The sequence below is a fragment of the Pseudoalteromonas sp. Z9A4 genome (assembly GCF_011378845.1).
In the GTDB taxonomy this organism is placed as follows: domain Bacteria; phylum Pseudomonadota; class Gammaproteobacteria; order Enterobacterales; family Alteromonadaceae; genus Pseudoalteromonas; species Pseudoalteromonas arctica.
The window spans coordinates 1-52,856 of record NZ_WTLA01000026.1 but is presented as its reverse complement, the minus strand read 5'-3'; the positions used below and the strand labels follow the sequence as shown (position 1 = coordinate 52,856).

The 52,856-nt window shown below is 37.1% G+C and carries 48 protein-coding genes and 2 pseudogenes; 22 read left to right on the top strand and 28 right to left on the bottom strand.

The annotated features are described in order from the left end of the window. Together GQR54_RS16160 and GQR54_RS16155 are read left to right on the top strand one after the other, a co-directional pair. Positions 1-283: pseudogene (locus GQR54_RS16160) on the top strand (transposase); the annotation flags it as partial. Between the two features lie 543 nt (positions 284-826). Beyond that, a complete protein-coding gene (locus tag GQR54_RS16155) occupies positions 827-1,165 on the top strand; it encodes a YkvA family protein (protein ID WP_024608283.1) in 339 nt (112 codons plus the stop codon). Positions 1,166-1,866: 701 nt separating this feature from the next. Here GQR54_RS16155 and GQR54_RS16150 read toward each other — a convergent pair. Together GQR54_RS16150 and GQR54_RS16145 are read right to left on the bottom strand one after the other, a co-directional pair. After that, a complete protein-coding gene (locus GQR54_RS16150; protein WP_166378957.1) occupies positions 1,867-2,895 on the bottom strand; it encodes a methionine synthase in 1,029 nt (342 codons plus the stop codon). Positions 2,896-2,983: 88 nt separating this feature from the next. After that, complete coding sequence (locus GQR54_RS16145) at positions 2,984-3,961, bottom strand: DUF1852 domain-containing protein (protein ID WP_166378955.1); 978 nt, start codon at positions 3,959-3,961, stop codon at positions 2,984-2,986. A gap of 587 nt (positions 3,962-4,548) precedes the next feature. Between GQR54_RS16145 and GQR54_RS16140 the strand changes: the two genes are divergently transcribed. From GQR54_RS16140 to GQR54_RS16115, 6 genes are all read left to right on the top strand, one after another. Next, positions 4,549-5,313 (top strand): ATP-binding protein, encoded by a 765-nt coding sequence (locus GQR54_RS16140; RefSeq protein ID WP_166378953.1) that lies wholly within the window; start codon positions 4,549-4,551, stop codon positions 5,311-5,313. A 121-nt stretch (positions 5,314-5,434) separates the two neighbouring features. Next, positions 5,435-6,448, top strand: a complete 1,014-nt coding sequence (locus GQR54_RS16135; RefSeq protein ID WP_166378951.1) for a DUF5924 family protein — start codon at positions 5,435-5,437, stop codon at positions 6,446-6,448. A 703-nt stretch (positions 6,449-7,151) separates the two neighbouring features. Next, positions 7,152-7,955, top strand: coding sequence for a hypothetical protein (locus GQR54_RS16130; protein ID WP_166378949.1), 804 nt, complete (start codon positions 7,152-7,154; stop codon positions 7,953-7,955). 275 nt (positions 7,956-8,230) lie between these two features. Then, positions 8,231-8,890 carry an NAD(P)H-dependent oxidoreductase gene (locus tag GQR54_RS16125; protein ID WP_166378947.1) on the top strand — a complete coding sequence of 220 codons (660 nt, stop codon included), beginning with the start codon at positions 8,231-8,233 and terminating at the stop codon, positions 8,888-8,890. Positions 8,891-9,156: 266 nt separating this feature from the next. Further along, on the top strand, positions 9,157-9,606 hold the full coding sequence (locus GQR54_RS16120; RefSeq protein WP_166378945.1) for a hypothetical protein: 450 nt from the start codon (positions 9,157-9,159) through the stop codon (positions 9,604-9,606). 198 nt (positions 9,607-9,804) lie between these two features. Beyond that, complete coding sequence (locus GQR54_RS16115; RefSeq protein ID WP_166378943.1) at positions 9,805-11,622, top strand: serine/threonine protein kinase; 1,818 nt, start codon at positions 9,805-9,807, stop codon at positions 11,620-11,622. A 111-nt stretch (positions 11,623-11,733) separates the two neighbouring features. On the opposite strand, the gene GQR54_RS16110 is transcribed toward GQR54_RS16115, so the two are convergent. Further along, positions 11,734-12,258, bottom strand: a complete 525-nt coding sequence (locus GQR54_RS16110; protein WP_166378941.1) for a hypothetical protein — start codon at positions 12,256-12,258, stop codon at positions 11,734-11,736. Between the two features lie 13 nt (positions 12,259-12,271). Beyond that, a complete protein-coding gene (locus tag GQR54_RS16105; protein WP_166378939.1) occupies positions 12,272-13,279 on the bottom strand; it encodes a YHYH protein in 1,008 nt (335 codons plus the stop codon). Positions 13,280-13,485: 206 nt separating this feature from the next. Here GQR54_RS16105 and GQR54_RS16100 point away from each other — a divergent pair, with 206 nt between their 5' ends. Next, the gene (locus GQR54_RS16100) at positions 13,486-13,917 is read left to right on the top strand and encodes a DUF3859 domain-containing protein (protein WP_166378937.1); all 432 of its coding nucleotides are present in this window, start codon (positions 13,486-13,488) and stop codon (positions 13,915-13,917) included. Between the two features lie 102 nt (positions 13,918-14,019). Here the strand turns inward: GQR54_RS16100 and GQR54_RS16095 are convergent, their stop codons facing one another. Continuing rightward, positions 14,020-14,436 (bottom strand): VF530 family protein, encoded by a 417-nt coding sequence (locus GQR54_RS16095; protein WP_007582761.1) that lies wholly within the window; start codon positions 14,434-14,436, stop codon positions 14,020-14,022. 194 nt (positions 14,437-14,630) lie between these two features. On the opposite strand from GQR54_RS16095, the gene GQR54_RS16090 reads away from it, so the two are divergent. Further along, on the top strand, positions 14,631-15,197 hold the full coding sequence (locus tag GQR54_RS16090) for a hypothetical protein (RefSeq protein WP_007582760.1): 567 nt from the start codon (positions 14,631-14,633) through the stop codon (positions 15,195-15,197). Positions 15,198-15,240: 43 nt separating this feature from the next. Here GQR54_RS16090 and GQR54_RS16085 read toward each other — a convergent pair whose 3' ends face one another. Next, on the bottom strand, positions 15,241-16,233 hold the full coding sequence (locus GQR54_RS16085; protein ID WP_166378935.1) for an MDR family oxidoreductase: 993 nt from the start codon (positions 16,231-16,233) through the stop codon (positions 15,241-15,243). A gap of 49 nt (positions 16,234-16,282) precedes the next feature. After that, positions 16,283-16,918, bottom strand: coding sequence for a TetR/AcrR family transcriptional regulator (locus GQR54_RS16080; RefSeq protein ID WP_007582758.1), 636 nt, complete (start codon positions 16,916-16,918; stop codon positions 16,283-16,285). Positions 16,919-17,161: 243 nt separating this feature from the next. Here GQR54_RS16080 and GQR54_RS16075 point away from each other — a divergent pair, with 243 nt between their 5' ends. Then, entirely contained in the window at positions 17,162-18,433 is a 1,272-nt protein-coding gene (locus GQR54_RS16075; RefSeq protein ID WP_166378933.1) for an IS4 family transposase, read from the top strand. A gap of 283 nt (positions 18,434-18,716) precedes the next feature. Beyond that, positions 18,717-18,887 (top strand): ribosome modulation factor, encoded by a 171-nt coding sequence (rmf, locus tag GQR54_RS16070; protein ID WP_002960897.1) that lies wholly within the window; start codon positions 18,717-18,719, stop codon positions 18,885-18,887. Positions 18,888-18,954: 67 nt separating this feature from the next. Here the strand turns inward: rmf and fabA are convergent, their stop codons facing one another. Next, complete coding sequence (fabA, locus tag GQR54_RS16065) at positions 18,955-19,470, bottom strand: bifunctional 3-hydroxydecanoyl-ACP dehydratase/trans-2-decenoyl-ACP isomerase (protein ID WP_007582756.1); 516 nt, start codon at positions 19,468-19,470, stop codon at positions 18,955-18,957. 203 nt (positions 19,471-19,673) lie between these two features. Here fabA and GQR54_RS16060 point away from each other — a divergent pair, with 203 nt between their 5' ends. The 3 genes from GQR54_RS16060 to GQR54_RS16050 are packed head-to-tail and all read left to right on the top strand — an operon-like array spanning position 19,674 to position 21,779. After that, positions 19,674-20,531, top strand: coding sequence for a 6-carboxytetrahydropterin synthase (locus GQR54_RS16060; protein ID WP_166378931.1), 858 nt, complete (start codon positions 19,674-19,676; stop codon positions 20,529-20,531). Further along, positions 20,524-21,342, top strand: coding sequence for a M23 family metallopeptidase (locus GQR54_RS16055; protein ID WP_166378929.1), 819 nt, complete (start codon positions 20,524-20,526; stop codon positions 21,340-21,342). Before GQR54_RS16060 ends, GQR54_RS16055 begins: the two co-directional genes overlap by 8 nt. A gap of 5 nt (positions 21,343-21,347) precedes the next feature. Continuing rightward, on the top strand, positions 21,348-21,779 hold the full coding sequence (locus GQR54_RS16050) for an acyl-CoA thioesterase (protein WP_007582749.1): 432 nt from the start codon (positions 21,348-21,350) through the stop codon (positions 21,777-21,779). Positions 21,780-22,050: 271 nt separating this feature from the next. Here the strand turns inward: GQR54_RS16050 and GQR54_RS16045 are convergent, their stop codons facing one another. From GQR54_RS16045 to GQR54_RS16025, 5 genes are read right to left on the bottom strand one after another with little or no spacing between them, the layout of a single operon-like run. Continuing rightward, positions 22,051-23,373 (bottom strand): Na+/H+ antiporter family protein, encoded by a 1,323-nt coding sequence (locus tag GQR54_RS16045; protein WP_166378927.1) that lies wholly within the window; start codon positions 23,371-23,373, stop codon positions 22,051-22,053. 8 nt (positions 23,374-23,381) lie between these two features. Beyond that, the gene (locus GQR54_RS16040) at positions 23,382-25,352 is read right to left on the bottom strand and encodes a DUF3488 and transglutaminase-like domain-containing protein (protein WP_166378925.1); all 1,971 of its coding nucleotides are present in this window, start codon (positions 25,350-25,352) and stop codon (positions 23,382-23,384) included. After that, positions 25,352-26,338, bottom strand: coding sequence for a DUF58 domain-containing protein (locus GQR54_RS16035; RefSeq protein WP_166378923.1), 987 nt, complete (start codon positions 26,336-26,338; stop codon positions 25,352-25,354). The genes GQR54_RS16040 and GQR54_RS16035 overlap by 1 nt, the downstream gene beginning before the upstream one ends. A gap of 6 nt (positions 26,339-26,344) precedes the next feature. Next, positions 26,345-27,250, bottom strand: coding sequence for a MoxR family ATPase (locus tag GQR54_RS16030; RefSeq protein WP_166378921.1), 906 nt, complete (start codon positions 27,248-27,250; stop codon positions 26,345-26,347). A 13-nt stretch (positions 27,251-27,263) separates the two neighbouring features. After that, positions 27,264-27,647, bottom strand: coding sequence for a response regulator (locus tag GQR54_RS16025; protein ID WP_166378919.1), 384 nt, complete (start codon positions 27,645-27,647; stop codon positions 27,264-27,266). Positions 27,648-28,176: 529 nt separating this feature from the next. On the opposite strand from GQR54_RS16025, the gene GQR54_RS16020 reads away from it, so the two are divergent. The 6 genes and pseudogenes from GQR54_RS16020 (at position 28,177) to GQR54_RS15995 (ending at position 35,034) form a co-directional block, all read left to right on the top strand. Then, positions 28,177-29,505, top strand: a complete 1,329-nt coding sequence (locus GQR54_RS16020; protein WP_166378917.1) for a hypothetical protein — start codon at positions 28,177-28,179, stop codon at positions 29,503-29,505. 152 nt (positions 29,506-29,657) lie between these two features. Continuing rightward, a complete protein-coding gene (locus tag GQR54_RS16015; protein WP_166378915.1) occupies positions 29,658-30,962 on the top strand; it encodes a sugar ABC transporter substrate-binding protein in 1,305 nt (434 codons plus the stop codon). A gap of 146 nt (positions 30,963-31,108) precedes the next feature. Further along, positions 31,109-31,981, top strand: a complete 873-nt coding sequence (locus GQR54_RS16010) for a sugar ABC transporter permease (RefSeq protein WP_002960879.1) — start codon at positions 31,109-31,111, stop codon at positions 31,979-31,981. A gap of 2 nt (positions 31,982-31,983) precedes the next feature. Further along, positions 31,984-32,813 (top strand): annotated as a pseudogene (locus tag GQR54_RS16005) (carbohydrate ABC transporter permease). A 10-nt stretch (positions 32,814-32,823) separates the two neighbouring features. Further along, the gene (locus GQR54_RS16000) at positions 32,824-33,825 is read left to right on the top strand and encodes an ABC transporter ATP-binding protein (protein ID WP_166378913.1); all 1,002 of its coding nucleotides are present in this window, start codon (positions 32,824-32,826) and stop codon (positions 33,823-33,825) included. Positions 33,826-34,074: 249 nt separating this feature from the next. Beyond that, the gene (locus GQR54_RS15995) at positions 34,075-35,034 is read left to right on the top strand and encodes a sugar-binding transcriptional regulator (RefSeq protein WP_002960874.1); all 960 of its coding nucleotides are present in this window, start codon (positions 34,075-34,077) and stop codon (positions 35,032-35,034) included. Positions 35,035-35,455: 421 nt separating this feature from the next. On the opposite strand, the gene GQR54_RS15990 is transcribed toward GQR54_RS15995, so the two are convergent. From GQR54_RS15990 to GQR54_RS15925, 14 genes are all read right to left on the bottom strand, one after another. Beyond that, complete coding sequence (locus GQR54_RS15990) at positions 35,456-36,280, bottom strand: alpha/beta hydrolase (RefSeq protein WP_166378911.1); 825 nt, start codon at positions 36,278-36,280, stop codon at positions 35,456-35,458. A gap of 460 nt (positions 36,281-36,740) precedes the next feature. Next, entirely contained in the window at positions 36,741-37,166 is a 426-nt protein-coding gene (locus GQR54_RS15985; protein WP_010552799.1) for a response regulator, read from the bottom strand. Positions 37,167-37,203: 37 nt separating this feature from the next. After that, positions 37,204-40,089, bottom strand: a complete 2,886-nt coding sequence (locus GQR54_RS15980) for a hybrid sensor histidine kinase/response regulator (RefSeq protein WP_166378909.1) — start codon at positions 40,087-40,089, stop codon at positions 37,204-37,206. Next, positions 40,086-41,252: a hypothetical protein gene (locus tag GQR54_RS15975; RefSeq protein WP_166378907.1), complete on the bottom strand. Its 1,167-nt coding sequence runs from the start codon at positions 41,250-41,252 to the stop codon at positions 40,086-40,088. The genes GQR54_RS15980 and GQR54_RS15975 overlap by 4 nt, the downstream gene beginning before the upstream one ends. A 9-nt stretch (positions 41,253-41,261) precedes the next feature. Continuing rightward, positions 41,262-42,077 carry a hypothetical protein gene (locus tag GQR54_RS15970; RefSeq protein ID WP_007586675.1) on the bottom strand — a complete coding sequence of 272 codons (816 nt, stop codon included), beginning with the start codon at positions 42,075-42,077 and terminating at the stop codon, positions 41,262-41,264. Further along, the gene (locus tag GQR54_RS15965) at positions 42,074-42,949 is read right to left on the bottom strand and encodes a type II secretion system F family protein (RefSeq protein WP_024589373.1); all 876 of its coding nucleotides are present in this window, start codon (positions 42,947-42,949) and stop codon (positions 42,074-42,076) included. Before GQR54_RS15965 ends, GQR54_RS15970 begins: the two co-directional genes overlap by 4 nt. Further along, positions 42,942-44,240: an ATPase, T2SS/T4P/T4SS family gene (locus GQR54_RS15960; protein ID WP_002960858.1), complete on the bottom strand. Its 1,299-nt coding sequence runs from the start codon at positions 44,238-44,240 to the stop codon at positions 42,942-42,944. The genes GQR54_RS15965 and GQR54_RS15960 overlap by 8 nt, the downstream gene beginning before the upstream one ends. Positions 44,241-44,246: 6 nt before the next feature. Beyond that, the gene (locus GQR54_RS15955) at positions 44,247-45,014 is read right to left on the bottom strand and encodes a hypothetical protein (RefSeq protein ID WP_166378905.1); all 768 of its coding nucleotides are present in this window, start codon (positions 45,012-45,014) and stop codon (positions 44,247-44,249) included. Between the two features lie 97 nt (positions 45,015-45,111). Beyond that, on the bottom strand, positions 45,112-45,501 hold the full coding sequence (locus GQR54_RS15950; protein ID WP_010552792.1) for a hypothetical protein: 390 nt from the start codon (positions 45,499-45,501) through the stop codon (positions 45,112-45,114). 373 nt (positions 45,502-45,874) lie between these two features. After that, positions 45,875-46,552 carry a hypothetical protein gene (locus GQR54_RS15945; RefSeq protein ID WP_166378903.1) on the bottom strand — a complete coding sequence of 226 codons (678 nt, stop codon included), beginning with the start codon at positions 46,550-46,552 and terminating at the stop codon, positions 45,875-45,877. Continuing rightward, the gene (locus tag GQR54_RS15940; protein WP_166378901.1) at positions 46,549-48,468 is read right to left on the bottom strand and encodes a pilus assembly protein N-terminal domain-containing protein; all 1,920 of its coding nucleotides are present in this window, start codon (positions 48,466-48,468) and stop codon (positions 46,549-46,551) included. The genes GQR54_RS15945 and GQR54_RS15940 overlap by 4 nt, the downstream gene beginning before the upstream one ends. A 213-nt stretch (positions 48,469-48,681) precedes the next feature. After that, positions 48,682-49,254 (bottom strand): tRNA-(ms[2]io[6]A)-hydroxylase, encoded by a 573-nt coding sequence (locus tag GQR54_RS15935; RefSeq protein ID WP_007586685.1) that lies wholly within the window; start codon positions 49,252-49,254, stop codon positions 48,682-48,684. A gap of 47 nt (positions 49,255-49,301) precedes the next feature. Next, positions 49,302-49,934, bottom strand: a complete 633-nt coding sequence (locus GQR54_RS15930) for a sulfotransferase (protein WP_166378899.1) — start codon at positions 49,932-49,934, stop codon at positions 49,302-49,304. A 14-nt stretch (positions 49,935-49,948) separates the two neighbouring features. After that, a complete protein-coding gene (locus GQR54_RS15925) occupies positions 49,949-50,320 on the bottom strand; it encodes an MAPEG family protein (protein ID WP_007586689.1) in 372 nt (123 codons plus the stop codon). Between the two features lie 153 nt (positions 50,321-50,473). On the opposite strand from GQR54_RS15925, the gene GQR54_RS15920 reads away from it, so the two are divergent. Next, positions 50,474-51,820: a DUF2254 domain-containing protein gene (locus GQR54_RS15920; RefSeq protein WP_165728638.1), complete on the top strand. Its 1,347-nt coding sequence runs from the start codon at positions 50,474-50,476 to the stop codon at positions 51,818-51,820. Between the two features lie 134 nt (positions 51,821-51,954). Here GQR54_RS15920 and GQR54_RS15915 read toward each other — a convergent pair whose 3' ends face one another. Next, positions 51,955-52,680: an SIMPL domain-containing protein gene (locus GQR54_RS15915; protein WP_166378897.1), complete on the bottom strand. Its 726-nt coding sequence runs from the start codon at positions 52,678-52,680 to the stop codon at positions 51,955-51,957. Positions 52,681-52,856 lie beyond the last annotated feature (176 nt).

The following is a 52,856-nucleotide window of genomic DNA, read 5'->3' as shown; positions in this document are numbered from 1 at the left end:
TTATGCCTAAAGGGCTGCCGTTTGAGCTTAAATCGTACCTTGAACTTGTTGAGCTAACAGGGCGAATAATACGAGAGGATAAACGCGGGCATATTGATAATATGAATCTCCCTTTGTTAGAAAGGCTTAATATATCCCAGAAAACTGGTTAAAGCTCACTACGCAATTTACGCGCGTATTTCATGGTGCAGTAGGCAGACCCACTTCACAAGCAAGTTACTGTGAAAATTTAAAGCGGAAACGGCGATCAAATATTAGCAACTGCGAAAAGCTACTCGCATAATACTTAAGCTACTCAGTAAAACCATTCAGTAAACATTAAAACTGCAATTATGTAGTTATTATCATGCGTGTAATTCAGGTTTTAACGTGCTAATGACTTATTTAATGGATGAAATAAAAGTAACCCAATATTAAAAGATAAATTCTCAACCTAAAAGTGAATAGCCAGATTAAAAATAGAGTGGCTGTCTTGTTTAGTTAAAATAGGCTTGTTTGGTTACTCGTTAAGAGTGAATCCAAACACGGTAGTAAACCTCAACAACTCCTGAAAACAAAGCCTATTAGCATTATGGTTTGCCGTAATAGGAATCGTACTTATGTATTGATCACCAACTGAAAGGTATATTGATCAGTGTGTCCATTTAATTTATGTAATCAACGCCGTATCAGATGATAAAAGTAAACTAACAATACTTGGCTCAAAAGTTGAGACTATAAAAGAGCCTCTTCTAAATTTGATTACTGATGATTAGGACGGCCTGAAAGCGATAAAATCAAGTGCTTAAGTGATAGGGGTTTTCACTCAGAAATGGAGTAATTAAAATTGTCAGATAATAAATTTGAAAAAGAGTTTAGCGAAAATAGTTTTTGGGATAAAACTAAAAACTTTGCAAAGGTTGCAGGAGAAACAGTCCTAGAACCAGCACTAAAGCTATATTACTCAGCTCAAGATTCAGACACACCGACTTGGGCTAAAACTACAGTTTATGGGGGCCTTGGGTATTTTATTTCGCCAATAGACGCGATCCCTGATATTACACCTATCATAGGTTATTCTGATGATCTTGGTGTTTTAGTCGCAGCAATTGCGGCTGTAGCTGCTTATATTAAAAGTGAGCATGCGATAAAAGCAAAAGAAACATTAAAACAATGGTTTGGATAAATAAAACAAGCTGCTTAAACGGATTTTAAACAGTTGGCTGCGCTCTTGCCTAGCACATTGTAACCAACTATTTGTCATCGCTTAGTGAATAAACAAAACACTCATCAACCCATGGCTCGTTATAAGCTTGGTACTTATGTACATCGGCGATGCATCAAAAAATAGTGCTAATCAGGCAGCCTCAAAGCAAAGGTCGTTACAGGGTATATGAAGAGTCAGATATTGAGATTCTTGTATTAATTAAATAAGCTAAGCAGTTAGGGATAACATTGTCTAAACTTCAAGGCGTTATAGTTTATACCAATGGTAAGGTTGACTGGTTAAAAAAAATATTTTTAAAATAAATAAAACAGCTCGTATTGTGAACACAATGGATACTCCACCTTGGTATTATTCTTTATTTCAAGGGGCTCCAGCCATTAAACAGTTAAAGACATGTACACTAGTGTTTGTTGGTTTTCAAAAAGTAAAATGATTGGTTCAATTATAAACTCTACGGAAGAATCTAGAATATAATGGACTAATGATGTGTCAAAATTTGGGTTTACAGCTAATTAAAATTATAACAACACGCCCTGAGATGGACAGCAAGCATTTAAGCTCACTTTCCACCGCAAGTTTTAACAGTGGTGTTTTCTTACTTTTCAATGCCGTTAGGTAAGTTGATTCATCGTAGGGCGTATTTAGATTTAAACCCGACTTTACTTATTTAGTTCTTTTCTTATAATTTCAGCCCCAGCGCTCAAGGCATTTAGTTTACCTCTGGCTATATGTTGAGGTAGTGGAGCCATGCCGCAGTTTGTACACGGGTAAAGTTTATCGGCATCTACAAATTGCAGTGCTTTACGTAGCGTATTAGCTACTTCCTCTGGCGTTTCGATAGTATGGTTTGCTACATCAATTGCGCCTACCATTACTTTTTTACCGCGAATTAGTTCTAGTAAATCCATTGGCACATGCGAGTTATGGCACTCTAGTGAAATAATATCGATATTAGATTGCTGAAGCTTAGGGAATGCTTCTTCGTACTGTCGCCATTCGCTTCCTAGTGTTTTTTTCCAATCTGTATTGGCTTTAATGCCGTAGCCATAGCAAATGTGCACGGCGGTTTCGCATTTAAGCCCTTCAATTGCGCGCTCTAAACAGGCGATTCCCCAGTCGTTTACTTCATCAAAAAATACGTTAAACGCGGGCTCATCAAACTGGATGATATCAACGCCTGCGGCTTCTAGCTCTTTGGCTTCTTGATTAAGAATTATGGCAAATTCCCACGCTAGTTTTTCACGGCTTTTATAGTGGTCGTCGTAAAGCGTGTCGATCATGGTCATTGGGCCTGGCAATGCCCATTTTATTGGTTGCTTGGTTTGCTTGCGTAAAAATTTAGCGTCTTCAACAAACACAGACTTTTGACGGCTAACAGGGCCCACAACGGTGGGTACGCTTGCGTCGTATCGGTCTCTAATTTTTACTGTTTTACGTTTTTCAAAGTCAACACCATTTAGGTGCTCTATAAATGTAGTTACAAAATGCTGCCTTGTTTGCTCGCCATCGCTAACAATATCAATGCCTGCTTGTTGCTGGTCGAATAATGATAAGCGTAGGGCGTCGTGTTTGCCTTGGGTTAATTCATCACCTTGTAATTTCCAAGGTGACCAAAGTGTTTCTGGCTCTGCAAGCCATAAAGGCTTAGGTAAACTGCCAGCGGTAGATGTTGGTAATAATTTTTTCATAATAAATAATGCCGTATATTTTAGTTAATTATTAAACGTAGCGTTAAGCGCGTTATTTTTCGTTATTATTGGTTGTTGCTATTAGTTGTTATGACAGATAACTAGTAGAGAATTGCTCAAGAACTCTTTGGTACGGCTTGATAAAATGCTCTTGTGCAAACTTGCCTTGCTCATTCGCTAACTTGCCGCGCTCTTCTCGGTCATACACAATTTGCGTTAATGAATGATCCAAGTTTTTTAAGTTTGGTTTATATGATTTACCCGCTGTTGCGTTGGCATTATAAATCTCTGGTCTGTAGATTTTTTGAAACGTTTCCATCGTACTAATGGTGCTTATAAGCTCAAGATTGCTGTAATCATTAAGTAAGTCACCAAAGAAAAACAATGCTAAAGGCGCGGCGCTATTTAATGGCATAAAGTAACGTACCTGCAAGCCCATTTTTTTGAAGTATTGCTCAGTTAAAGACGATTCATTTGGCTCGTATTCAACGCCAAGTACCGGGTGTTGGTTTTCGGTGCGATTGTAGGTTTTGTTATCTGACACACTTAGGCATATAACCGGTGGTTTTTTAAAGTTTTGTTTGTATGTATCTGAATTTACAAATGACTGAAATAGCTTGCCATGTAAAACCCCAAAGTCATCAGGAATACTAAATTGAGACTTGCCCTTATTGTGCTCTTGTAGGAGTACGCTAAAGTCATAATCGCGTACATACGATGAAAAGTTGTTTCCTACAATGCCTTCAATGCGCTTATTAGTTTTATGATCAACAATATTTGTTTTTAATATTTCGATTGAGGGAAAGCTTTCACCGCCGTCTTCAATACCTATCTCAACAGAGACAATTTCAAGCTCAACAGCATAACGCTCACCTTTGGTGTTATCCCAATGGGCTAGGGCATTAAAACGGTTGTTGATCATGTTTAAGGCGTTACGCAAGTTTGCTTTGCGGTATTCACCTCTGGCTAAATTAGCAAAGTTTGTTGTGATACGCGTATTAGTTGATGGATGATAATTTTCGTCGAGTGAAACGCTCTTAATATTAAATGTAAAATCTTTTTTCATCGTGTTTATATCCAATTTTATAATTTAAACCTGATTGATGCTCTGCGCTTTATTAGCCTTGCAACTTACTGTGCTGGTTTTGTTGTCCAGTGGCTTTAAGTTGTTAGCTATAGTGTTTAGCGCTAAGGGATGAGTAATTTATACGTTGATTGGTATATGAAGAAAAACGGTTTAATTTCACATAAAACATGAGTCATATTCATTAATCATAATTGTTTGATGTGAGTTGGCGTAAATTAGCGGGGTAAAGGGGAGAAATGATATAAATATGGTACGGGTGTTTAGCCGTTTAGACTTCCTTTGTTTTAGCGTGCATTTTATTCATGTTGATCATGAGGAATATTCAGAGGGATTTTTATTTTTAAAACAGTGCATTAGATAAGTTTTTAGCATTTTAAATCGTTGTTTATAGTAAATGTCATGACTATTTAAGCTTAAGTTAGCTAATCTTAGCGAGGTAAACAGACTTCTTAATAACTGTATAGCAGCTTAGGTATTAATAAAGGCGCTATAAATCATATTAATAGCAATGCCAGTACGTTAAGTAAGTTATACTCATTTTTCATCACATCACCTATCGAGTATTCGTGGATATCAAAGGCACTTGTATTGCATCAGTTACTGATGAGCATGGCCCGGTTTATGTATATCAAACAAAAAAGAATCTTATTCTCAGCTTTGATGGAAAAATTTATCAAAGCTGTATCAAATTAGATAATATTAACGGGTTAAGCTTAGCTTATACGCAAGCTATGATGGCTGCGCTTTTTTTTATACCGCACTTAAAAACCGCGATGATAATGGGGCTTGGAGCGGGCTCTATAGCAAAAAGTCTTTATCATGCGTTTCCTGCACTGACTATTCATACCGTTGAATATCGTCAAGCCGTTGCCGATATGGCTATAAAATATTTTGAAGTTCCCGTGTCAGAACGTTTGTTTATTCATATTGATGATGCGGCAAACTACATGAAAAAAACGCAGATAAAAACGGATGTTATTTTTTCTGATTTATATAGCTCAGAAGGGATGGAATCAGATCAGGTGCAATCATCCTACTTACGTGATTGTAAAAACGCGCTCACTTTTGATGGTGTTTTAGTACTTAATATTTGCCATACCAAAGTTGGGCAAAGAGAAGCGTTTGATCAACTACTTGAGAAAGAATTTGCAGGAAAGATTCTTAGTTTTATTATTGAAGGCGGGAATAAAATTGTTTTTGCTTTTAACAATAAAATGCCTGTACTTAGTGAGGATGAATTACTTGCTAAGGCTCACACGTTACAAAAATCAATAAACGTACCAATGACGCGCTATGCCGAGCTTTTATTTAATCAAAAATGGTTAGTTTGATGTACTGTTAAATGGCGCGTTTAAATCCATCCGTCTATCTGTTGTTCATTTAAACTTGGTTAAACTAACCTTACTCTGAATAAAAATAATAAAGTACGTACCCGTACGGAAACACTCATACATGGATTACTGTAAAAATATAATAGCTAAATTTATAAGCGCGATGCAAAAGCGGCCTGGATTATTGGCTGTGATGTCATTTTTGTCGGGTGTTGCTAGCTTTGCACTGGTAGATAGAAAAGAGTCTTTTTCGCAATTTATTGCCATATTTTTGCTTGTTAGTTGGTTGTGGCTAATTATTGATAATTGGCTACGGGACAAAGTAGAAGAAAAGTTTGGTGTGGCGGTATCTCCTAATGTAATGCGTTTTGCTCTGCAAATGGTGCAACAAGAAAGCCTATTTTTTGCTTTGCCGTTTTTTTTAGCGGTTACGCAGTGGGATCATCCTCAAGCAGTTTTTACCTCCCTTATTGCTTTGTGTGCACTTATATCGGTAATCGACCCATTTTATTACAAAAAACTTGCCAGAAACCGCACGTTATTTACTGTTTTTCATAACTTTGCTTTATTCGTTGTTTTGCTTGTTACGCTGCCTATTTTATTAAATTTGACTACTAGCCAAAGTTTAGCCGCAGCTCTTGTAACGGCTGTAGTGGTTACTCTACCGAGTTTAAACAATTTAATGCCTAATGCACGCTGGTGGCGTTTTCCTATTCTTGTAGTGATTTTATGTGCCTTAAGCGCGTCTATTTGGCAATTAAGAAGCTACGTGCCGCCTGCAGCACTGCGATTAACCGATATTACGTTAGCTCATGAGGTTGATTTACAGCATAAAAAGCCTGTAGGGAGCATTAAGCAGTTAGATTCTTATACGCTACACCATCAAGGTTTATATAGTTGGACGGCTGTTAAAGCGCCAAGAGGTTTAAACGAAAAAATATTTCATGTATGGATACATAATAAAAAAGAGGTTGATCGAATTACGTTAAATATAAACGGTGGGCGAGAACTTGGTTATAGAGCATGGACTCACAAGGTAAACTTTCCTAAAGACTCTGTTGGTAAATGGCAAGTTAAAGTCATTACTGAGTCAGGACAACTAATAGGTTTAACGAAATTTACTGTTACACCTTAGTTAGCTTAATCGGCTGCAATTTAAATAACTAATTGATATAGTTTTTTCATAGCAAAGTAATGGATATAAATTATAAGTATTGCGTTTGAAATTTTTATTTGGCTAATAGTTGAAACGGGTTTGAGCTTTTTGTTTTACTCGACCGGGTGGCTGCTAGTAAAAGTGGTAACGTTTGGGCAGTATAAAAGCGAGTTTAAGGATTTTGCATCTTATAAAGCGAGTAAAGCTAGAAGAGTCGACTTAATCTTCTTACTCGGTTTTTGTTTTTACTTTGCACTCATTGCCGTTATGGCTTATTTGAGTCACTAAACTGGCTAACAAATTAGGTTAATTATTTTAAGAATAATAAGCAGCTTAATGAATTATTGCTGCTTATAGTTTTCCCCTTTACCGCACTTTTTTACACTTCCTACTTATACTTTCCTGTTTTTGCAATAGGGAACACCTCATCGCGAGTACTATAACTCTTATTTAAACTATTAAATTAAGTACCAGCTAGAGCATTGCTCGGTGCGTATATAGCTTTGGTTTGTTGGTTGAAATCCGAGCTAATTGCAACTTGTAGTTTATGGGTAATACTTAGTAAATACTTTAAAATCTAATAAATAAAACAATAAATGTGCATCCATTTATTGCGCTAATACGTTTTATAACAATACTATGCGCCACTTTTTACCATTTATGATGGTTTTGGACTTAATAAATGACTCACTATTTAAAATATGTATTTGTTATTACGACTCTAGCGGGAGTAAATACAGCTTACGCACAAGCAAAAACACAAGAGCACTATCAAGAGCTTGAAGTGGGTGTAGGCGGAAATATTAAGCATACTAATACTGACGTAAATTATAAAAATAAAGAGTTTGATTTACATATCCACCCATTATGGGAAAGCCGATATGTAACCGAAGGTCGAGATAACCTTGCCGGTAATGGTATTACATCAATTGCTACTGAGTTTAATTATAAAAACTTTGCGGTGATCCCTTGGGCGGCAAAAGGTATTAGTAGTGATTATTCAGAGCTTAATTTAAATGCTATTTATACCGCTCACTTATCTGAGCGGATAGAGATGTATGTAGGTTATAACTATATTAAAGCTCGTGAAGAAGGCATTGATGCTCACGATAATGAGCTAAGCCTCGACTTTGCGTATTTTTATGCAGACGATATTCAGTTGTTAAGTAGTGTTTATCATTCATTTGATGCCAGCGGTACATTTTTGGAGCTGGCAGTAAAAAAAGATTTTTATATTAACGATTTACTATCAGTAGATATTCAATCGGGCGTGGGGTTTAATGCGGGGTATGTTAATGATGGGCACAACGGAATTAACAACGTAAAGTTTACTGTAAACTTGTCGTATCAGCTTTTTAATCAGTTAGCCTTATACACATATACAAGCTATAGCATTGCAGTTAATAAAGATGAAAAACGCTTTGTAGGTGACGAGACACTTCGAAATATATTTTGGGGTGGTGTAGGGCTAAGTTATCAATACTAGGGCGTGCTTTTTCAAGGTTGAGTTTGAAGCAGTGTGTTTTACTTTTAGGCAGTTCAGAGCCTACTGGGTAAAACTCTTGCTGCATGATTAAATCGATCTTAGGATCAAATAGTAACACACGATAAAATATGTTTAACGGCCAGGTTGTTGCTAAATTTCAGTTTTAAATTTAATTATTATTATGTTTTGAATCAATAAACAATGCGTATGTGTAATACACAATAACTAAAAATGTTAGTGTTTAGCTATCGTTCAAATACAGTTGAGAATTACATATGAAGTTTTTAGTATTTTTAGGCACAGTACGCGATAGTACACCACCAAAGCCTGCTCGCTTAGGTTTAAGGGTTTCTAGTGCTTGTATAGAATGCTTAACAGAGCATTTTGGCGACCATGAGTTTGAGCTAATTGATACGTTGGATTTTCCTAGCGAAAACGTATTTAAACCGCATTTTGCATACGCTAAAAGTAATGCACCTACAGAGCTCACTCTTTTAGCTGATAAAATTAAAGCCGCAGATGGTTATATAATGATTAGCCCTGAGTACAATCACAGCATGAGTCCAGCCCTCGCTGACTTACTTAATCATTTTGGTAGCTCACTATTTTCGTATAAACCAAGTGCAATAGTAACTTACTCAGCAGGGCAGTGGGGTGGCGTAAGAGCGGCCATTAGTATGCGCACGTTTTTATCTGAACTTGGCTGTTTGCCGGTATCGGCGATGATCCACGTGCCAAAAGCGCAAGATGTGTTTAGTGAGGATGGCAAACCTGTTGCAGGAGAGAGTCAATCATCGTGGTTTAATTATTTCTCACGCACGTTTAGCCAACTAATATGGTGGGCGCAGGCTGCTAAAGAGCATACCGAGGTGGTTGACCCGCAAAGTTTGCTAAAAAGCTTTAAAACAGATCCTTCTCAGCGCAATGCACCTTAATACCCGCTAACTAATTGTTTGGATTGATTATAGAAACATGGCTGCATATAGTGGTATCATTAACGCTACATATTTTTAATAATGCATAATACCAATCCGCAATAATACTTAATCAATTTAAGAGATTAAATCGCTAACGGCATTAAAAATTTTGATATAGAACAACTCAATAACGAAATTTTTGCTGTGTTCTCAACACGGTTTTCTTGCCTCAAAATAGATTACTGAATTATGCGAATTGGTGTAAGAAACAAGGAAATTGTGTCTTGAAATATCTAGCCTTACTAAGTGTGCTAACGCTTAGTGCATGTAGTTCTGTTCCCCATAAAATTGAAATGAGCCAAAGTACGGCTGCAAATATGAACCTTATCGCTTTAACTGAGCAAAGTGCACCTAAGGGTGTTGCTGGCACTTACCAGTTTCATATTAAAGCGGCGGGAGCTCAGGGTAATTGGTTGTATTTAAATACAGAAACTGATTATCGCGACAGGCGTTCAATTACGGTATCAATACAGCCTAATGTGGTAGCCGAGCTTCAAAGTAAATACGGACAACCAGCAGACACCTTTTTTATTGATAAAACAATAGAAGTAACAGGCGAAGCTAAACGAGTAACTATCGATTTTATGAGCCGTGGTAGAGTCACCAATAAATATTATTATCAAACGCACATAGATGTGTCATCAATTAAGCAGCTTCGTGTTATAGAAAGTTAGTAAAAACAATGCACTGTATTTATATACAGTGCATTGTAAAAAGCTTACTTTGAGCTTTAACGTCTCCAATTAAATTTACTGTTCTGGCGCTATTTTAGCGCTGTTTTATTCAACGATTTCAATACTCCTATTTAACCTATTGTAATCTCATTACATAAAACTAATAATTAGTTAGTTTTATAAATTTGAGTACCTGTATTGAAAGCCAAAGAAATCCGCAATTTTTATATCAACGAAGAGCAATCTGTTTATTTGCTTTCGCACCGCGATGCTAAAAAACACCGCCAGTGGCTTAATATTTGTATTAAGCAGTTAACACTGCTGGGCTACAAAAACGTTGAAATGATTGGCTCGGGTGCTTTTGGTTTTGTATTTGCAGGTGATGACGATAACGGCTTACCTTGGGTATTTAAGTTTTCGCGTATTACACTTGCCCAAAGTGTACGTGACCGCCTAGAAGACGAAGCGTATATGCTTTCGCAAATTAATAACCCCTTAGTGCCTACCTTTTATGCATTTGAGCGAATTAAAAAACAAGGGATTTTAATGATGGCTCGCGCCATTGGAGAGGACCTTGAAAAAGTATCGCTTAAAACAGGGCGCTTTAGTGCCGCGCAAATAATGGCACTAGCTGTTAGGTTACGTAATGTATTAATTGATTTACGCAGTCACAAAAACGGCATTAGCCCACAACCTATAGTGCATGGCGATATAAAGCCTTCAAACCTTGTTTGGGATGCAAACACTGATGCGCTGTCGTTAGTGGATTGGGGAAGCTCTGTGTATGCACAGCTCGATAGTGATGGTAACCCTGTTGCCAGTAACTTTATGGATTTAATGTCGGGCGATTTAAGCACAACGAATGCTCGTATGGGCGATGTGTACTTTATTGGTGAAGCGCAAATGTCGGGGGAGCAATCATCCCCACGATTTGACGAACAAGGTGTAGCCGCCACGCTGTATGCGTTAGCGTCGGCGCAGTCGTGTCGCTTTGGTGCGCAAGCCATCCCTGCAAGCAGCTTAGGGCTCCCAAAAGAACTGGCTAAAGTTATTGATGGCATGCTATCTAAAAGTAAGGCACAACGTGATGGTGCCGGTGATTACTTTATGCGTAACATTACAACTATGGCTAAAGCGTATTTACCTGAGCTTGATAAAAAACAAAAAAAAGCAGATATCCCTTTTTGGTATGGCAAGGCAGAGCAACCCGACACGGTGGTATATAGTTCACGAAAACAGTTTTTACGCCAGGCCGATCATAATCAGCAATTACTAGATATAAACGACGCGCAACTTGACCGTTATTATAAAGAGTTTTTGTTTGATACAGGCGATAACGAAAAAGCATTTTTAGCATCAATAAGCCGATTAGCTAAGTACCCTGTTGTTGGTGGGCTTAGTTTTCATTGGAAGGATGAGTCGATGTTTGTTGAATCGTCTTTAATTATGCATGACGAATCATTGGGTGATGCGTTTAGTGATGCGATTAATAACACGGTGATGCTTGCGCAAGCGATTAATCAAAAAGGGTTATTCAAGTGTTGTTTGTTTGATGCCCGTAAAACCATTCAACTAGAGCGAGATGGCACGGGTGCATTTAAGTTTGATAGCCTACCAGAGCTTGAATACGAAGTTGTAAGCATGAAGGCAAACGACATAACCCGCCCGCATTCATACTTTGAAGACGGTAAAGACCCTGATGAGCAACTACAGCTACCTAAAAAAGTTATTAAGTGCGTATTTGAGCTTAACCAAATTCATCATACGGGGTGTATTATTTTTGAAGCACTGCCTGACAGAATGAAAATTCACCATTACTACCGCTTACTCGATTCGAGCAAAGAGGTTGAGTTTAAACGTTTGCTAAATAAACTTATGCAATACGCGGTAAATATTACGGACGTTGGTGTCGCGGGCTTTATGAAACTCCCATATAAAAACACCCGTGAGTTTAGTTTATGTGAGCAGCAAGAAGAGCATTACTTTCCTAAAAATCCTAAGCTTGTATCTTTATAGAAAGTACTTAAATTAAGAGTGCTGAATGAAAAGACAAAGATAAAAAAAGAGCATAAGTTTGTTTAACTTGTACTCTTTGCCACTTAATTATTAGGTAAGTATTACTAATTATTAAAACACCTTACTAAAAGGCGATGTTAATGTTAGCTCAAATTGATGAGTAAGTTTTTGCGTTTTATTAGTCGCTGTAATTTGATATTGCTGCTTGTGCTCATTGTTACTAAATAGCTTAACGTTAAAGTTAACTTTGGTTAATTTACTCGCAAGAGAGTAGCGACCAGTAATGGTTACTTGGTCTATATTGTCGCTTTTATGTGTATGCGACGCTTCTGGGTTTAGCAAAAGTCCGTCAATAGTAAATTTATACTGATGATCCGCTAAATAAACGTTCTTTTTAACTCGCTTACTTATTTGTTTTTTATGAGCATTAAACTCAACTATTGATACTTTGCCATCCTTATCTTCATCAACCCCTTTAAAAGCCGACATAGGGATTGAAAGCACAATAAACACGTTATTATCAACAAAATTCAGCGTACCGTGATCTGCAACCATTAAATGCGCGTTTGCTAAGGTTGGTGTACTCAGTAAGCACAAGGTGGTCATACTCAGTAGACCTCTTTTTATATAAGGCATAGCTTACTCCTAACTAAACTTCGCCTTTAACACAGCGTTGAAAAAACGGGTAAGTGTCTGTTGCGTAGTAGTGGTATATCCCATCAGGAAACTCAGGCGTTACACCAACGCGGCCATTACATTCATCTAAATCACCAGAGCCTGCTACGTATTCCCAATCTTGTGCAAATGTACCTAATGGGTATATATCGGTAGAAGGGCGGTTTGCGCTTACGGTTGTTACGCGTTGATAGCTACCGGTCATTGCGGTTAGGACTGAAGTTGCATCACTTGAGTCTGAATAGCCGTAACGTGCATAAATAGGAAAGCCATCTGCTGCCCAACCTATTAGAGTCATAGTGGTGCTATTGCCACCTCGCATTGCTACAAAGCCTTCAGGCATACCATGATAATGATATGTACCATCGGGTTGTACGTGTGCATTGTTGTCGTCTGTTCCAAAACTAAACGTGTCTTGGCTTAGGGCTTCTATATTCCAGTTGCCGCTATTGTCGCCTAAATCGCAATCGGTTCCAGAATCATCACAACTTCCGCCTGTACCAGCGTCTATTTTAATGCCATTAAGTACAACGCCTATCATTCCACGAGGACCACCAAGTATGGTTGCTTGTGTTGTTTCTATAGGCTCAAGTGTGTAGCTTTCATTTACTGATTGCTCAGAAATAGTATTTGGGTTATCAGCATTAGGGAATGTGCCTACTTCGTGATCGGGTATGCCATTAGCTACTAAGTCGCGTGTAGTTCCTGTGCATGACCAATCTGCAGCGCTGGTGGCTTGTACTGACTCTGACTCGTTATATTCACTGTAGCTATATTCACAAAGTACACTTTGGGTTGAAATGCTGGTACCTGTGCCATTATCTGTGGTGGTTTGTGATGAGCTTTCTGTAGTTTCTGAGCTATCAGCTATGCCTTCTCCACCTCCACATGCAACTAACGATGAAACAATTAAAGCAAGAGAAGTGAGCTTTAAAGCATTTATCCTATTTCGATTTTTATTATTAAGTGCGTATTGTTTCATTGCTGCCTACCTGATCAATTAAGTTACTCAAACAATAATCAGCAATTGTGCAAATAGTGTGTAAACAATGATGACAAATTAGCAATTATGTAAATAGGCGGAGTATTAAAGCTAAGTTGAGATTTAACTTTATGAGATTGTGTTTTATTTTAAAATTTCAAAAAGTTAAACTAATGCCAAAATAGCTAACATAAAAGGCTACCTTAATGGCTAAAACAAAACCTGTAGTGACGTTACAAAGTCACGGTATTTACTCTAAGTGGGATAGTGAAAGTAAAGCGTTGCCACAAATAGAGCAATTTACAACAAATGTAATAGCTGAGGTAGATATTGAGTTTGGCTTAATCGTAAATATCAAAAAAGGTAAAGGCGAAAAGCTTCATTATTGTATTTACCATCCTGATATTCCAAGTAGTAACGGTGATGTGATGGACCCTTTTGAAGGCGATGTATACGTTAAAAACAGTGATTGGAACTTTTATTTAGGCGATACACTTTGGCTGCCAATAGAAAATAAATTGGGTGATTGGCGAATGACGATTGAACTAAATGGAAAAATCATTGCTGATAAAACTTTTAATGTGGCATTAGAGGCAGAGCGCACTGAAACAGATTTTTGGAAAAACCGAGGGTACTAATTGTTATTTATTGGCTATGTGACGCGGATATAATTGAAGTTAATGAGAAAATAGTCGAAGAGCTATTTATAAACAGCTCTTCAACCTTAAATTAATAAGTTTTTAGTTACCCCAAGGGTTACTAGAATTAGAACGCTGTTTACGATCGCGAGCACGTTGCTTAGATTCTTTTTTCTCTACAATACGTTTAGCATCAACAAAACTAAGTTCACACGGCTCACCAGGTTTATGATCAGCGGGGATAACGCGATCTCGTGGCGGTAATTCGTATTGCACATCATCAGGCTTAGGTAAGTTTTTAAGACGATAAAGGTAAAAGTTATCTACTTTTTCTTGTGCCCATTGTGTTTTACGTAAAAATTTAACCGCAGACTTAACATCAGGATTATTTTTAAAGCAGTTAAGTTGTAAATAAGCGTGTAGGAGTTCCCACCCGTATTGTTCAACCAGCTCTTCAACCACTTGTTCTAATTTTACGCCTTGCAGTGGGTTATTACTGAAAAGTTCTTGGTTGCTCATAGGTGTTGCCTCATTATTAAAATACAAATTGCATTATAAGTTTTATCTATAAGTTTTGATACTCTAAAATCTACACATACAATGAATTGAAAGATAAAATTTACACGTGTTTAAATAATCGGTAATATTAAAAAGCTTTATAAAATACGGCAAGATGCCAATTTATAGTATTAAAGATTAAGGAATATTACGAAATGGGACTTTTTAATAAGATCAAAACTCAAGCAAGCACTATTGGCTCAAATATTAGTGACTCTACATCAAAACTAAGTAGTGATATTGCTACTTCAGCAAAAGAAAACGCAAAACTTTCATCGATTCGTTCAGAAATCACTTCAATTGAAGGTCAGCTTAATATTGGTTACAAAGATATTGGTAAAAAATATGTTGAGAACCTTTTAGCTAACCAAGGTGAAAATGTTGAAGTTGCTTTACAAGAGCCTTTATCAAGAATAGAGCCTCTTTTAGAGAAAAAGATTGAGCTTGAAGATGAAGCCATTGAAATCGAAAAGAAAATAAAAGATCAAATTATAATTCAAGAAAAAGCAATTTTTCAAAAAGAATATGATCAAGAAAAAGAGAAGTTAGAAAAAGCAGTAAAACTTGATGTTTTATCTAAAGAAGAAATGGAAGAAAAGTTAGCTAAAGCACGTTTAAAACTAGATAACTTTGACAACATTCGCAAGCTTAAAAAGCAAGAAGAAATGGGTTTGATTACTAAAACAGAATTAGCTGAAAAATTAGCTGCATTCGGTGCCTAGTTAAACGTTTAAGCCACATATTACTATGTGGCTTATTATTTAATTAACTTTGGCAATTAACTACAACACGACCACGAATTTTACCTTCCATAAGTTGCTCTGCGTTATCGATTACGTGTTCGAGTGATATTTCTGTCGAAATTTTATCTAAATAATCAGCGCTTACTAATTTAGCTAAACGATCCCATGCTTCAATTCTGTCGGCTTTAGGGCGCATTACGCTATCAATTCCTATAAGAGATACACCACGTAATATAAAGGGTGCCACCGATGCTGGTAAATCCATACCTTGTGCAAGTCCGCAGGCGGTTACTACGCCACCATATTTTAATGATGCACAAATATTGGCAAGTGTATGGCTACCTACTGAATCTATTGCCGCTGCAAATCGCTCTTTTTGCAAAGGCTTACCCGGGTTTGAAAGCTCATTTCGGTCAATTATTTGTGAAGCGCCTAACTCTTTTAAATACTCACTTTGATCTAATCGACCCGTTGCCGCTGTTACGTTAAACCCAAGTTGGTTTAGTAAATAAATAGCAAAGCTGCCTACGCCACCATTAGCACCAGTTACCAGTATTTCGCCAGATTCAGGCGTAATACCTTGTTTTTGAAGTGCTATAACACTTAGCATGGCGGTATAACCCGCAGTGCCTATTTGCATTGCTTGTTTTGGTGAAATACCTGAAGGCAAGGGGATTAACCAATCGCTATTAAGTGCTGCTTTTTGAGCAAGCCCGCCCCAATGTTTTTCACCTACACCAAAGCCATTTAATATTACGTTATCGCCGTTTTTAAATTCATCGCTGGTGGATTTTGTAACCGTACCCACTAAATCAATACCTGGCACCATAGGAAAACTGCGTACAACGGGGCCTTTGCCAGTAATTGCTAAACCATCTTTATAGTTAAGTGTGCTGTATAGCACGTCGATAGATACGTTTTCGTTTGGTAAATCACTATTTTCGATAGTTGATAATGAAGCGCTATAGTTATTATCTTCTTTATTAATAACAATGGCTTTAATTGGGTTACTCATGGGATATCCTTTTAGACCGATCGTCTTTTAATTGGTAAATAAAAACGCATTAGGTTAATAATGCGCGTAAAAACATTTCTGTATACAAAGTAAGTGGAGTATTTGATTTTGTGAGCTTGGCGCGCATAACAGCACCTTCCCAGCCAATCCAAAAGTACTCACTCATCAATTTTGTATTTACATGGCTTGCAATAGTGCCTTGTTGCTTAGCTTGGTTTAAGCAAACCTCTACATGGTTTTGCCAAGCGGTGTAGCTTTGCATTAATCTGGTTTTAAACTCATCACTTAAATGATTAAGCTCTTGATTTAAGTTACCGACTAAACAGCCACGTTTGTAATCGTATTTTTTCATCCCTTTAATTGCGCTTTGAGTAAAATTAACGATTCGCTCAAGTGGGGGGACATCTTCTTGCTGTAGGTAATGGGTAAGCTTGGCAATAAAATAACTGTCGTATGCATCAACTAACGCAATACCGTAGGCTTCTTTACTTTTAAAGTAATGATAAAAAGAGCCTTTAGGTACAGCCGCTTTTTTTAAAATAGTATCGAGCCCCGTGGCGCTAAAACCAAATTCAGTTAGGGTTTCTAGGCCCGTGCGAATAAGTAACGCTTTTGTATCGGCGTTTTCTCTGGCTATTTTAGGTGGGCGACCACGGCGTATTGGTGTTGATGTGTTTTTGTTCATGAACTCATATTAGACCGATCGACTTTAAATAATCAAGTATAAATTTAAATTGTTTAAAAATAGTTCAAATTTAGGGGCGGGCTACTAATTTAAGATTAATGAAATAAAAGTGTCACGATTACATTTTTGTTTGGAACTTAGTCAATATTCATAGGTTGGATCTTAAGGAATAAAACTTGAAAACATGCTCTGAATTTGATCTGATAGTAATCGCCAAACCACTATCTATCCCAAAAGCAGAGCATGAATAAACATAATACTGAGTTAAACAAAATAACGAAAGTGCTTAACGATTTTAATATTAACGAAATAGGTAAAACAAGCCGTTTTTGTAGCTGTAAACGAATAATAAAACCTTTCGAATTAGTCATGTCGTTAATAACGGCTCTAGGCGATAAATCGGTAAACACCGTGACAGATTTACATCGCTATTTTGTGAAGTTGACGGAAACTGATGTTCAATATAAACCGTTTCACAATCAACTGAGTAAGCCTGAATTCAGCCTATTGATGAAATCACTGGTCGATGTGGCGTTAAATGAATGGCAGCAACAAATACTCGGTACAGACGCCACTCTTTCTGACTTTAAACGCATAGTAATGCAAGGTGGAAGTTCGTTCGCAGTGCACGATAGTTTAAAAGATACCTTTAAAGGTCGCTTTACTAAAATAAGTCCTGCGGCAATAGAGGTTCATGTGAGTTGGGATGTGCTTCAAGGTTATCCCGAAGAAATCTCAGTGAGTCCTGATAGCCAAGCTGAATATGATTTTTTACCTGATGCTAAATCGTTAGTCGACACCTTGTTTTTAGCGGATAGAGGTTATTTTAAGTTATCGTATCTTGAATCAATTGATACAGCAGGAGGCTTTTATGTTGTCAGGGCTAAAACCACGGTTAATCCAACCGTAGTAGCTGCTTTTAATCGTCACGGTAACGCGTTTAAACGGTTTTCACAGAAGAAGCAAAAGGACGTTAAAAAGCATATTCGTCGTAGTGTTATTGTCGATATGGATGTGGAAGGTAAAACGAATTATCGATTGATTGCGAGCTGGCCTAAAGGAAAAAGTGAGCCTACTTATTGGGCAACGAACTTAAATCGAGAAAAATTTAGCGCTGAAGCGGTAATAAAGCTCTACAGTCTCAGATGGCAAATAGAGTTACTGTTTAAAGAATGGAAGTCTTATTGCAACCTTCAGAAATTTAACACCAGAAAAGCGAGCATGATGGAAGGCTTGGTGTGGGCAAGTTTATTGACGTTGTTAGTAAAGAGGCGAATAGGCATGAGTGTTCAACAACTTGCCGGTATTGAGCTATCAACATTTATGGTAGCAAAAAACACCCAAGGTTGGTTTTATCAATTAATGGAGTCGATAACACAAGGCGTGATATCGACACTGAATAAAGCATGGCAAAAAACTATCAGTTTTTTGTCAAAATATGCACGAAGAGCGAACCCAAAAAGAGATAAAGAAAAAGGACGATTAAAATGCGGCCTGAATCCAATTCTCTCTTAATGTCTAACCTATGAGTCAATATTAGTCGGTCACAATTAAAGCACACAAGTGCTTTTTAGCGATTATTAAATCGCCAATTTGTTATTACGAACCGGTCAAATTAAATGTTGTATGACCACTTACTTTTTTAAATGTTAATTCATTTTTGCATCAGCAGCTTAGTTAAAGTCAAACAATTTAATTGCTTTTACAATTTGAATTTTACATTTTTATTAACTATTCATTAAATGTAGATTTCACTAATGCTACACAATATATAAATAAAAAGGTGAGGATATTACCGATGAAGAGACAGAAAAGAGATCGTTTAGAAAGAGCTCATTCTCAAGGTTTTAAAGCAGGTTTAGCAGGTCGCTCAAAAGAGCTATGCCCTTATCAACAAGTAGATCCAAAATCAGAGTGGTTAGGAGGTTGGCGTGAAGCGATTGAAAATCGCAACATGTACAAAACCTAAAATCAATAATCGAATTTAAGCAAAAAGGCCTCCACATTGGAGGCCTTTTTGTTTGTGCGTTTAAAAATTAAAATGCACTAGTGTCTTGGAACAAGCCCACTTTTAAATCTTTTGCTTCGTAGATTACTCGGCCATCTACTTCTACAGTGCCATCGGCAACGCCCATAAACAATTTACGTTTAATTACGCGTTTCATTACAAGACGGTAAGTTACTTTTTTATTAGTTGGTAAAATTTGGCCAGTAAATTTAACTTCACCCACACCTAGCGCACGACCAAGACCAGGGCCACCAGACCAACCTAAGTAAAAGCCAACTAGTTGCCACATAGCATCTAATCCTAAACAACCTGGCATTACTGGGTCGCCTTTAAAATGGCAATCGAAAAACCACAGGCTAGGGTCAATATCAAGCTCAGCAACAATTTCGCCTTTACCATGAATTCCGCCATCAGCAGTAATAGAGGTAATGCGGTCCATCATTAACATGTTGTCACTTGGTAAACGGCAGTTGCCTTCACCAAACATTTCACCTTGACCACACAGGATCAAATCTTCTTTTGTATAGCTATTTTTAGGTTCCATAACACTTATCTTCGCTTAGAAATAGCCAAGTACTTTAGCGTACACTTGTACGCTAAACAACTCGGAGCAGTTAAAAAATCAAAATATTGCATATTAAATCATCAATCAATCAACACGATTGGTTTTTGCACTATAAAACCGCGCAATTACAATCAGAAATCATTATAATTAACGCTGTCTTATAACCAGTCTAAAGGAAGTTTATGATCCTTTTTGTTAACTCACTAACTGTGATTGATTTTTCTTACTTATGTAACAAACGCGGCGCCGTTGGCGAGAGCTGGATTGTTGATTTAACTTTGCACGGTAAACTTAACGAAGAGTCTATGGTTTTAGACTTTGGTTTAGTTAAAAAGCAAATTAAAGGCATTATAGATGAGTGTATTGATCACCGTTTAGCAATTCCTACAGGCCTTAATGGCACTGTATCTGAATTTAACGAGCATAAAACACTCGACTGTACATTTGGTGAAAACAACCACTTAGCTATGAGTGCTCCTCATCAAGCTTATTGCATGATTAACGCAGACGAAGTAACGGTTGAATCGGTTACTGAATTTTTAATTGCGACTATTTTACCGAAGCTACCAGATAACATTGAAAAAATTGAGTTGTCTCTTAAGCCTGAGCACAGCCAAAGCTTTTACTATCATTACAGCCATGGCCTTAAAAAGCATGACGGTAATTGCCAACGTATTATTCATGGGCATCGTTCTCAAATTGGTATTAGCCTAGATGGCATCTCTATGCCGCGCTTGCAAAAAGAATGGTCTCAAAAGTGGGAAGATATTTACTTAGCCACCAGTGAAGATCAAATTAACGCACCTGATTTAAAACACATAACAGCCAAAGCGGGTGATGTATGTTTTGCTTATACGTCGGCACAAGGCTATTTTGAAATGGCTATTAGCGAATCCCGTTGCGACATTTTACCAGTAGATACCACTGTAGAATGTATTGCTGAACATGTAGCTGGCCAAATTAAAGCTCAATATCCAGAAAAAGCAGTGAAAGTGACCGCTTATGAAGGTGTTGGAAAAGGATCGATTAGTTATGTTTAAAACATTTTTAGCAACAGCGCTTGTTGCCTCTGCTAGCTTTAGTGCTATGGCGCTTGAGTTAAAAGGGCATTTAACACAAGGCGGTTTAGTTACTGGAAAGCTAGAAAACGCTAAATCAGTAAGCTTAGATGGTAAAAGCTTAAAACTTTCGCCAAATGGTGACTTTGTATTTGGTTTTGGGCGTGACGCTGAAACGACTCATACTTTAAAATGGGTAGATAACACGGGTAAATCGCATTCTCAGCCGCTAGCCATAACTAAGCGTGAATATGAAATTGATAAAATTACCGGCGTGGCTAAGAAGTATGTTTCACCGGCAAAAGAAGTCAGTGCACGTATAAGCCGCGAAGCAGTTGCTGTTCGTAAAGCGAGAGAAGTAGACTCTGATTTACTGTACTTTTTAGACCCTGTGTTAAAGCCTGCAGAAGGGCGTATATCGGGTGTTTACGGCAGTCAGCGCTATTTTAATGGTGAGCCTCGTCGTCCGCACTTTGGCTTAGACATTGCTAATAAAACAGGTTCTCCTGTTTACGCGCCAATTAGTGGTACCGTGGTATTTTCTGAACCTGATTTATACTACTCAGGTGGTACATTAATTATTGATCATGGCCATGGTATTACCTCAACTTACATTCATTTAAGTAAGCTTGATGTAAAAGTGGGTGACAAAATTAAGCAAGGTAACAAAGTGGCTGAAATTGGTGCAACAGGGCGTGTAACGGGTCCTCACCTAGATTGGCGTTTTAACTGGAAAGGCGAACGCCTTGATCCTGCATTACTAATGCAAGATACATTAGCAAACAAAAAGTAGAGATTATGACTGACGTAAATCGCGATGCAATAATTGCTCAGCGTATTGAAGACTCAACCACATCGGTAACTAAGACCGTGTTTCCTGGGCGTACTAATCATCACAATACTTTATTTGGTGGTGATGCACTGGCGTGGATGGATGAAGTGGCATTTATAGCAGCGACTCGTTTTTGCCGTAAGCCTTTGGTAACTATATCTTCAGATAGAGTCGACTTTAAAGAGGCCATACCAGCAGGTACTTTTGCAGAGTTAATAGCTAAAGTAGTGCATGTAGGTAACACCAGCTTAAAAGTTGACGTAGATATATTATTAGAAACTATGCACAGAGATGATAAGCACTCTGCCATTAGTGGTAGCTTTACGTTTGTTGCAGTCGATGATAACCACAGACCGACTCCGGTAGTATGCGACAAAATGATTTATGGTTTTGATTAATTTAAAGCTTTAAATATGCGGTAAAGTAAATTTATATAAGCACCTTAATTGGTGCTTATATAGAAAACCATAAAGAACACATCATACTAAATATTTATTAAATGTAATCTCAACACCTCAGTTAATATTTACTAATAAACTAATCAAAATAAAAGAGAAATTGATAGGGATAAGAATTGTTAGAAGCAAAAAAGGTATGCTTTTAACATACCTTTTTGGTTATCTTCAGCTTTTAATTAAATTTACGAATACTTATATGCATACATACTACTTAAAGCACCATTGCTGCAATCCAGCCAAATATCAGCAGTGGAATGTTAAAGTGAATAAATGTTGGAATAACAGAGTCTCTAATATGGTCGTGCTGGCCATCGGCATTTAAACCTGATGTTGGGCCAAGTGTTGAGTCTGAAGCAGGGGAGCCTGCATCACCTAAAGCGCCTGCAGTACCAACAAGTGCAGCGGTAGCCATAACAGAAAACCCGAGGTCTAAACACAAAGGAACAAACAAAGTTGCAATAATAGGCACTGTTGAAAACGAGCTACCAATACCCATTGTTATTAATAACCCGACTAACAAAATAACACCAGCCGCCAAAGGTTTATTACCATCAAAAAGGGCGGCTGCGCTGTGTACTAAGCTCGCTACGTCCCCAGTGGCCTGCATAACTGATGCAAAGCCTTGTGCCGATATCATAATAAAGCCAATCATCGCCATCATCGCAACGCCTTTACTAAATACGTCGCCGTTTTCTTCCCACTTAACTACACCAAATACACTAAATATCATTACACCCACTAAACCGCCTAAAATCATTGAGCCACTTAGGTTTTGTGCAACAAGTGAGGCAAGTACCGCACATAGCCCTACAATCATTACTTTTTTAGGATTTTCTACCTCAGCCGATTTACTCACAGTTGTTAATGGCTGCTCTGTGTATTCGCGACGTTTTTTGTAGGTAATAAATACCGCAATAAGTAATCCAATAAACATACCTAATGCAGGAATTATCATCGCCATAGGGACTTGTGTATTTACAATATCTAAGCCGTTATCGACTAAATTTTTATGCAAAATAGAATACAAGTAAATACCACCAAAACCATAAGGCAGCACCATATAAGAGGTTGCTAATCCAAATGTTAAAATACACGCTATAGCACGCCTGTCTAACCTTAATTGATTAAAAACAACGAGTAACGGTGGGATTAAAATAGGAATAAACGCTATGTGTACAGGTACTAAGTTTTGCGAAGAAATCGCACAACCTAAAATAATTAATAAAATGAAGTAACTTAAAAACGTTTCATTACCGCTGCCTTTAGCATTTACTTTAATAAGTAACTTATCAGCGAGAATGCGTGTTAAACCCGACTTAGAAATAGCAACGGCAAATGCACCAAGCATGGCATAACTTAGTGCAATTTCAGCTCCGGCAGAAAGGCCAGAATTAAATGCATCAACACTTTCTTTTATACCCAAGCCTGCGGTTAAACCAGCAACTAAAGCACTTATGATCATGGCAACAATGACGTTAACGCGAGCCAGAGATAGCCCGAGCATTAAAATAACGCCTATAACAACAGCATTCATAGTATTCTCTATTTGGAAATTTTAATTAATTTTATCAGATCTTTAGCCTGAGTTTTACGCTCTTTCGTAAAAGGTTTTTTACCATAGCGTATTTGGTTAAATAACTGACTAAATGTGGTTATAGATTGTGCAGAACGAGGGAATTTGTCAGCAAAAAAATGTAACTGCTGACTAGGCGTTAAATTATCAGGTATATTTACTTTTTGTTTTTGTGCCCATGCTTTTACTTCATAAAACTCTTTTACCATAGGTGCTAGTTTAGCCGGGCGTTTTGGTAAGTTTAAATAAACAAAATAACCTACAAAACAAAAGCCAGCTGTTAATAAAACCATTAATGGTACAAGCCAAATATTTTTACTACCAAAAATTGATTTTAAAAAATCATTTTGTTTTTCTTCGTCAAAACCAAGTACCCAGCTAGACCATTGATAATCGAGATTTTCAAGTTCCAACCTTAACCAATTAATAGCGGGAAAATTACTTAAACTCACTAAACCAAAATCAAGATTACTTTTAAATTCATCATTCAGCTCTTCGTTTTGCGAAAGTGAGCCATTTAATCGCTCCGGTGCGACAACAGCGGTTGCATCAAAAATAACCCAACCTTCGTTTTGTAAATATACTTCCACCCACGCATGCGCATCGTACTGGCGAACTGTTAGCGTATTATTATCTTGGTTTAATTCACCGCCTAAATAACCACTTACTAATCGAGCGGGTATACCTGCGGTTCTAAAAATGTACGCAGCGGCGCTTGCATAATGACCACAAAATCCACGTTGGTTTTCAAATAAAAATTGGTCAATCGTGTTATCGCCGCTCATAGGAGTGGGTGTTAATGTATAAGTAAATCCCGTACCTGCAAAGTATCGTAATAAGCTATTGTAAAAATCGCGGTCAGAGTGTGTATTTTGCTTTAAGTTTTTAGCAAGTGATGATGTTTTTACATTCTTTTTATAAGCGAGGTATTTGTAGCGTTTTTCTTCAAATTCGCCAAGCGGTAAAGCTGTGAAGTTAAAGCTATTTACATCGTATTGTAAGTTTTTAGCTTGGCGACTTTTTTTACGCAATAAACCTAGCGAATTACCTTCAACATTTTGTGAGTTACTATTGGAGTAGGCTAAACCATAGATCCATTTTTGTGTAGCAGGCTCTGTAATAACTGAGTAGCTTGCAATAAGTTGCTCATCATTTTCGCTCTGCGTATTTGTTTTTACATTATTATATTTTAAAAAGTCAGACGTAAGCCACGCATTACCATTAAACTCATCATGGACTATTGCTCGCCAATAATAAGGCGCTACAGGTTTTTCTTCGTTAAATTTAGCTCTAAACACAAGCTCGTCAGAATTTGAAAGCTTTGCAATATCGAAAGGATCGACTTGTTCAGAAAGCCCTGTTTTTGCAAGCTTAGGCCCGGGAAGCTGCCAAAAGGCGGGCATTTTTGGTAAAAAAAGCAGTAAAAAGACAGCTAAAGGAAGCGCTAAAAGTAGTAATTTACCACTTTGCTTAGAGGCTATTTTTAAATTATGTTTGGATTCGAGTAAGCCAAGTACTGCAAAGTTTAATATGTATAAACCACTCACAGCTAAAGTCGTTAAGATGCTTTGGTTAAATAAATACACTGATGAGAGTGAAAAAAACGTAAGCGTTGTAATTACATGATAGTGTTTTTTGGTTTTAGCCTGCAGCAGCTTAAATAAACTAGCAAGTAGCAGCATGGCCACAAATAAAATAACCGTATCCGACATGCCTATTGTGTAGAGCATTAAACCTAATGACACACCTGCGAGTATGTTTGCCAGCCAAGCATTTGGCTTTGGTTTATTACTCAGCGTTATGTAAAAGTTCCATGCACAAATGAGTGTAAGTACACCAACAAAAACAAGCGGTAAATGTGGTACAAAAAATACAATTAAACATGAATATATAAAAGACAGTGAATAATTTATTACTTTTTCGTTTTTAATTATATCCATTACTCACCACCATTAAATGAGCACAATAACGCTAAACACTGCTGCTTATGTTGCTGTCCGGTATTTGTATTTATTGTTTTACTCGGTAGTTTTAACATAAAAGGGGTGTTTTTTTCGGTTGCTTCACACACTAAAAAGCATAACTGGCTTAAACGTTGTTCTGTATCCCCATTCATTAACGTAAAATCGAAGAGCGCATTCGCTGTTTTAAAGTCTACAAACTCTTTTACTAACAACTGCTGTGTTTTTGCGTAATGCTTCCACGATACTCTTTGCAAGCCCATCTCTGGTAAATGTGGGATTAACGACTCAAACTCTTCGCTACCAGATTGTGTAGAAATACCTTTATCGGCTTGCTCATCAAGCACAGAAACATGCGCATCACTGTGTACTTGTTCAAGCGACGGGTATACAAAAACACCTGTTTGTAATTGAATGTAGCTCCAAACAGTTATTAAGCCAAAGGGGTAGTTACTCGCTATTTTAATACGTTGCACTGAGTACTTACCGCGTGAGCTGTAGGGTAAGTTGAGTGTAAGTAACTGAGGTTTACTATCAACTTCGTCGGTATGTTTGTGAGTTTGCTCACTACCTTGATATGTTAAATTAATAGATTGGGTTACTGAAGGGCTTTGTAATTCAAATACAATACTCGGTTTTTGAGGTGCGTAGCTGTTAAATGCATCTTTAAATTTAACCGTTAAGCCTTTAGCGTTACTGTAGCCCATTAATACAGCAATAATCATCACCACAAACATAAGATAAGACATTATCAAAATTAAATTATTTTGATAATTAATGCCCATTACAAAGTTTAAAATAGCCACAATTACAAAGTACCAACCAAGGGATGATGGCAATACATAAATTGTTCTGTGTTCAAGTGTAATTGAGTTTTTTAAATGTTTATTTTTTAATAACTTATTAAATACACTTTGCTTAAATGACTTAAATAAAGAAGGGTGCTTAGCTGTTTTTTTTGGCATAAAAGTTTATACCGGAACTAATACGTTTTTTAAAATATCGTTTACTTGCGCTTCACCTGACTCGTTATGCAAACCTAATCGATGCTGACACACACTTGCAAATACGGCTTGAACATCTTCTGGCATTACAAAATCACGACCATCAATAAAGGCCCACGACCTAGCCGCTTTAGCCAGAGCCATACTAGCACGAGGTGATAATGATGATGCAAAAGCGTTGCTTGTGCGTGTGTAATTAACAAGCTCTATAATGTAGTCAATAACCGGGCTACTTAAAGTAATTTGGCTTATCTGGGTTTGAATTGCAGCTAACTCTTGTTGGTTAATACGCCTAGGTAACTGACTGTAATCTCGTTTTTGCATATTCAAAATTAAGCGTTTTTCGGCTTCTTTAGGTGGAAAACCTAAGCTAATACGCATTAAAAAACGGTCTAATTGCGACTCAGGTAACGGGTAGGTACCTGATTGGTAAAGCGGGTTTTGTGTTGCTATCACAAAAAATGGATTTGGCAGCGTATATTTTTTTCCATCAACTGTTACTTGTTGCTCTTCCATTGCTTCAAGCAACGCACTTTGTGTTTTGGGACCTGCGCGGTTTATTTCATCAGCTAAAACAACTTGGCTAAAAATAGGGCCTTTATGAAACGTAAAACTGTGCTCGGTAGAGTTAAACACATTAGTACCCAAAATATCAGCAGGCAGAAGATCACTGGTAAATTGTATACGCTGATACGATAAACCTAACACAGCTGACAATGCATGAGAAAGAGTGGTTTTTCCCATGCCAGGCAAATCTTCAATGAGTAAATGCCCTTCGCTAAATAAGCATGTAAGTGCCAGTTTTATTTGTTGTTGTTTACCAAATATAACACTCGAAAGATCGTCTATAATCGCAGTAACAGTACTATGCATGCTAACCTTATTATTATTCTATTATTTCAAGACGCTTCATTACAGTGTCTACTTTTTTTGTATTGAAAGGTTTTGCAATAAAGCCTTTAGCGCCCATTTCCCACGTGTTTTGTACGTTTTCGAGACTATTGTGGCCAGAGCACATTACAACATGAGTGTGCGGGTAAGTACTGTTAATGTATTCCAATATCTCTGCACCGTTAGAGTCAGGTAAATCTACATCTACAAATATTACGCCTGGCGGTTTATTGTTCATAATAGGTTTAGCAGAGCTAAAATCAGCGCTTTCTAATATATCTTCAAACCCTAAGTCAGTTAAAATTTGGTTTAGATAATCACGAATTTCCTTAACGTCATCAATAATGAGGATGGGCTCTAGCGGGCGAACAAATTCCATATGTAGGTTACTTCTATTTTGAATACATCTAAGTGCTTTAATACTAAGCTAACCCCAACATAAGCTCAAGAACGTTACTTAAAAAAGACTAATAAATAAACTGTTCATAGGTTTCTCCAACAGCCTATATTTAAAGGATTACCTGATTTTATATCCTCTACGAACTTATACTTTCATTAATTGTGTTGAACAATAATGACGTATCTACCATAAATCCCTTAATCCTACACTTTATTTCCTCAAAATTTGATGTAACAAATTTGCTACTTGACTTATTGATTCAAAAATATTTACATATAAATTCGATTTTTTGTAAACGTTTTGTAATAAAAAATCGTTGACCTTCTAAATTCATTCTGTGATTATGCTCAGTAGATGAGCTTATGCTCACAAGTGCAACTTCATTAACTATTTAATGTTTTGCTCAGCCAGCCTCATCTACACACACTGAATTAATACCAATTTCATTAAATGAATATGCAATTTAATAAAGTTGGCATCACACACCACACTAAATAAAGAGCTTATTATGTTGAATAATAAAAAGACTAAATTTGCAATTTCTCTCATAGCGGCAGCTATGGCTACATCGGCTCCAGCACAGGCTGATATTTCTGAATATTTAGATCGCGTTGACGTAGACTTTTTACTAATGCAAAACTTTCAGTCAATTCAAGCTAAAGACGGCGCATTTCGTCCAGAAGATGAAGAACAAGAGTCAGGATTTGGCCGTATTAGAGCTAATCTAGTGCTTAAATTTCATATTAACGAGTTCATCACTGCCGATATAGATATTGCAGAAGAGCCTAATGACTTTGGTGGCGAAGATCGTGACTTTTCATTTCACAACGATTTTGCAGGTGTTGAATTTGACCTACTAGGTCTTTATGGCACACCAAAAGAAAACGCAAATTTAACACTGCGTTTGGGTAATATTGGTGGCTCACCATTTCAATTTAAAGGTTTTCAAGACGGCGCAGATAACCAAAGTAATGCACTTATTGGTAATGGTATTACCGATTACGCAACCGCAGAAAACGGCGCACAGCTAAGTTACAGCGAAACTTTCGATAGTGGTGTAGTACGTGCTTATAATGTTACAGGTCACATTACGACTTCAAGTTTCGGTGAAGCGTTTCAAGAAGACAGAGGTTATAACTACCGACTTCAAGGTACTCTAGAATTTGAAGGTGGCTTTAAAGCAGGTTTAAACTTATTAAAAGCCAATCAAGGCGACCAGTTACGTTTTGAAAACGGTGTAGCCAGTCTTGATGGTGTAACCACAACAAACTATCGCTTTGGCGATGGTGAAAACTATAACTTCTCAGCGTCACCTTCGAACGAGCGTGACACTCATGTTGGCGCAATGCCAGGGCTTGAGCAATCAATCATCCAGCTTAACTTAGCTTATCAACCATCTGACGAAACTAGCTTAATTTTTATGGTTGGTAAATCATCTGATGACTACACGTTCGCAGATGCCGCTGGTAATGCAGTTGCCGGTATTACCTACTTTGGTACAAACGGCATAGCTGATGAAAATGGCACGACTTTTGATTCAAATAGTGTAATAGAAGGCGACTCATCGGTTGAGTACTTCGTGTTTGAAGCACAACAATATCTAATCCCTAAAAAGCTATATGTAGCGGCTCGTTATGCAGAAGCCGAAAACACTTCCGACTTAATTGAACAGACAGACAACACAGTAGAGCGTATTCAAGTAGCCGCAGGTTACTGGTTTAACGATAAAACGCTTTTAAAAGTTGAGTATGTTAACCAAGAAGAAGGTGTTAATTCGGGCGGCCAAATCGGTAAAGGATTTGACGGCTTCACTTCTGAAATATCTGTTAAATTTTAAGTCATTATCCAACTAGTCTAACTATTTATACAAAGGACCTAAAAAGGCACTTTGCGGGCAGTTTTATGCGTTAAAACTGCCATAAATAGAATTGGTAATTGATTGAAATTTAATAGCACTTGTTAAAACATAATGTGTATGGGGAATACCCGATGAAAAATAAATTAATTATGCTCGCGTGTGGCTTTATAAGCATGGGCGCTGTTGCAAAAGAAACGATTACAATAGCCACTGTAAATAATGGTGATATGATCACCATGAAAGAATTAAGTAGTAACTTTACCAGCCAAAACCCTGACATAGACCTAAAATGGGTAACGCTAGAAGAAAACATTCTTCGCCAACGTGTCACTACCGATGTAGCAACAAAAGGCGGCCAATACGATGTAATGACCATAGGTACTTATGAAGTACCTATTTGGGGCAAGCAAAATTGGCTAAAAGAGCTGGATAATTTAGGTGAAAACTACGATTTAGACGATTTAATACCTGCAATCCGAAGCGGTTTAACGATTAACGATAAGCTTTATGCTGCACCATTTTATGGTGAAAGTTCAATGGTTATGTACCGCACTGACTTAATGGAAAAAGCAGGGCTAACTATGCCTAAAGCCCCAACATGGGACTTTATACGCAAAGCTGCTAAAGCGATGACAGATAAAAAAGAAGGGGTATATGGTCTTTGTTTACGTGGTAAAGCAGGTTGGGGCGAAAACGTTGCGCTTATTACATCCATGGCAAATTCGTTTGGTGCTCGTTGGTTTGATGAAAACTGGAAGCCACAGTTTAATACCCCAGAGTGGGAAAATACCCTTCAGTATTATGTAGATGTGATGAAAGAATCTGGTCCTGCTGGTTCATCTGCAAACGGTTTTAATGAAAACCTTGCACTATTTCAAACCGGAAAATGTGGTATTTGGATTGATGCAACCGTTGCTGGTGCATTTGTTACCAACAAAAAAGACTCAGAAGTTGCCGATAAAGTAGGGTTTGCACTTGCACCAGATAACGGCCTAGGTAAACGCGGTAACTGGTTATGGTCTTGGACTTTAGCCGTACCGGCAAGCAGCAAAAAACCAAATGCCGCAATGAAATTTATTAGCTGGGCAACATCTAAAGAATACACTCAACTTGTAGCCGACAAAAAAGGTTGGGCAAAAGTACCGCCAGGTACACGTAAATCACTTTACAGTAATCAAAAGTACATGGACGCAGCACCGTTTGCGCAAATTACCTTAGATTCTATTCAATCTGCAGATCCTAAAAATCCGACCGTTAAACCAGTACCTTATGTAGGTATTCAGTTTGTTGCTATTCCTGAGTTTCAAGGAATTGGTACAGCTGTTGGGCAACAATTTTCAGCAGCATTAACTGGCCAAATGACCGTTAAGCAAGCGCTTAGTACGTCTCAGCACCTCGTTGAGCGAACAATGCGTAAAGCTCGCTATCCTAAATAGCATGTAATGGGCGGGTAAGTACTCAAACTTACCCAATATTTTATGTCAATTCTATTTACTTGTTAGTTATAAACGCTATCAAGGGTTTCTGATTTTCACTTGATAGTTAACAAGTAAATAGAATTGGCTTTTTTAAGGTCACCTTTATGGCAACAACTAACTCGCGCACGCTTGCTCGGTTTATGCTTCTTCCTAGTGTAATTTTATTACTTGCTTGGATGATAGTTCCGCTGTGTATGACACTGTATTTTTCATTTATTGATTACAACTTACTCGTTCCTGGGGATAAAGAGTTTGTAGGCTTTTTAAACTATGAATTTTTTCTAACTGATCCGGCTTTTTTTGAATCATTTTTTAACACGCTTTACCTAGTAACTGGGGTATTACTTATCACTATTTGTGGTGGTATTGGCTTAGCTATTTTACTAGACCAAGCAATATGGGGACGAAACTACGTTCGCATTATGGTATTAGCTCCATTTTTTGTAATGCCAACTGTGTCGGCATTGGTATGGAAAAACATGCTAATGAACCCAGTTAATGGCTTATTTGCACACTTTGCGATTTGGCTTGGCTTTGAACCTATCGACTTTTTTGCTCAAATGCCGTTATTTTCAATCATCATAATTGTGTCTTGGCAGTGGTTACCGTTTGCAGCATTAATACTGCTAACAGCAATACAATCATTAGACCGTGAACAATTAGAAGCGGCTGATTTGGACGGAGCTGGCCCATTTAGTAAGTTCTTTTACATCGTTTTACCGCACTTATCGCGCGCTGTAACTGCGGTTATATTAATCGAAACTATATTTTTACTGTCAATTTTTGCTGAAATATTAGTCACAACTAGTGGCGGTCCTGGTTATTCGTCAACCAATATAACGTACTTAATTTATACGCAATCGCTACTTCAGTTTGATGTAGGCGGCGGTTCGGCAGGGGGCATAGTTGCAGTTATTATTGCAAATATAGTCGCTATATTTTTAATGCGCTTAATTGGCAAAAACTTGGAGGGTTAATTATGACTATAAAAGATAGCCGTCGTTCCAAACTAATTTATACCATTGCTGCATGGACAATAAGCGGCATGATTTTCTTTCCAATTTTATGGACGTTAATCACCAGTTTTAAAACGGAAGCCGAAGCAATTTCAGCAAGCCCAAGCTTATATGCGTTCGATTGGACGCTCGAAAATTACCGAGATGTACTGTCGCGTTCGCCATACTTTACCCATTTTTGGAATTCTGTGGTTATATCGCTAGGTTCAAGTTTACTAGGGTTATTAATTGCGGTACCTGCTGCGTGGTCTATGGCTTTTGTACAAACTAAAAAAACAAAGCATTTATTAATGTGGATGCTTTCAACCAAAATGTTACCGCCAGTAGGCGTACTTATTCCGATTTATTTATTGTTTCGTGACTTTGCGTTACTCGATACAAAATTAGGTTTAGTGATTGTAATGACACTCATTAACTTACCAATAATGGTATGGATGCTTTACACCTACTTTAGAGAAATACCAAACGAAATACTTGAAGCTTCTCGTATGGATGGCGCAACAATTGGTGAAGAAATATTCCATGTTTTATTGCCAATAGCCTTACCGGGTATAGCCTCAACGTTATTGCTAAATGTTATTTTGTCGTGGAACGAAGCGTTTTGGACACTTATTTTAACCGCTGCAAATGCTGCACCTTTAACGGCATTTATTGCCAGTTACTCAAGCCCTGAGGGGTTATTTTACGCTAAGTTATCGGCAGCATCTGCCATGCCATTGTGCCAATTTTAATACTTGGTTGGTTTAGTCAAAAAAAATTAGTGCGTGGATTAAGTTTCGGCGCAGTAAAATAGGAGAATACACATGGGCAGCATCACACTAAAACAAGTCACTAAAAACTTTGATGAAGTAAACGTAATTAAACCACTCGATCTAGAAATAAAAGACGGTGAGTTCATCGTTTTTGTTGGTCCGTCGGGCTGTGGTAAATCTACATTACTTCGTATGATAGCAGGGCTTGAAGATACCACCAGTGGTAATATAGAAATTGATGGCATTGACGCTACAAAAACACCGCCTGCAAAAAGAGGCTTAGCAATGGTGTTTCAATCCTATGCGTTATATCCGCATATGACAGTGCGTAACAATATTGCGTTTCCTTTAAAAAGAGCCAAGGTTAGCCCTGCAGAAATCGAAAGTAAAATTGCTAATGCCGCTAAAATACTTAATTTGACCGATTATTTAGACCGAAAGCCTGGGCAATTGTCGGGCGGTCAGCGCCAGCGTGTAGCGATAGGGCGCGCAATTGTACGTCAGCCTTCGGCATTTTTATTTGACGAACCACTTTCAAATCTTGATGCGTCACTACGTGTAAATATGCGTTTAGAAATATCTGAATTACATAAAAGTTTAGCTACAACAATGATTTATGTTACACACGATCAGGTTGAAGCCATGACAATGGCAGATAGAATCGCGGTATTTAATGCCGGTATTATTGAACAAGTAGGCACACCTTTAGAGCTTTATAAAAACCCTGTAAACAAATTTGTAGCTGGTTTTATAGGTTCGCCAAAAATGAATTTTATAGATGCTCCACAAAATGAAGATGCGAATGTTAGCTGTATTGGTATACGACCAGAGCATATAACACTCTCTACTGAGCAAGGTACTTGGGCTGGAACTGTAGGTGTAATTGAGCATTTAGGATCGGAGAGCTTTTTACATATAAATATTGAAGGCAAAGGTACCGTAACAGTAAAAGCGGATGGTGATTGCCCATTAAAATATGGCGACAGTATTTACCTAAGCGCACCGGCAGATAAAATATTAAAGTTTGATAAAGATGGTTTAACAATACGCTAAAGCCAATTTTTTAATTACCTTAAATAGCACCTTTATAAGGGTGCTATCAACTAAATTCTAATTACATAATCCTATGAAACCTAGGTATTTTTTATTAAGGAATGGTATATTTACAATTATAAATAACAAAAACGTTATTGATAAATAGATATTCCAAAATTAATAAAATAATTTATATAGCAGCACATATAATTAAAATTATGTAATGAAAATAAGGATTTAGTTTTCCTTATATTTTAAGAGGTTTACGTGGTAAAGCTATCAAATACAGAAATTAGAAAGCTAGATGATGCAGCCAGAGCAGGGTGGTTATATTATGTTGGCGGTAACACACAAGATGAAATTGCTAAAAAGCTAAATATATCTCGTCAATCTGCACAAAGAATGGTCGCATTATCTGTGAGCCAAGGATTAATTAAAGTTAGACTTGACCACCCGATTGCTAAATGTATGGATTTGGCCGAAAAATTAAAAAGCCGTTTTGGGTTAGATTCGTGCGAAGTTGTACCGAGCGATCCGTCTGAACCATCGTCTACATTAGGTTTGGCTCAAGCTGGCGCGGCTGAAATAGAACGTCATTTAAAATCAGAACAACCCAAAGTACTTGCTATGGGAACCGGTCGAGTTTTACGTTCATGTGTAGATGAGCTAAGAACTGTTGATTGTCCGCAACATAAAATTGTAGCAATGCTAGGTAATATGGCTTTGGATGGATCGGCTTCACCTTATGATGTTGTAGTAAGAATGGCCGAACACACCAATGCAAAACATTACCCAATGCCATTGCCAGTTTTACCAAGAAGTATTGAAGAAAAAGAACAGTTACATGCACAACAAAATATTACCGGTAATTTAAAACTCGCTAAAGATGCCGATGTAACATTTGTGGGTATTGGTAGCTTAGGTGAAAAATCGCCATTACATATAGATGGTTTTATTGATGCGCAAGAACTTAAAGAGTTACAAGATCTTGGTGCCGTTGGTGAAATGATTAGTTGGGTGTTTGATAAAAACGGTAAGCTTTTAGATTGCACAGTTAATCAGCGTGTAGCAAGTACGCCATTAAAAACAAATGCTAACAAACAGATTTATGCGATAGCTGCTGGTGAGGAAAAAGTGTTAGCCATTTTGGGCGCAGTAAGGTCAAACATGATCAGCGGATTAATTACTAACGAATATACAGCTGAGCGTTTATTAAGTATTGATTAAACAAATTGATAAATAAAGTATCTGTATTAGTAATACCTGTTATTGTAATAAAATCACTTAATGTCCGATACCGTCTAGTATTGGACATAGTAAGGGCGCATTTAAGCGCTCTTTCTATATATACATTAACTACCTATAATTTATATTATGTTAAATAGAATAAATAAATACAAACCTAAGTTACTCACCTTCATTAATTAACGTATAAACGCGATATTTTGACTATTTAATAAGCATTAACCTACTTATCTTAATAGTTAGTGCCTTCCCCATTTACGGTATTAGCTTCTTGAACATATAGAAATACCGCTTGGTTATTAATATTATCAAGCGGTATAAACAATGATTACCTAATAGCTACTTTACCTAATTAAATCTAAGTTATTGAAAATAATGACTTTTAAATCACCCTACCAATTTATTAGAATGTTTTATCATTCATAAATTCACTAATAAGCTCAGACACTTTATCTGGATGTTCATCAATAACCCAATGAGCGGCTCTATCTATCCAAATCAATGATGAATTTGGAATTGCTTCTTCTAACATTGGCGCATACTTTGGCTTTTGAAACTTGTCATCTTTACCCCATATTATGAGTGTTTCATGAGGTAAGCTTTTAAGATCGCCTGTAATAGCTTCGGTATATTCTTTATTGAGCCTGCGCATGTTACTAAATAAAGCGGCTTTTCCTTTTTCATTACTCCATGGTGCTAAGTATATTTTCATCAACTCTTCAGTCATTACGCTCGAGTCGTAAACACCTTTGGGCATGAAATCTCTTAATGTATCAACAAATTCGGATACAGTTGTTTTTTCTTCTACACCTGGTTCTAGCAAAGGTTCAAATTCTGGTATTGGCCAAGAGTCAAAACATACACTATCAATTAAAACCAACCCGTTTACTTTATCCGGATGATTTACAGCCATTAATTGAGCAACACCACCACCAATATCATGTGCAGCAATATTAACTTTAGAAATACCGAGTTCTTCCATAAACTTACACATTATTCTACATTGCGCATTTATAGATACATCGGTGTTAATTGGCATATCAGATTCACCAAAGTTTAGTAAATCAGGCGCTATTACTCGATGTTTTGATGCAAGTTTTGGCATCACATTTCGCCATAAAAATTTATTGGTTGGTATTCCGTGTATCAATAATAAAGGTGTTCCTTGTCCCATTTCTTGATAAGCAATTTGATGACCATCTACTGTAACGTACTGTGTTTTGCTCATAATTTTGCCTCTTTAACATTAAAAATTATAATGTTTATTGAACTATAAAAGTGGAATATAGCCTTATAAAGCAAATTCCATCCCAAGATGAGTATTTATTAGTTATTAAAAAATCTTAATGTTTTAAAAGTTAAACCCCTGTGATAAGTGGGCTCTAGGCTAAATAAATTTACTGACTTTATAATATTGCAGTGTTTAATAATTGTGATTATCAAACCGCTTTAAGAAGTGTGAAACGATGACTCGTATACATGCAACAATTACAAAAGCGTAGTTTGTAATACTTTGAAGGAATAATTTGAAATAATAATTATTATTAAAGAACTTTTACAAATTTAAATAAATTAAAGGTTCATATACGCAAAAGCACTAATAAATATTAGTGCTTTCAAAAATTATAATTTAACTTTTTAGTAAGCTATAAATAAAAAATAGTTAACCGCCCTACTGTTTCAATTTATCATTCCAAAAAATATCTAATATTTTCTATTAATACACTTTGCTTAACTGGCTTCAATAACAGGCCGTTAAACCCAAGCTTCACATACTTGTTATCACTATTTTCGTTTTCACTAAATGTATGAGCGATAATTTTTGTTGCTGATGCGTCAGCATGCTTTCTTATTTTTAGCATTGCGTCTGTGCCTGTAAATTGCGGCATTACTATATCCATTAAAATAATATCGTAAATATTTTGAGAAACCATAAGTAGCGCCTCTATAGCACTTGATGCGAAATCTATTAAAATATTTTCTTCGTTAAGCATTTTTCTAATTACTATTTCTATTAGCAAGTCATCATCTACTAAAAGCAGTCGTTTAGTTTTATTTATTGGCGTTACTTTAAACTCGATAACTTCAGCCATATTTTCAATAGTGTTTTTCATGTTTTACCTCATTACTGTTCCAGTAATATACGCTAATTTATAACGACTTATCTTTTAAAATGCGTGTTATTTGGTTTATTAGTACACCTTGTTTTACTGGTTTTAATAGCATGTCATCAAAGCCCTGGTTAACGTATTTTGAATCTGTATCGGGTGTCGATGTATGCGCAATTATTTTAGTTTTCAAATTGTCACTGTGTTTTTTAATTTTTAACATAGCGTCAGTTCCCGACAATTCTGGCATTACTATGTCCATTAAAATAATGTCGTAACTGTTTTGCGATACCATCAACATCGCTTCTATTGCACTTCGCGCGTAATCTATTTTAATATTCTCATTTTTTAGCATCGCTCTAATTACAATCTCAACAAGAGGATCGTCATCAACCAGTAATAGCGTGTTTTGGTGTTTGTTAGTTACTAAACTAGCTTTTACTAAATCATTATTTGTTAACGAGCTACTTGGTGCTTCTTGCTCGTTGTCTTTACCCTTACCTTGTTTGGTTGCTATGTTTACCAACATAGAAAGTGATATCGTTGATTTATTCGCGTTACTACTTACAGTTATCGCTTTACCACCTAACATTTTAAATATTGAAATAAAAAACTTTAACTCTAATGACACGTCTTTATCATCTATAAAGCGCGTTATATCATCACCCGATATACTTTTAAGCTCAGTTATAAAGTTACTACTGTCGATCAAATTACTTAATGAAAAATCGAGGTGTAAGTAATTACGATTACTTTCATTTTTAATCTGAGCGTTAATTGAAAGCGTTGTATTATTTGATGAATCCAAAACCTCAGTCACTAATTGAATAACCAATTGAGAAATTAACTTTTCATCGCTTGCGACCGTTAATTCAGGCGTAATATTATTTTTAAGAACGATTCTTTTATTTTCAGCCTCTTTAGCTAAAATCGACATGTTATTATTGATCATTTGATTTAGGTTTACGTTTTTGGCCTGAAGCTTTAACTTACCTATTTCCGATTTATTTATATTTACGAGTTGTTGAATTACACTTTCGAGCTGGTCGCATGCATCAGAAATATTCCCCACATTGTTTTTAAATTCGTTAAAGCTTATTGGATCTTTAGATATTTCAACTAATGACTTTAAAGATGATAAAGGCGTTTTTAACTGACGACTAAGCCTTGTAACAAATTTTTCTTTTAATTGATTTGTCTGTTTTGATTTTTCGAGAACATCAGCGAGTAAACATTCTTTTTGATGTGCCTCTGTATCATCTCTAAAGTAGCAAACGAAACCATTAAAATCTGTATGTCTTTGTAATACAGTTATCCACTTCCCGTCTGTAAAACCTATATCTATTAATTGGTTACGGTCATCATCAAGCTTATGATGTTCGTGGTAGTGATTTATAATATTATGCTGCTGCGCAATACTTATCAGCTGGCTATACGATAGCTGACTGCTTTGTTTATTCACCTGTGCAAATAAAAGATTAAAAGCATTATTGGTAATCACAGGAAATTCGTGGCTATTAAAAATAGCAAACCCATGCGGCAATGCATCCAGCGAACTTGAAAAAAGCTCCTCTCTATTGAGTATTAACTGATTTTTTTGTTTTATTTCACTGTGTAAACGCCTTGGCAAACGTAAAAAATAATACACAAACGCGAATACACAAAAAGAGATTAACCCTAATCTAATTAAACTGTATTTAGTTATTTGTGGTCGTACTATTTTATTCATTGGTTGCACATGCAAGCGCCAAGTAGGAGGAAAACGACTGCTTAAAGCGCTAATACTATTTTTAATTATACTCGGGTTTACTTCTCCTTGTTTTCCTAAAGTAAACTGTGGTGTTGCTATAAAAACGTTATAATTTTCAGTGTTTAATTTGCCAATAACGGCTTTTAAAAACTTACTTAAATCAAATGCTGTAAGTGTATAAATAGAGCCTTGTTTTATTTTTATTTCAGAAATTAAGAAGGCCGTATCAGCAACCGTAAATACTTCTACTGCTTGTTTATTTGCTCTTTTATTAAATTTTTCTAACCAGTTTGTAAACCCATACGCGGCTAAATCAAAATTATTTTTTGACCAAAGTGCAAGCTGGTTATACTCAGAATCAAACACAACATACCCTTTGTAAGTTAAATTTTGTGAAACCTGACTCTGCACTAAATTGTTAAGCTGCTCTTTTGTATAGTTATTTTGGCTTTGCAAAAAGCCTGCAATAACTAAATCTTTTTGAGATATATACAATCCTTGATTATCAAATCGCTCTAATGCATTAAATAACGTTTTACGTAATTGCTGGGTTTGTTGATTGTAATTACTTTGCAGCTCCTTTTTTTCAATAGTATAAAGAAGTAATGCAGTGAATGAGCATAATACTAATGCAATTAAAAATGCGACGGGCGCTAAACTAAATACATGAATATACTTTTCACCATAATTTTTTTTCGCAGGCTTAGTACTTTGATTACTTACTGAATCTGAATTTTTATTTAACTGTGTCTGTAATAATTGAGCAAATGAAATAAACTGATCTTTTTGTGAACCTATTAATGTTTTAGGTGCTAAATCGGCCATCAGCACTACGCCAATTAATTTATTAGTGACACTATAAATTGGATATTGTGCATAAAAACGAATTAATTTGTGCGTGTTGTTTGATACATCATCAAAAAAAGTATCTTCAAATAAATATAGTTTTTCTTGTGTACAGCGTTTTTGATAGCTTAATAACTCATTTTCGACGCTTTCTTTATCGTTGCAGGTTATTAACTGCTCTGAATAAACCTCTCTAAAATCGATAAATTTAACAATTGGAACATCATAAAACTGTTTTAGTAGTGTTAGCGTTTCTTTAATTTCTGTTGATATTTCATCAGTTGGTGTATCTACTAAATTAGCATGTGAAGTAAATATATTTGAGGCGTTCATTGACGTTCTCCTTCCCCTTTTGGGGGAGTATGTATCCACGTTGTACTGTTTTGGCCGCTATGTACTGGCAGTAAAACTTTAAATGGTGGTGTTAAGCTACTAAGTGCTGGTTCGCCTGTGGTGATATTAATTACTTGTTCTGCATTAACTAAATTAAGTGATGTTTTGCAATATGTAATGCCTGGCTCAATCCCTATTAAGCTCAGTGTTTCACTAATGATAAGGTTATTTACTAAATCAATACCGGCGAGCTCAAATGTAGTTTGTAAAATAGTGAAGACGAGTGTCTCTACAATGTTTTCATCTTCTTCTAAGCGTGTACCTTCTGGGCAGCATATTGTACCAAGCTCTATATCAACACTTGTTCCAATACCAACTAATGACAGCGCATTAAGGGCTGTATTTAAAAGCGGTTCTACCTGAGGTAAATATAAATCAAGTATGTCACCTTGCGATTCGTACCCCGTTTGGCATGTATCACACGATTGCGATAAACCTTGATCGCTTGTACCTAAAAGTGGATTACCTAAAGCTGTTACTCCAACTAAACAACTACTGTCAGCCGGTTGCTTATCTATTTCAAAGCTTTCACAAGGTGAGCCTGTTACTACTTTTTGCGATACATAACGAGATAGAATTTGTTCACTATTAGCTGGGCATTGTTGTGGCGTACTTCTTAATAACTGACCAATAACGGTATTACCTAACTGCCCTATTGCATAATTTGGACCTTGCTGCAGCGCATTTATATAACTTACATTACCGGTATTATTTAGTTTACTTACACCTTGGCTATCGGTTGCTTCGTCGCTTAAGCCTTTTAAACAGGGATTACCTTGGCAATTTGGTGCATCGTAATAAACGGCTTCGCGCGATGTAAACCTATCGTCTCGTATGCCTATTAATGCTCGGTACGTGTTGTTTGCTCCACGGTCTGTATAAAAAATGAGTGGTGCTTGGTGCTCATCAAAACTTACTGCAATACCGAGTGGTGTATTATTAGCATCAACGACAGTAATTTGATTATCTACTTTAGTTTGATGGCGCTTAATAAGGGCATCCCTGACTAAAATCACCCCACCAATTGAACCAATAATTAAAATTGTAATAATTAATATAAGCTCAATAGTAAGTATGTACCCTTGTTGATAATGCTTTTTCATATCAGGCTCCTATAACACTTCTACAAGCATTTTAAGTACGTTCATTACTTGTAATGCTGCGGGAAAAAACACCAATACCAAAAACATCGGAAAACAAATTAAGATAATGGGAAAGGTTGTGTGCATCGCTTTTTTGTTTACCTTTTTAGCGAGTAAAATGTTCTTTTTTAGAGCTAGGCCCTCAAGTTGAGCCTCTACTGCTTGGATAAGTGGCGTACCAAGTTTTGACCCTATTAACATTAAGTTGGCGAGCTTTTTAATTCCTAATACGCCGGTTCTTTCAAAAAGTGAATTAAATGCAAATTCACGATCTTTACCTGCGCTTAGTTCGAATAAAAATAACTTTAGCTCTTTGTATAATGGGTGTTTTTGACTTAATCCATGATCAACCGCCAGTGCAAATGAGCGCTCTAGTGAAAATCCAGCGCGCATGTAAACCAGTAACACCCGTAAAAAAAACTCTAAGCTATTATTAATAGTGGTTTTGCGTTGATTTTTACGTAATAAAAACCAGCATTCGGGTGCAAAAAAACACATAAAACACAGTAACAATTTAATCGATTGGCTCAGCTCATAACCTGTTAGCTCTATAACCGTAAATGCACTAAAAGTAGCAGCCACTTTGAAGCAGTACAGGCTTATTAATATTTTATTAATTTGAATCCCTGCTTGTCTTAATTGACGTTTAGAGATGATGATTAGCGGATACCAATTAATGTTTTTAGTATCGGGTTTATCTAATTCAACTTTAAGAGATTGCCTATGAATATGGATAAATGACCCCATACTTACTAAAAGTCCGATAAGTAAAAGTATATCAATCATAATGTTACCCTTAAGCTAAGGCGTAGCCATAAAAAACCAAATAGCTGACAAAGAAGCGCAACCGTTATAAATGCAATACCATTAGGGTCGTTTAATAATGGTTCAAACCAGGTTGGATCGGTATAGCTAAATAAAGGAATTAGTGCGTAAGGTAAAAAACCACTAAATACAGCAGCGTATTTAGTGCCCGAAAGCTTAGCTTTTAGCTGTTGGCGGTCGAGGGTCCGAAGCGACATCATGTTGCATACGCTTTTTAGCATATCGGTTAAATCGCACTGGCTTTGTGTGTGTGTAATGATACTATGAGCAAACAATCTTACGGTTTCGCAGTTGTATCTTTCAATTAAAGGGGCAAACGACGTTTCGGCATCACTACCCATGCTCATGCGTTGTATTAGTAAGGTGCTTTGTTTTTTTATATATGGGTCTGCATGTTCATCAGCAAACTGCATTGATTGCTGTAGCGATAGCCCAGTGCTTAAACACGATTGTACGGTTTCAATAAATTCTAAAAAATGATGCTCAAATTTTGCTAATTTATAATGAGCCAAGTCAATCACAGTTATAAAACAGGTTACAAAAACCACGATTGAAATAATAAACGCGCTGGTTGATGCCTCAGGGTAATATAATTTAGCTAAAAACCATGAACTACTAGAGAGCGAGCACGCCATGCTTATAAACCAGGCGTTACTTATGTTTAAGCCTAGCACTCGTAGTGACAGAGTAAGTACGTCTTTTTCTTCTAAAATATCTACTTTTTTAGTGCCTTGGCTGCTTTTATTTTTAGCATACAAAGAAACCAACACACTAGTTGCAAGTACAAAGGTTATAACCGCCGCTATAGCTAATAAATAATCAAGTTTAGTCATTGTTAGCCTCCGGGTTATTGTGCAGTAATGCTTTTAATTCTTTTGCATTTGCCCCTTGGCCTTTCATAAACTCAATAACACTTGAGTTATCTATTAACTCACTTTGTACTGGCTCTGCTTCGTTAATACTATAAAGCGGGCTAAAATGTGCGCCGCCATTAACACGCTTAATTTCACCAATACTTTTTAGAGTTCGGGTGCCATTAGTTGAACGAGAAACATGCACAATAAGTTGAATACTCGACGCGATTAGCGAACTTGTATGGGTATCGCTCAGTTGTGCATTGTGTAACTGCACTAAGGTAGATAAACGAATAACGGCATCATTTGCACTGTTAGCATGTATGGTCGTCATCGAACCTTGGTGACCACAGTTCATTGCTTGGAGCATATCGATTACTTCGCCAGAGCGTACCTCTCCAACAAGTATTCTATCTGCGCGCATTCTAAGGGCTGCTTTTACTAAATCTCTTAGGCTAACTGCACCTTTACCATCGCTGTTTGTGTCGTGGGCTTCTAATTGCACAACGTGGTTGTGATGCAAATTAAGTTCAGCGCTTTCTTCAATGGTTACAACACGTTCATTTGGATTAATTGAGTTGGCAAGTACGTTCAATAATGACGTTTTACCAGCCCCAGCATTGCCACACACTAAAATATTAACGCCTGTTTTAACTGCGCTTTTTAAAAATGATAAGATGTTTTTATCTAAAAAATGATTATTAACTAAAAAGTCATCGTTTATTTTTTTATGATTAAACTTACGAATCGATACAATCGCGGCGCTGGTACACGCAGGCGGTACAATAATATGAACTCGGCTACCATCTTTTAGTTTGCCATCAACAATTGGCATAAGCGCATTGACTTGGCGACCACAGCCATCAAGTAAGCGATCAACAAATCGGCGTAAATGGCGTTCGTCATCAAACTTACTGGCTGTGCAAAGTAGTTTTCCTTGTTTATCAATCCATATATCTTGTGTGTCGTTTATTAAAATATCACTAACCTGATCGTCCAGCATAAACTGTGCAATAGGACCCAGACCCTGAATTTCATCAAATACAGCCTGAACAACTTGGGCTTGCTGATGTTGATTAAATGAAGATTGATTAAATTGTGGAATTTCACTGCACAGTGCAGAGATTTTTTCGAGAACGTTACTTGATAAAAGCGCGGTTGGTTCTTGTTCGTACTCTTCGATAACGGCATCGTGCAATAGCTTTTTAAGCTCTTCAAAGGTACTTAAACTGGTTTGAACTTCTTCATGTTTGCTTGATAAATTAAACATAAAAACTCACTTAGCTACATATACAGCTTCATTTTTAACGCCTTTAACCACTTCGATTGTGCGACTGGTTTGTAAGCGTGAAAAGTTTTGCAAACGACCTTGTTCAATGTCATAAGCGCTATGCACAATAATTGAAACTTTGTCGGCGTTATCTATACCCGCCAACGAATAAACATCTTTTGGAAGTACCGCAAGGACTAATGAAACACCGCCCGCAGCAGAATTAGACTCTTTAGCTAAATTATCCATTACGCCACTTTTAGCGGCTTGCGATTTAGGACCTTTTGAAACACCAATAAGCTGTACATCACGGGCAACTGTTCTTACTAAGCGATTAGTTTTAGCGACTATGTCGAGTCGGTCACCTTTGTGTATGCGCGAAAGCGGAATATCTAAGGTGTTTAGTTTTAAGGTATATAAAACACGCCCTGCTGGTATGGCTTCTGACAAATTTTGGCTTTTCGCTCTAATAAAATCGGTGTCGAACAAGGGTTGTTCAACCATTTTGTTAGTTGCTAATTTTTGACCAATTAATGCACGCGGATTTTGAACGCTCAGTGCAATATTTGAATAGTTACTTGGATCTATACTTTTTTGCTCTACATCGTGAACGGTTACTATTTGACCGGCCGACATATTTTTGTTTACTACCCAGGCTGTTACGCTATTTTCATCGTTTACCTGTCTAATGCCCAAAGCCGAAGCTAACATGCCAGAGGTGATGAGTAATGTGAGAGCCGCAGTGGTTGCGCCTTTGTTACTTTTACTTTTCATAATATTCCTCCAGAGTAACTTTCACTGCCACACTTTTGTGGCAGTGAGCCTTAAGCTTGGTATTCAAACCTGGTTGCCTTATATTGGGTACCTTGCGTTAGTTACCTTGCGAACCGCCAGCTGCTGTACGTGTTGCAGCATCGCCGCTTGGTGTTGCATTAACAAGTGCGGCACTTTCACTAAAGTCTGATGCAACAAAAGTGAATGAACTGCCATCGCCTGCGTACACATCAACTGAATCTACAAACCCAGAGCCAGACACTTCAGCAGTGCCTTCGGCGTTAATCATGCCGTCAAATACATAGCTTTGGTCAAGTGAGCCAATTGCTTCAGCTACATCTTCAAGTTCGCTGGTTACCGAGTCACGTAATGTAGATAAACCAATTACAAGTGCTGCTACCATTGAAGTAGAAAGAATGATTAGCTCTGACGTTAGTACAAAACCTTTTTGCTTTTTGCTATTTAAGTTATGTTTAATAGTTTTCATAATCGTAGCCTTTAAATTAGAAGAGCTTATGCTCACTTTACATATTGCGAGGACCATGCCAGCTATAAATAACCATTAAATACAGTTGGTTATGTTTTTAATGGTTATTGTTTATTAGATGTTTTCATTTTTGATTTGCAAAATGCAAATCAATATTAAAAATATTTTAGATAAATAATGCTAGGTTTACGTTATTGAAAGTATTATTAAAACTGATGGATAGTGTAAGGGGTAAATATTAAAAGCAGTTTTGTGAGGTTACGTATAAAACGTAGGATGAGCGTAAGCTTTACTTGTATTGTTGATAAATAATAAAGTGGTTTTGGCTCCTTAATAATGCCAAATTTTAGGTATAAAAAAAGGCCCGAAGGCCTTAAGAATAACAATTACCTAAAACGGAGAGTTTACCGCGCCTAGCAAGTGCTTTTTTATGCGTGGGTTCTGCACGTAAAACTTGCTCATAATAGCCACAGGCCAATAAATTATTGGTATTAGCTTCTTCAATTAACCCTTTATGGTAAAAATAGGCGGTGCTATTTAAACCAAACTTAACCGAAAGCTCTAAGTAGTTTGAAGCTATAACGTAACTGCCCTGAGCATAATGTATAGAGGCCATTTGCAGGTATGGTGAAGCATGTGTACCAAAAACATCAACGCCGTATTGAGCAATACTTTTTGCTTTAGCTAAATTACCTTGCTCTATTGCTAACGTAACCCCTAAAGTAATTGCATTTAATGGTGGATTAGCTTTATTCAGTAATGTGTTTATAACTTGTTGAGATTGATTAGCACGGCCACTTTTATAAAGTACGTAGGCCGATATCGACAGTATTGCCGTGTTATCGGGGTGTTCAAGCATTAATTGATTCACCTCATGCACTAGGCTCAAACAGTTACTTGCATTTATACCTTCACACTTTAATGGTTGGGCATTTAATTGGTATTTTTTAACGATGTCACTCAACGCGTTGTAAGGATTTACTGTTGGCTTGTAATCAATATGAGCGCAACCCGATAAAGTAAGCAGTAAAATAATATAAAATATTCTCATAGCCCTTGCTCCTGTATATAGCTAAGTACTTGAGTGTCGATATTTGCCTGTTCCCACGAACGTAAGGTATTAATTGGCTCACGCACCAGGTTTGGAGTAACAACAATAATTAGCTCGCGGTTGTTTTCACTTTTACTGGTTGTTTCGCTTAACTTTCCTAGCATGCTATTGCCGTTGCCATCAGGTACAAAGTCGTGGCTTGCGTTGTTATCGGTGCTAATTAAGCCACCAATAATAAGAGGTTGTCCGTCTTTTAAACGTGTTGATGTTTGCATGCTGCGTGTATTAAATGCACTGCTATTTAAACTGCTGCCTGTACTCTGTGCAATTTCGGCGGTTAACGTGGTATCGGGTAATGAAATTACTGGGTTTAGATCAAGTGTTATTCTATCTTTGTCGTCAACCATGGCGCGTACATTTAATTCAACTCCGAATGATTTAAATTCTGTACCGCTAAACACCGACCCACTACTACCTTGCTGACCGCTTGTAATTCCAGATGGGCTATAACTTGTAGGTACAGGTACTTCACCACCGACTTTAAACACGGCACTTTCACCGGCTAAAACCGTGATTGTAGGGCGAGAAAGCGTTCGAGAAATACCTTCTTGTTCAAGTAATGAAAATAACATATCAATGGCAAACTGTGAGGTAGAAAGCTGTAAGTTATTAGTTAATTGACCGCCAATTAATTGCAGCGCATTTTCTATTGTTGCAGAGCCAGATTCACGATTAGTCATACCGTCACGGCCAAATAAACCCGCTTCTTTTTCATATCCATTAGAGAGCACGCTAATATCTGGGCGCCATTGCTTTAACCTACGTTGATTTACTTCGTATAGCTGCACCGATACACGCACTTGCGGTAAATCTTCAACTTCAATACTTGATAAAACTTTACCGCCAGCCACTGACAGCAACGTTGCTCTTGCAATATTAGAACTCACATTACTTAAATTTAATCCTGAGGTAGCATCATTTATTAAACCGCCTGACTCGTTGGCAAGTACTTCAATACCTGAACTTTTATCCTGCGTTGCGCCGCCCATTAAATTATTAGGAGCAAGAGGAGAACCCTGAGTTTGTAATGCTTGCTCTGGTTCGAATAATTTATTAATTGTATTTAATAAGCGCACTAGCTCTATCTGGTTTTTTACAGAGCCGGAAAGTAAAAACACATCGTTGTCGTCATTTGATAACTCATCAACCGAGATGCGTTTAATGGTCACTTTATCTGCGCCCATTGATTTAATCACTTCGCTAATACGCTCTTCTTTTGGCTTGGGTGCTTGAGTTACTTTTATTAAATTAATAATAGCGACTTTACTCGAGTTTTGAGAGCTGCCGCCGTTTGCGTTACCCAAGCCTTGCAAGCGTTGAGCAAGTGAATTAAACATACCTTGGTTAGGATTTGAGGTGATAACGGGTTGTGATGCTTGTGAGCTACTGGCATAAAGGTAGTTTTTTGCAGCTTCATAAGCGGCATGACGATAATTTATAGTAGGTACTTCACCGCGCAATACAACCGCATGGCGATCAGGCGCTATGGTTAGCTGTACGTCAGGATGAATATCGTTTAAGGCATTTTCTAGTACGCTGTAGTCTTCGGTTACGCCAAGTAAAAATGTTTCAGAGCTTTTATCGTCGTACCACACCATCATAGATGTACGGCCCAACTTTTTAGCTAAAATTAGTAGCTCACGGCCATTTACCACGTTCACATCAAGTGTTGTTTCGTGGCCAAGTGCAATACGAGAAATATCACGGGTAAACACAAAGCGAGTATGCGTCCATTTAACTAAGTGCGATACTTTTTGTACCCGCTCACCATTTGCATTTTCTATATAATCTAAATGACTTTCACTGCCCATAGCGGTAAAAGATATTAGTAATAGTATAAAAATAAATTTTAACATAAGCCTTTCCCTCAATTTGCTTACTGTATAGGTAGCAAGTATGAGACCAAGGGTTTTTGTATTTATAATCAGTGGATTAAGATGTATAAACGTGTTTTTTATTATTTTGATTCGCAAATTGCAAATCAACAAATCATGAAGAGGTTAACAAAGAAATAAGAGCAGAGGTGTGTGGCGCAAAGCGAGTGAAAATACGCTTTACGCTAGTTTTAATTAATGCAAAGCGGCTGTAAACGGGATGCTTTCACAGATTTTAGCTTCAGCTATAAGCAGCTCTTCTAGACGAACATCAACTTCTTCTTTTTCAAAGTATTCGTAAGCTAGTTCTACAAATAGGTTTTTATGTTTTTCTTCTGACTTAGCAATAGCAACATAAAAGTCTTTTTCTTTACCCTCAGGAAGCGCTTGTGCAACTAAAGAAAAACGCTCGTGGCCACGTGCTTCAATTACACCGCCAACCAGTAATCGGTCCATTAAAAAACCATCACGACCGTGTCTAAACAGTGCACGTATTTGTTTTATGTACGGGTCTTTTTTGTCGTCACCTAAGTTTACATCTCGCTCTAAAAGCAATTTAAGTACTTGTTTAAAGTGTATTAATTCTTCTAGCGCTAAGTCGGTCATAGCTTTTACTAATTTACGTTTGTCTGGATAATGCGAAAGCATAGACATAGCCATACCCGATGCTTTTTTTTCTGCAGCGGCGTGATCTTGTAAAAAAGTATTAAAGTCAGCAAGGACAACTTCGGTCCATTCAAATGGGGTGTGGTATTTTAATTCAAACATGTTCTGTACAACTTAAATAATAATGCGGGGATTTTAACGTATTTGATTTAAAAAATCTTGTAAGGCAGTAATTTATCTATCCGTCCTTTAGAGGTAGATTCAACTTTTAACGGGTGTTTAATATCGTTCCACGCGGTAACTTTGCCACCCATATTCATTTTTTCAAAATCAGTTTTATCACTTTTTAACGCTAAAAAATTGCATAGCTTTTTATAGCTATCAGGCTTTGCTATATCAATGGATAAAAAATCGTTGTCACGGTTATTAAAGTACGTTTGAGCATCATTAAAATGTGTTTTATAGCAGTGAGCTAAGTAACTATCGTCGCTAATATTATTAAGCGAAAGCTCACTAAACGTATTTAAATAACAGCGTTTTATATGAATATTAAAGCCCCCGTCTGCACGGGTTAAATTAGTGTGCATACGCGTTAAAAGCTGTTTTATTGATACAAGCCATGCACCAAGTTCGCGCTCTAAATAAATAAACTTAGAGTCTGGGTAATGAATATCAAGCGCTTTAAAGTCATTAAATATGGGAGTGTCGGCAATCGCGTTAGCATTTTCAAAACAAGCATTAGTATACGCGGTATGCGCCGTTGTAATACCAAGCTCTAAAAATGCGTGGCACACACTAGTAGTGCCGGTACGCGGTAAACCTATTATAAATATTTTGCTCATTAACTTTTCTTTAATTAGCCACGTGTCACTAGCAATACAAAGGCGCTAACAATAATCACCAAAAATGTAGTAATGGTACCAATTTGGCGATATTTCAGGCTTTTTTCTACTATGCCTAAATTTTGAAACACACGCCCTATTAATAACGCACCACCTAATATATGACAGTAATGGCTAGCAAGCCCTTGGTATTCTGCTAAAAAAAGCAAAATTAAAGCAATTGGCACGTACTCCATAAAGTTAGCGTGGGCACGCACAGCACGTTGTAGCGTTGCGTTACCATTATCACCAAGTGATATCTGCTCCGCGCGGCGCACTTTTATTACGTTAAAGCTCAAATAAATGTAAAAGAATGCAAGTAATGCAGCATAAGTTGAAATGATCACGGCGTTTTCCTGTTATTTTTATCGCATAAGCATGCGCTTTATTATTGTGGGCGTGATAATAACATATAAATTTGAGCAGCATTATCAGAAGTTTAATAAATGCCTATGCTAAGCTAAGGGTATTAAGTAAGTAGAAAATTACATAAGGATTTTATGTTTGTACCTCGCAAAGTAGCCGACAGTTACCGTGAAATGATTAACAGTATTGGCTTTTACCCTTCTATGCTTTCAGTGGGCTTTTTAGTATTTGCCATTATAACTATGTCGGTTGAATATTTAGCCCCTATTGAGCAGCTAAAATCGTTTATATCGGTTGTACTTGTTGATAGCGCCGAAAACGCGCGTACTATTTTAAGCACTTTAGCGGGGAGTATTATTTCGCTTACCGTGTTTAGTTTTTCGATGGTAATGGTGGTTTTAAATTCGGCCAGTGCGAGTTTATCGCCCCGCGTAGTGCCTGGGCTTATTACGCGTAAATCACACCAAATGGTTTTGGGCTTTTATTTAGGCAGCATAATTTACTCAATTATTATGCTTATAAACATTAATAAACTTGAAGGTGGCAGTACGGCTATTCCTTCAATTGGTGTGTTGTTTGCACTTGTTTTTGGCTTGATTTCATTAGGTTTATTTGTGTTTTTTATACATTCAATCTCTCGTGCCATTCAGGTTGATAACGTATTAAATGGCTTGTTTAGCCAAACTAAAAACGAAATTAAAACAATAATACTAAGACAACAAGAGAACCCAGTTGAAGACTTTCCAGACTTTAGCAAGTGGCATTCGGTAAGCAGTAAAACAGAGGGATATTATAAAGGCGTACATACCGATAAGCTGTGTGCCATTTTGGCAGAGCAAGATATAAAGGTGTATATCTCTGTTAACCAAGGCTATTTTACAGTTAAAGGTTACCCGTTTTTAAAATGTAATAAAGATATAGCAAACGATGAAGAGCTGATAAATAAAATTCTCGACTGCTTTATTTTTTATATAGAAGAGTACATTAGCGATCATTACCGTTATGGGTTAACGCAAATATCTGAGATTGCAGTTAAGGCAATGAGCCCGGGTATCAACGATCCAGGTACTGCGGTTAAATCAATTGATATGCTGAGTATTTTACTTATCCAAAGGCTGTCAATTAACGATATTAACTACTCGTTTAAGCACAGTGATAATGCCCCATTGTTATACCTTCATGAAACAAGCTTTGATGAGTTATTACACGACAACTTTACACCGCTGCGTAATTACGCCAAAGGCGATGCATACGTAATGACAAACGTGCTTGAGGCATTTAAAAATATTTTGTTTGTTGCCCATAAAGATACCGATGCACGAAACAGTTTATTTAATTATTTAAATGCAATTGTTGATGACATAAATGAACATGTAACTAATGAATACGACAGACGCGAAGTAACTAATATGCTTAACTCAATAGCGCGTATCAGCCAAGAGCAAGGTGAGAAGTTGGTGGCACGTTTTGAGCACCACTAGGGTGTGTTGAATTATTTGGATTGAAATTTGTTCAATTTAGGGGCGATTAAATCGCGGCGCGAGGTTTGTAACCTAGTGGGCTAAGTAAAAACCGAGCAACATAGAGTTAATCGTCCCTAGGAAGAACCTATATTTTAATCTATGTAGTACACAGCATAGCTTGAGGCAGTAACTTTAATCTCTCCAGTATGGAAGGCATCAGGTACATAGTTACTTGGTGCGCTATCAGCCATCATTACTTTTTCTGCGCGCATATAAGGCTGCGACTGCACATTGAGTGGGCTCAGTGATGCGCTGTACAAACCTTTTAAGTCAACGCCATAATCTTCACTAAACTCTTTTGCAGCATCCCGTGCATCTTTAATTGCTAACTTTTGCGCTTTTTTATGCAGCTCGTTATAGTTACTTGCTAAAAATTGCGTTTGATTAATTTCGTTAATACCGTTGTTAACTAAGCTTTGTAGTAACTCTGGGTATTTATTTATATCGCTGAGTTTTACTGTTAACGTACGAGAAACCTTAAAGCCTTTAAATTCTTGATTACCGGTAGTGCGGTTGTATTGGCTATCACGGTTTATTGAAATTTGTCCGGCGTTTATATCTCCCTCTTTAACACCAATTTCTTTTACGAGCTTAATTGCCTTAGCGATGGTTAAGTCGGTTTTATTTTTAGCTGCAATTAAGTCTTTATCAACTTCGGTAATACCTACACTAAGCTGTACGTAATCTGGCATTGTAGTAAGAGTCGCTTCGCCCTTAACATAAATATGAGGAGCATCGGGTGTCGCTGCCGCGAGTGCATCAAAACTAAGTACGTTTAAAGCCAGTGCACTACCTAAAACAAGAGTCAGTGTTTTCATTAGTCGATCCTTTAATTTTGTAAATGCTATTAAAGACCTTACGTGGTTAATTAAATATGAACAAGCACAAAAAAACAGGCAATTGCCTAATGCCGATCAGTTAAGAAAATGACCGGTTGACCGATCCAAACGATCATGCAAAATCCGTAGTTAGGAAACTAACTACGGATTTTTTT

What these genes read in the sequence shown, in the direction of transcription:
- GQR54_RS16105 (WP_166378939.1), bottom strand. Translation starts at nt 13,279, where the DNA reads ATGAAACAATACGCACTTAATAATAAAAATCGAAATAGGATAAATGCT.
- GQR54_RS16060 (WP_166378931.1), top strand. Translation starts at nt 19,674, where the DNA reads ATGATCCTTTTTGTTAACTCACTAACTGTGATTGATTTTTCTTACTTA.
- GQR54_RS15930 (WP_166378899.1), bottom strand. Translation starts at nt 49,934, where the DNA reads ATGAGCAAAATATTTATAATAGGTTTACCGCGTACCGGCACTACTAGT.
- GQR54_RS15980 (WP_166378909.1), bottom strand. Translation starts at nt 40,089, where the DNA reads ATGAACGCCTCAAATATATTTACTTCACATGCTAATTTAGTAGATACA.
- rmf (WP_002960897.1), top strand. Translation starts at nt 18,717, where the DNA reads ATGAAGAGACAGAAAAGAGATCGTTTAGAAAGAGCTCATTCTCAAGGT.
- GQR54_RS16125 (WP_166378947.1), top strand. Translation starts at nt 8,231, where the DNA reads ATGAAGTTTTTAGTATTTTTAGGCACAGTACGCGATAGTACACCACCA.
- GQR54_RS16025 (WP_166378919.1), bottom strand. Translation starts at nt 27,647, where the DNA reads ATGGAATTTGTTCGCCCGCTAGAGCCCATCCTCATTATTGATGACGTT.
- GQR54_RS16030 (WP_166378921.1), bottom strand. Translation starts at nt 27,250, where the DNA reads ATGCATAGTACTGTTACTGCGATTATAGACGATCTTTCGAGTGTTATA.
- GQR54_RS16040 (WP_166378925.1), bottom strand. Translation starts at nt 25,352, where the DNA reads ATGGATATAATTAAAAACGAAAAAGTAATAAATTATTCACTGTCTTTT.
- GQR54_RS15940 (WP_166378901.1), bottom strand. Translation starts at nt 48,468, where the DNA reads ATGTTAAAATTTATTTTTATACTATTACTAATATCTTTTACCGCTATG.
- GQR54_RS15955 (WP_166378905.1), bottom strand. Translation starts at nt 45,014, where the DNA reads ATGAAAAGTAAAAGTAACAAAGGCGCAACCACTGCGGCTCTCACATTA.
- GQR54_RS16020 (WP_166378917.1), top strand. Translation starts at nt 28,177, where the DNA reads ATGTTGAATAATAAAAAGACTAAATTTGCAATTTCTCTCATAGCGGCA.
- GQR54_RS16055 (WP_166378929.1), top strand. Translation starts at nt 20,524, where the DNA reads ATGTTTAAAACATTTTTAGCAACAGCGCTTGTTGCCTCTGCTAGCTTT.
- GQR54_RS16015 (WP_166378915.1), top strand. Translation starts at nt 29,658, where the DNA reads ATGAAAAATAAATTAATTATGCTCGCGTGTGGCTTTATAAGCATGGGC.
- GQR54_RS16085 (WP_166378935.1), bottom strand. Translation starts at nt 16,233, where the DNA reads ATGAGTAACCCAATTAAAGCCATTGTTATTAATAAAGAAGATAATAAC.
- fabA (WP_007582756.1), bottom strand. Translation starts at nt 19,470, where the DNA reads ATGGAACCTAAAAATAGCTATACAAAAGAAGATTTGATCCTGTGTGGT.
- GQR54_RS16080 (WP_007582758.1), bottom strand. Translation starts at nt 16,918, where the DNA reads ATGAACAAAAACACATCAACACCAATACGCCGTGGTCGCCCACCTAAA.
- GQR54_RS16110 (WP_166378941.1), bottom strand. Translation starts at nt 12,258, where the DNA reads ATGCCTTATATAAAAAGAGGTCTACTGAGTATGACCACCTTGTGCTTA.
- GQR54_RS16130 (WP_166378949.1), top strand. Translation starts at nt 7,152, where the DNA reads ATGACTCACTATTTAAAATATGTATTTGTTATTACGACTCTAGCGGGA.
- GQR54_RS15935 (WP_007586685.1), bottom strand. Translation starts at nt 49,254, where the DNA reads ATGTTTGAATTAAAATACCACACCCCATTTGAATGGACCGAAGTTGTC.
- GQR54_RS16145 (WP_166378955.1), bottom strand. Translation starts at nt 3,961, where the DNA reads ATGAAAAAAGATTTTACATTTAATATTAAGAGCGTTTCACTCGACGAA.
- GQR54_RS16090 (WP_007582760.1), top strand. Translation starts at nt 14,631, where the DNA reads ATGGGACTTTTTAATAAGATCAAAACTCAAGCAAGCACTATTGGCTCA.
- GQR54_RS15965 (WP_024589373.1), bottom strand. Translation starts at nt 42,949, where the DNA reads ATGACTAAACTTGATTATTTATTAGCTATAGCGGCGGTTATAACCTTT.
- GQR54_RS16075 (WP_166378933.1), top strand. Translation starts at nt 17,162, where the DNA reads ATGAATAAACATAATACTGAGTTAAACAAAATAACGAAAGTGCTTAAC.
- GQR54_RS15970 (WP_007586675.1), bottom strand. Translation starts at nt 42,077, where the DNA reads ATGATTGATATACTTTTACTTATCGGACTTTTAGTAAGTATGGGGTCA.
- GQR54_RS15920 (WP_165728638.1), top strand. Translation starts at nt 50,474, where the DNA reads ATGTTTGTACCTCGCAAAGTAGCCGACAGTTACCGTGAAATGATTAAC.
- GQR54_RS15950 (WP_010552792.1), bottom strand. Translation starts at nt 45,501, where the DNA reads ATGAAAACTATTAAACATAACTTAAATAGCAAAAAGCAAAAAGGTTTT.
- GQR54_RS15990 (WP_166378911.1), bottom strand. Translation starts at nt 36,280, where the DNA reads ATGAGCAAAACACAGTACGTTACAGTAGATGGTCATCAAATTGCTTAT.
- GQR54_RS15945 (WP_166378903.1), bottom strand. Translation starts at nt 46,552, where the DNA reads ATGAGAATATTTTATATTATTTTACTGCTTACTTTATCGGGTTGCGCT.
- GQR54_RS16050 (WP_007582749.1), top strand. Translation starts at nt 21,348, where the DNA reads ATGACTGACGTAAATCGCGATGCAATAATTGCTCAGCGTATTGAAGAC.
- GQR54_RS16000 (WP_166378913.1), top strand. Translation starts at nt 32,824, where the DNA reads ATGGGCAGCATCACACTAAAACAAGTCACTAAAAACTTTGATGAAGTA.
- GQR54_RS16150 (WP_166378957.1), bottom strand. Translation starts at nt 2,895, where the DNA reads ATGAAAAAATTATTACCAACATCTACCGCTGGCAGTTTACCTAAGCCT.
- GQR54_RS15985 (WP_010552799.1), bottom strand. Translation starts at nt 37,166, where the DNA reads ATGAAAAACACTATTGAAAATATGGCTGAAGTTATCGAGTTTAAAGTA.
- GQR54_RS15915 (WP_166378897.1), bottom strand. Translation starts at nt 52,680, where the DNA reads ATGAAAACACTGACTCTTGTTTTAGGTAGTGCACTGGCTTTAAACGTA.
- GQR54_RS16135 (WP_166378951.1), top strand. Translation starts at nt 5,435, where the DNA reads ATGGATTACTGTAAAAATATAATAGCTAAATTTATAAGCGCGATGCAA.
- GQR54_RS16010 (WP_002960879.1), top strand. Translation starts at nt 31,109, where the DNA reads ATGGCAACAACTAACTCGCGCACGCTTGCTCGGTTTATGCTTCTTCCT.
- GQR54_RS16095 (WP_007582761.1), bottom strand. Translation starts at nt 14,436, where the DNA reads ATGAGCAACCAAGAACTTTTCAGTAATAACCCACTGCAAGGCGTAAAA.
- GQR54_RS16045 (WP_166378927.1), bottom strand. Translation starts at nt 23,373, where the DNA reads ATGAATGCTGTTGTTATAGGCGTTATTTTAATGCTCGGGCTATCTCTG.
- GQR54_RS16035 (WP_166378923.1), bottom strand. Translation starts at nt 26,338, where the DNA reads ATGCCAAAAAAAACAGCTAAGCACCCTTCTTTATTTAAGTCATTTAAG.
- GQR54_RS15975 (WP_166378907.1), bottom strand. Translation starts at nt 41,252, where the DNA reads ATGAAAAAGCATTATCAACAAGGGTACATACTTACTATTGAGCTTATA.
- GQR54_RS16100 (WP_166378937.1), top strand. Translation starts at nt 13,486, where the DNA reads ATGGCTAAAACAAAACCTGTAGTGACGTTACAAAGTCACGGTATTTAC.
- GQR54_RS15960 (WP_002960858.1), bottom strand. Translation starts at nt 44,240, where the DNA reads ATGTTTAATTTATCAAGCAAACATGAAGAAGTTCAAACCAGTTTAAGT.